This window comes from Spirosoma utsteinense, from assembly GCF_014282275.1.
GTDB lineage: Bacteria > Bacteroidota > Bacteroidia > Cytophagales > Spirosomataceae > Spirosoma > Spirosoma utsteinense.
Map to the genome: position 1 here is coordinate 1 of NZ_VFIA01000003.1, position 57,671 is coordinate 57,671.

Consider the following 57,671-nt stretch of genomic DNA (forward strand, 5'->3'; position numbering starts at 1 on the left):
GCGCGTCGCACCATCTGTTTTTCCAAGTCGGTTTTAATGCACGACACGGTGATTGGGTTGCTGATTAACCATCTCTTTTTCAAGCTTAATATCCACTTTTAAGGCACGACCTTTTACCTTACATAAGAAATGTCAATAAATGTTAAAGACCCTCAGTTTGGGGCAATCGGTAACGGACAGGCAGATGATACGGCCGCGATTCAGAGAGCGGTAGATTTTGCAAAAAATACCGCTACAGCTGGTGGAGGAACTTACCGTCCATCCGTTTACTTCCCGGCAGGTTACTACAATATCTCCGCCCCTATAAACGTAACTGGTACGAGTGGTCTATGGTTAACAGGAGACGCTGGCAAATGGCTTGGGACCTGTATTTTTGGCAATACGAGTGGCCCGATGTTCGACTTTAGCGGATCAAGCCTGTCGGGTTGCGAGAATTTCTACTTCCTGTCTACTACACCATCAGGAGCGGTTCGCTCTACCATTGGTGTTCTCTTCGCACTCACAAGTGCGGGTGGGCTTAATTGCGGAATACGTAACTGTTCCTTTCAAATGGAAGATTATCCAACGGCTAACGGTGGTTTCGGTACAATTGGTATTCTTAATGTACGAGCTGAAGAATTCTACGTTCATGAATGCTTTGTGCGTGCTAACACACCTATTGTCATGAGCAATGCTGTTTCATTAGGTGCAACCGGAGTCAATTTTACTGCTTCAAGCCGATATCAAACGCTCACAACAGGTATTGGCTCTATGGGCGTAACGGACATTAACGGTACATCCTTGCAGGCCTATGAAAAACGCCAGCCCGCTTTAGTACTTAATGGAACCAACAGCCTCAGTTTTCAGGGGTATCTAGGACGTGGGTCAGCCGCTACGGGTTCTAATGAGACAGCCATACTTTGTAGCCAGTACACAACCAACTTACGTGTTCATGCTACGGTAGAGTCGTTTTCACGTATGGTTAGAGTACTCAACACTGGCTTTGAAGGCATTCAGCTAAATCTAGTTACCGCTAATTCCACAGCACCAACGACCGATCTTATTGACCTCACAGGCTGTTTCGTGAAAGGCCTAAAATTAAGTATATCAATTCCCAACGCTTCCGAACAGGTGAATCGTTACGTTTTGTACTATGCACCCGACGGTGGAGGCAACCAGCCAGCCGGAGGATTTATCAAGAACAGCGAGATTACTTGTTACGATATCCCAAACAACCAGTACATCATATCAGCTAACCTACTAAGAAAAGCGGTTAATGTCCTTTTCCAAACAGACCGCCCATTTGAGAAAAAACATGGGCGTATTCGTCAACTCTACAACAACGTTGTTTCTGCTGGTACCGTTGGAACAGTGACCGCAGCCACTGTCTTGCAATTCAGACAGGCAAATCAGTTGCCATTCAATAATACAAATGGTGGCTATTACCGAATATGGCTAGACGGTGTTATTCGATCAGGCAATCAAAATTCGGGTGCCTTATGCACCTTAGGTTTTGAAGCCCAAATTATAGTCAATCAGATATATAACGGCACGTTTGATGTTCCGTCTGTAACTGTCATAACACTAGACAAGAGTGTTTCCAACCCTACTTATCTTGATATTGCAGGGGTTGTAGTGAATATAACATTTGCCAATGGCTTAGGAACTGTAACTGTTTTGCCACGGGTAATGGGAACAGGGACAGCCGAACCGGTTAGTTACGATGGATTTGCCGAAATACAGAGCGATTTTTTGGTCAATGATCCGGTTCCGATCGTGTAGGCAGGAGAAGTTATTTCCAAAAAGAGCTGTGCATACTTATTCTACGCTTGAGGCTTTTTGGCACGTACTCTTCCCAACTTCCGAGCCGATAACCCAGATATTTAGCAGTTGTACGGAGAAGTTGAGCTGGGAGTAAGGCTAGACTTCCATTTTGGCTAAGGTAACGCCACTCCTGGATCACATATTTCAACCCTTCAGATTCTGCCTGTGTAAACTCACTCAAAACCACCCGTTGCTCTTGGTGAAAAACGCCGATATCAAAGTACCGCTTAAATTCCTCTGTTACAGTGTAATCGTGAGAATGGTACACTTCAGCCTCAGCACAATAAGCAATAGCTTTGCCCTGTAAAATAAAACGGGCAGCAACCGATACATCTTCACCAAGAATCGTATCAGTCGGGAACCCACCCACGCTTAGTAAATCAGCTTTTTTGTAGACAGCAAATGAATTTGAGCATGAACAAGTCTTGATCCCCATCGTTGGAATCAGCGCTCTGGTTTTGATTATACTAGTAGGAGGATAATTAGTGAGTCGTGCTATACGTCCAAAAACTCCTGTCTCAGGGTAGGGAAGTTGTCGTCCGTAAGCCATGGCGATATCGCTTCGGCTATTTAACATATCAACTAAGCGCTTCAACGTATCTGGAAAGGCCGGTAAAGCATCCTGTGTCATGAAAATAACTGTATCATACGTAGCCAACTCTAGCCCAAGGTTCCGGGTTGTACCATGATTGAACTCCGACTTTTTGATGCGGATTACCTCTACCTTTTCGTTTGAAAATATACTCTGGGTAGCCTCGTCAGATTCCGAATCAATCAGAATAAGCTCGTGTGGTAGCGTTTGCTCTCTCAACCGCCTTAATAAAACAGGCAAAAAAGCGGAAGCATTGTACGTTGGAATAATTACCGAAACCATTTTCACTTGTTATAGTCCCGCAATTTACACCACTAACCGCTTGACAACATGAAATAGTAACAGAAAGCGATTTTGCAACTGTCTAATGAGGTTATACCCAACCTCACCCGTTGGGGATGCGTTAGCACCATGGCGAACATACTGAATCAACGGCTTCTGGTAAAAGTAGACACGTCCTTTTGCTTCTACCAGAAGTCCTATCCACCAGTCATGCATGTGAACCTGTGCTGGAAATGGAAAGATATAGTTGGTGGTGTCCCGGCGAAAGGCCATACAGCACCCAACATATGAATTTTTAAATAAGTTATTCCAAAAACCCGGACGGCTGCCACGATGTCTGAAAAAAGAATCGTGAATTACTAAACCAGATCCATCAACGACTTGACAGTCAGAAAGCACTAAATCATACGTTTGTAGCAATGATCTCATTACTTCAACCTTATCCGGTAACCATACATCATCCTGATCAGCTAATAAAACCAGGTTGTGAGTCGCCCGCTGTATAGCTTGCTCAAAATTTCCTAACGGTCCAGAAAGGCCTTCATTTCTACTTACGCGAATACGTTGATCATCCAGTTGTGCAACTATAGTAAGTGTTTGATCAATCGATCCATCATCAGATATGATTATCTCATCATGTGAAGACAATTGTGGGAGAATCGACAAAAGCTGTTGCCGAATAAATTTCTCACCGTTGTAGGTTGCCATGCAAACACTTATGCTACTCATTTCTGTTACCATTGGAACACATTTACGCCTAAATCTACATGTCTGTTTGAACCCGTCAGAAATGAAGTTTTCTCACGATCAGTCGACCTTTCACTGCTAAATTCATAAATATGTAAACAGGGATAACAAAGAAACATGTGTCGAACGCTTGCGTAAGGAATAGATTAACTTCAACAGCGAGAGCGCTTGCCTGATGGCATATAGAACAGATTAGTACAAACCAAAACGCAGAATAGTAACGGCTGTCAAAAAAATATTGACGAAAAAAAGCATAAGAGCCTCCTACCAAAAGACTGTAAACAAAAGCACCATAGTACCCAAAATAAATTTGACCTTCAATATAGTATGGGGTATTAGGACCAACTATAGTACCTTTATGGTCAGGTAATACATTAGCAACCATTACATTACCCAAAGCTTCCTGAAGTGGCACCAAACGAAGAAATCCCAATATTTGATTAAACAAGTGGCTCGGGAACTCCCAGAATCTGAATCTGGAAAAATATTGATCGTTAACTGGTGAGTAAAAATAAAGCGTTGAATCTGCACCATATAAGAAGCGTCTTACAAAAGCAAATATTGCTTGATCTGAATCTGCATTCTCTTTAAACAAAACAGTAAAAAACACACCCAGAACCGCTACAATCCCTAGTGGAACAATTAACTTAAACTTAGGGGTTATTTTTTTCTTGGATAAGAATAATTTGTGATTAATCAATAACATAAAAATAATTAAAATACGCAAAAGAGAAGATTTTGAACCTTCTAAAGCTGTAAGCATAATAACGATAGAAAAAAGAATTATGTCAACTTTACGGGCTTTAGAGAGTATGAAGAAAAGCAGACCAGATATCAAAAAACTACCAATACCCCAGTTTATCTTAAGTATAATACCAAAACCTTTGTCGAAATTTTCTACTTTAGCTATAGTCGGATCATCACTCAATAAAGCAAACCCAGTTGTATAAAATAAAACAATGTTCGCCATCAGATAAAATGCAAACAATGCATAAATAACCAGCCTTAGAACTTCGAAATCATAGAATTGATCAGGAGCAGACAAGGAAATATCTTGTTTTATTTTACTACGAATAAGATAAGTAGCTGTAGTAAACCCTACAAAAAAGAAAGCGTGACAAATAAAGAAATGAGCTTGATAAAAAGGCTTGTCACCTAAAGTAGAAATTATTAAAACACTAGAAAAAGAAAGTGTAAATACATAAACGAATAGAGGATCCAATATGGAGTAAATGTATTTCCTATAGCAAAAAAAATATAATACAAAAAAAGCTAACGAATAAAATAATATTTCAGGTATGACATCGTAGTCTATATGCATTATCAATTACGTTTTGACGAATTATATTTACCTAGCCGCCCCACCCAACCATCTTTTACACCCACTAATAACATTCTCATTCTCACTTTAGTATCGCTCTGTAAAAACATAGCTTTAACACATCGTTTGGCCAACTCTTCCGCAACCATCCAAGACAGCATTGGCTGGCTACTAAAATATTGCCGAGCCATATAAACTCCATTCCTTGCAAAATAGTATAACCGAAGTGGCGAATGGCTACCGTATGTGCTGATGATACGGCCTCCAACCTTTAAGGTGTCCGTAGTACCCAAACGGTGATTAAACCGTATGTTTGGCAGCTCAATAACGACGTATCCATTTTGATTTAATCGAATTCCATACTCATGATCGACATGATCTATAAAAAAGTCATCTCTAAATGGACCAGTAGCCGAATAGGCACTTAAGCTAAGTAAATTGCCAGATGTTAGGGTGTAAAGTAGCTTTCTGAAGGGTGCTGTATCAGGCTTAATGTGATGGATACCAGACAGAATACCGATATTTGCAGGATACTGACTCCAGAAGTCCAACATCTGTTGTATGCAACCTACTGGTATTTGAGTATCATCATCCATTGTTAATAAAACTGAAAAATTATCACTGATCGCTTGATTGGCTGCCCAATTTAAGGCTGTTGCAATGCCATCATTGCCATTTAACGAATGATAATGTATTTTACTGTACGATTTTAACGTTTCGACCAATTTAGCATTCGGCTTAACAGAATTATCAACAACGTATAGTTTTTCAACCTGATCGATATAAGTCGAAATATTATCTATTGTCTCGAGTGGACTGTTGTAAAGTACAACAGCGCCCGCGACCTTCTCTTTGTTTATTTTTTCTTTCATCGTCCTTTTTGGGCAGATTAATATAGATAAATGAGCTGTCTACCTATACATTACTCGATAAGACTTTTTTCAATCTTCCTTTAAGAGAAACCTTTGCTTTAAAGTAGGAATAGTAAGCGTTAATCATAAAGCTGTACAAAGAATTAAGCGCTGGGCTCTTTAAGTAAAGACCGCGAATAGTATTAATATCATCACTTGTCAGCTCGTTACTGATACCACCAGATGCAAAAACGGCTATAGAGTAAGGAACATATAAGGCAGGTTGCTTTTGCAAGTAAATTCGTAATGTAAGTTCGTAATCTGCGCAAATACGAAATTTTTGGTTATACCGAAACTCGTTAAAGAGATCACGATGATAGAAAGCGCTTTGATGGTGGAGTCGATTCTCAAACAAACACCTTAACCCAATCCTTGACCGCATAATATGACCTGTATCAAATAATACATTGCCGTATACGACTTTCAAGTCAGGTTTTAGGTATTCACTTATCTTCTCGAGAATACCTTCGCACAATAGATCATCTGCTCCTAGGAAAAACAGCCAATCACCTGTAACATAGTCAATCCCCTTATTCATTGCATCATAAATACCTTTGTCCGGCTCACTAATCCAACCAGCTAGTTGATTTTCGTATTTTCGGATAATGTCAACGGATCCATCTGTACTTGCCCCATCTATTATCCAGTACTCAAAAAGTTCCTTTTTCTGGCTGAGTACACTATTTATTGTAGCTTCAAATGTAGAGCTAGCATTGTACACAACCGTAATGATAGATATAAGTGGGCGTTTCATAACTCCATATAAACATCCCAACCAGTTACATTCTGAAACTAACATCGAATGCAGTAAGAAAGGTTGACGTCCTATTGTAAAACGTAAACAGTTTGATTTTAAGTGTTAAGAAGCTATTCTAGTGCTACACCAAAATATATATACTTCAATATATCCTCATATTTTGCATTCAGACGATGTAGAGATTCATTACAAGACTCCAAGTTGATAATTCAGCTAATGACAAGATCAAGTTGTAATCAACTTTATTATAGGTGAAATAGTTCGAAGCAACCTGTTTAACACATATCGGAAACAATTGCTAACGCGTGAAAAAATTCATGCTAGCCGTTTATACAAGCTTAGAGTTTCATCAACAGTGCGTTGCCATGAAAAATGACTCAACTGTTGTTGACCTGCTTTAATTAGTTTTTGTCGAAGTCCGTTATCATGCAGCAATTGCTCAATTGCCTCTGGCATTGAATCTGGCTGTGCAGGGTCAATGTATAAAGCGGCATCACCAGCTACTTCCGGTAAAGAACTCAAGTTACTAACGATACAGGGACAATCGCTTGCAAATGCTTCCAAAACAGGTATTCCAAAGCCTTCATACATTGTAGGAAATATAAATGCAATTGCTTGCCGATATATCTTTTGAAGAGCAATATCATTTTCGATAATCCGGTAAACAACTAGATCATCAACGTTCAATTTATGTATTAATTCCTTTTCATTATTACTAAATGGTCCACCACCCGCGCAAACCAGCTTTATTTTGTGTTTTTTGAGAACCGGATGAATAGCATGAAGCATACCCTCGAAGTTTTTGTATCGTTCACGACGACCAACAAACAACAAATATGGATAATGACTTTGCTGATCGTTTTCATCTCCAGCTACTGGTTCCAACGAATTTCCAAGATATATTACGTCAATTTTTGCTGGATCAATACTAAGCAACTCAACCACATCCCGTTTAGTACTCTCTGAAATAGCGATGATTCGGTCAGCTCGATCTGCAATAAGCTGTTTCTGTTTTGTAACAAAATTACTATCTGATAGCGTAGCAAATTGATTGGAAAACTTTTCATGGATCATATCCAGAAAAGTAACCGTAAACGGCCGACCTCTCAAGTGAGGAATAAAGTAAGAGTCGTAATAAGTTGCATGAAAAACATCAAATGATTTACCATGCATTTGGGCTACAGTATATACCTGATTAGAACGGTAAGTGAATTGTGCTTTTTTATAAAAATTTTTCTTTGGCAATAAATATTTCGCCTTTAACCCTTTTTCTCTTAAATGTACGTTTTCGGTAAAAACGAGTGGCAAATAGGCATGATTTTCTAATGTACAATTGATACCAGTGATTAATTCAGCATAATACCTTGATATACCTCCAAAGGTTTGAAGAGAAAAAGTTTGATGATCAAATAATATATTCACGATATCAGCTCATTAACAATACAAATGGTCTCATCAACGCAATTTCCAACTACTTTTTAGAACTTCGTACTTGTGAGAAGAACTTTATTTCATCTAACCTTACATTCTCAAAGATATCATTATCTTCTTTATGAAAAGCGCATATATCACAGTACCGTAATCCTTTCCGGCCTGTATAAAAATAAGTTATATCTTCTAAAAGCATTCTGTTATCGGTATCCGCAGATAATAAGAACTCACCATCATTTTCATAAATCAATAGTTTATTGTATCCTAGCCCAACTAGTGTAGAGAAAATGGATATACCATCGTCATTCTGTTGCGATAAAAAATAAGGATCATACTCAAAAAATATAACTGGCTTTGCATTTTCTAAAAAGTCAGCTGATCCCCTAATTATTTTATTGTCAAAACCATCGGTATCCACTTTCAGCATTTTCGACGTTTTGAATAATGGATAATCGTTTAAAATAGTCGAAATTTTTTTTATTGAAATTTTGCTTTCGTTAGCTGCATTTTGAAGCAAGTGAGCTGTGCCTCCTAACTCTACTGATACGGCATTAACTTCTGTTGTAATTTCTCCCACATAATTCTTGGCCAAATACACATCGGAGAAACGAGATGCGTTTCTTTCTAAAATTGAGAAAAAATAATCATCTCCCTCGATGCATAAAACTGGAAACGTTGCTTCTGAACGCAGTAAAGCGACAGAATCACCCACATTCGCTCCTATATCTATAAATTTCAAATCGACGTACTTTTCATTTACTTTTCTTGCAATACGTGCCAGGTTAGTTGAATAATAAGGCGATCTTTTAATTATAAAAGGCAATTGATGATCGAAAGGCAATTGTAGACTAAACTTTCCAATATTTGTTTCAATAAGCGGATTACTTTTCTTTACATTATCAAAAGCAATCTGAACGAGCCGCGATTTTACTCGATTGAGTAAGTTTTGGCGTGACTCATTGAGCTTCATGTTGTATAGCGATTGAGCACGTTGCAATTTCATATTACGTATGTAATTAAGTCTAAAAGTCAGTTTTATTTAACCAATTAATGCATTTAGTCATTCTCTGTCTTATTTCATCTATGTTGATGTAAGAGAATTACTGTAAATTAAATGATCTTTTTATATTATCACTTATTCCAAATTCCTTTTGCAGTACCAGAAATAACTTTACCAGCCTGTATAGTACCAAAAACAGTTCCTATCAGGAGCGATGTACTAGTTGCTAAAATAACCCCCGCGCTACCTATATTTAGCATACGACCAAACAAAATCGCCAAAGGTACATTTATTATGGCAGCGACTAAAGCATAATATAGTTGTAGTCGTACTTTGCCAAGTCCATTCACCAAGGCAACCGTAATGCTGTTCCAGCAACTTATGACAATAAAAATACCCATGCATATATTAAGAATAGGCGGAATTGTAACCCGAGTTCCTATCCAAAGTGAGTACATGAACTTGGCCGCAAAAATCATTACCACAACAGCGACTACTAATCCCAACCAAAGCCTCTGTAGGTAAGTGTACGTCTTTCTCATCCAGGCTGTATCATTTTTGACAGATGCTTCTGTAAAAGCAGACCAGTATGGTCCAATTGCAATAGCAAACAAGGTATTGATAGCGTTGAAATAACGAAAGGCAACGTTATAAGTCGTTACTTCAGCAGGCCCAAAAAGCTGTGTTATGATTAAGTTGTCTGTGTAGAAAACAACAACAACAGCCATTTGGATAACGAAAAATTTGTATCCTAGTGACATTAAACTCTTAGCATACTTAAAATTCACCAGTTGAAACGTAGGCCGATATATCTTTAGCCGGTCTCCATATAATAAAATTCCACTTATCAGTGAAACCAGTATTGGACTTGCAGCTGTAGCAACAGCTAAATAAACCAAATCACCTTTGGCAAAATGCGTTAGTATATACGTGAACACAAGGATCAACGCATTCGATAAAAAAGTCATTAATCCAACTCGACTGGATTCCTGAAGAGCAAACAAAATGTATGACAAAATATCAAGCACCAGCTTTACGGACATTGCTATTACTGTCAGAAGGACAACCAGTTGCAATTGGCCAATGTCAATACGCGTATTAAATATCTGTTGCCAAGGAACGTACCAGACAATTACGGAAAACAAACAAATGAATACCAGTTGAATGGCCCCAAATATCGTATAGGCTGTACTTACGTAAGCGCGGGCGAGCATGGTATTTTGGTTGGCTACCGCTTCGGAAAATTTGTTGCGCAAGCCATTGCCAATCCCAATATCCAGAAATGTCAACATGGTAACTATAGAACTAATAGTTAGCCACGTACCGTATGTTTCCTTCGACAAGTAGTCTATTGTCATTGGTACCAAGAGCAGAGAAATCAGCATGCCCCCTCCCTTGATTATCAGCCCAAGAACTGTATTCAGTTGCGCCTTTCGGGTCCGCGGATGAGCATTCCCAATGCGTTGGCGTACATAATCAAGTGATATAATTTTCATAGTTACGTTGGTACTCCCCTATTCTCTAAGACCGCTGCTCAACCATCATACGGGCAACATCTTCCATGGTATGACTCGCTTTCCAGCCTAGTTGAAGTCGGGCTTTAGCCGGGTGTGCATGCCCCTCGGCAATATCTGTTGGTCGAAAAAAGGACGCATCGGTCTGCACATGATCCTGCCAGTTCAACCCAACCGTTTGGAATACAACGTTGATAAAGTCGCTTAACTTGTGAGTATGACCCGTAGCAATAACGTAGTCATCGGGCTTCTCATGCTGAAGCATCTGCCACATAGCCTCCACGTAGTCGGGTGCCCAGCCCCAATCGCGGGCGATGTCAATATTTCCCAGTGTTAGCGTTTCATTACTTCCATTGGCAATTCGGCAGGCGGCAGCGACAATCTTTTGGGTTACGAACCGCTCCGGACGTAAGGGCGACTCATGGTTGAAGAGAATTCCTGTGCTGGCCTGAATCTGATACGCTTCGCGGTAGTTGGCAACCTGCCAGAAGGCAGCCGCTTTAGCTACGCCATACGGGCTGCGAGGCCGAAAAGGCGTCATCTCGTCGGCCGCCAGGCTCCCTGTATCCCCAAAGCATTCACTGGAACCCGCATTATAAAATTTAATGGGCAGGTTACTGAAACGGATTGCTTCGAGCAGGTTCAGCGTACCGATACTGATGCTTTCGAGCGTCTCTACCGGCTGCTCAAATGATAACCCCACCGAACTTTGCCCGGCCAGATTATATACCTCATCGGGTTTCACTTTCAGAAGCGTTTGCAGAACACTTCTGAAATCGCTGATGCTCAGCGAAACCAGTTCTACGTTTTGCCGAATTCCCAATCGCTTGAGATTACCAAAAGAGGCCATCTGAGCATCGCGCGATCCTCCATAAACCGCGTATCCTTTTTCAAGCAGTAGTTTCGCTAAATAGGCTCCATCCTGGCCGGACACGCCACAAATCAAGGCTTTCTTCATGCAACTGGGGTAAGATGTCTGCGGAATATGAGTCGAACAACCAGCAATGCTACGGTTAAGAACACACCGGCAACCGCAAAGCCAAGCATAATCAGCGTTCGTTTGGGTCCGCTTTTTCGTAAGGGTACAGAAGGGGGCTCCAGCGTTTTAAAGATTGGCGTCTCTTCCTGTACTTTAATTTTGGCCTGTTCCAGTTGCTTGGACAGTTCACTGTACACCGATTGAGCTAACAAATAATCAGCCTGGAGCCGCTGCTCTTCAATTTTAGCCGTATTCAGAAACAAGCTCCGGTTACGGTCCCTGTAGTTGGACAAGGCATATTCCGAAGACTGATATTTTCCTTTAGCTTCACCTACCTGCTGAACCAGAAAGTCAACCTGATTGCGCGCTTTTTCCGTACGGTAGGTGGTGATGTAGTTAGTCAGGTACTCCAGCGACAACCGGGCAACAGTGGCTGCTACAACGGGGTCAGGCTCCACAGCACTGATCGTCAGAATACCGGTTTTCTTATCAAAAACAGCAGAAGCACTCTTCTGGACCTGCTTTATTAAATCATCCTGCTCTTTTGTTACCTGTATAGCCTGACTGAAATTTTTAGGATCCGATTTTTCAACCACTTTCTCACTATCGTCCGAAGAAGATAGCCAGCTGAACAGGCCATCACCAGAAATTCGTTTGATAAACTCCTGTAGCGGCATCTGCGCTTTTAGTTGCTGAGAGTAAACGGGACGTTTCAGCAGATCCAGCGCAAACGGAACACTTTGCAGTACGTTAGGATAAAGATCAGGTCGGATAGCGTCCTGCCCGCCTAAATTATCGAGGCTGATACCCGCCAGTCCTGCCAATGACCCTAAACTTCCCAGGCTACCAGCTCCTTTAGATTGCGCTTCGGGCATAACCGTTACCTGGGCGGTGTACACATTAGGCTTAGAGAAAGCGTATAACCCGCCTATGATTAATCCGGCCAGCGCACCAACAAAAATTCGTAGCCGATTGTGCGTCAAAAACTGGACAATGTCGCTCAAGCGAATCTCTATCTCGTCTTCTGCATGTGTTTCTGATTTCTCCTCCGTAACTGACATGATTTTACTGACTTATAGTTAACGAAGCAAAATATTAAGGACCGTGATTGTCATTGTCGTTACCAGCGATAAAATACCGATACGCTCTGCCGGACTCATCCGGTTTGTTTCCAATGGCTTGAACGGTATAATGATAACTGAACCTGGTTGAACCTTGGGCTTTCCGTTATCCGATAGAAACCCGCGCATGAAAAACGGGCGTGTCCGGTCTTTGCGTCCATTTGGATAAACAACGTATCCTTTGCGAATTCGGGCGTTATCCGTGTACCCACCAGCTTCACTGATATAGTCATCAAATTTGTAGCCAGCTTTATAACTTACGGATGCCGCATTTAGTACAGCTCCCTGTATTTCAACAATTTCAGACTGGCGGGGGATAAACAACGTATCACCATCTTCCAGCAATAGATTTTCCTCGGCTTTCCCATCATTAAGCACGTGGCGTAGGTCATTACCAATAAGCTGTCCCCTCCGCCGATACTGAGCACCGGGCAAATAAGCACTTGGCCGGAGCCCGCCCGCCCGCTGGATGACATCAACAATGCGCTCTTCACGGCTGGAAATAGCATAGTTGCCCGGATGAAGCACTTCGCCCGATACATAGACCTGCCGCTGAGGTTCATAATTAGGCGACGTACGTACGTAAACGATATCGAAGGGCTGTAAGCGGAAGGGTGCCATGGCCATTCCAACCCCATTCGCTGGCGCTACATCCAGCGGGCTGATCTGTAGATTGCGGTCGAGCGCAAACTGAAACGTTTCGAGCGTTGTGGTGCGGATACCGGCCGAATCCTGCCGGATACGACGGGCCACTTCGATGCGGTTGGGCGTAGCTCCTTCCGAGAAGCCACCCGCCAGCGCAATCAGATCGGCAACGCTCATATTGCTGACGAACTTCATGGTGTCAGGCTTGTTCACCGCGCCTTCAATAGTGATGTAATACTCCTCGCGCAGGTCACGGATAGACAGTACGGTCAGGCTATCCTGCTGTAGGAGGGGAATGTCAGCAATTTCGCCCCGCATCAGTTTACCCAGATCGAATGACAGATTCTCACTGTCGCGGTCGGGCCGCTCACGGATAATGGTAGCACGGTTGGTAAAGGCATCTTTGCTTAGCCCTTCGGCCCGGGTAATGAGCTGACGGACAGTCTCTAAGCCGGGTTCGAGGGCGTAGTCACCAGGGCGCATGACAGCACCCGCCACCTGAACACGGTTTTCGTACCGCTCCAAAATTTTGCCAACAACATACTTGTCGCCCCGTTGTGGTATAAAGGTGGCAATCTGCTCTTCGCCGATGGTTACGATCCGGCGTTCGCGGCTGGTGTTACGCCGTAACGTGATACTGGCCCGGTAGGCATCGTCACCAAACCCACCCGCAAAGCTCAACAGATTCTTGAGTGTTTCGCCGGGCAGCATCTCAAATATGGCCGGGCGCCGAACCTGACCCGTTAGCTCAACGCGGGTTTCGTAGTCGGCTACGCGGATGACGTCCTGATCCTGCAACCGGATGTTGTCGCGCTGGTCGGCACGAAGGATAAAATTATAGAGATCGATGTTCCGTACCACCCGGTTCCCCCGGATGATGCTGATCTTCCGAAAAGATCCTGTTTCCGGATTAGGACCCCCTGCCAGATAGAGGGCGTTAAACGCGGAGCCAAGCGATGAAATCGTGTAGGTTCCCGGCCGTACTACCTCTCCTACCAGCGTGATGCGTATACTACGGATGTTGGTGAGCGCTACGTTGGCACTGGTACCGCTGCCGGGTACGCCCAGGCCCTGGTAGCCTCCCTTGCGCAGGCGCTCAATGATCCGCTGTTCGGCCTGTTCGATGGTCAGGCCGCTCACGAAGATGGGTTGTAGGTTGGGGACTTTTACGGTGCCCTCAGGCGAAACACGTAATTTGAAGCTGTCGGATGAGGCCCCCGAAACGTCGATGCTTATCTCATCGTCAGGGCCAACGATATAGTTGCGTGGGGTAGCAATGCGTAGGTTTGGCTCAAACGACAAACTGGCATTTTCGAATAATGATGCCCCAAACACCCGCAACCGGCGGGTCGTATCCAGCCGCAAGTCGGGAGGAAGCGAGTCTGGGTAGCGACGGGACAGGTCGCCGGGCAGGGTACGGCCCCGGCTTGTATCGGAAGTTGTCTGGCCACGTCGATTACCCGACTGAGTCCGTATTTCGGCAATGCGCCGGCGCATTTTAGCAATGTCGGTCAGCGTGTATCCCTGTGACATGGCCGCCTGCTCGATCTGGGCTTCACTCAATCCACTTGCCTGCGCCCGACTATAAAATTCCTGTACCTGCTCATCACTTAACTGGTCGACACGCGAACCAGTTTGCTGGGCCGTAGCCTGAAACGCACCAATCAGAAAGAATAGACTTAGAATGAATGGGAGAGAACGAATACGGGTAAAAAAGTATGACAATTTGTCTGTGGTAGGCATGAACAATGGCGATTGGGCCAAAAATTGATTTGCAAAAGTAATGTATTACTCGCTAAACGTCGTTCCCATTCAGTAAGGTACGTCTGTCCAACAGGCTTAACCTTGCAGTCCCACTGCAATCCACTAAATTTGCGTAAAAATAGTCAGTGCGTTATTAAGTCAGCCAGTCAATAAGTTATCCGGTTTGTCGGTCGTTTACTGAACGGCTGATCTGCTTCCCAGCTCATGGATTGATCGACTTACAAACGTACCGGCTTATCACCAGAAAAAATGATCAAACTCATAGCCAAGTTTTTCGGCACCAAATCGCAACGGGATATTAAAGAACTACTTCCGTATGTTGAGAAGGTAAATGCCGAATTTGATCGGTTGAAAGAACTGTCCAACGATGAGTTGCGTCAGTTTTCGGCCGATTTGAAACTACAGATTGCCAATGAGCTGTCTGATATCGACGGCCAGCTTGCCGAACTCAACAGCCATGCGGGGAATCCTGATGTGGACGTCAATGAGAAAGAGCGGCTCTTCAACCGAATCGATAAACTCGAAGCCGACCGCAATACCGAACTGGAGCGCGTCCTGCTCGATATCCTGCCCCGCGCCTTTGCTGCTGTGAAAGAGACCGCCCGCCGGTTTACCCAGAATGAGCAGCTAACCGTTAGCGTAACGGATTTCGACCGCGAGATTGCCTCCCGCAAGAAAAACGTCGTTATCGATGGCGATCAGGCCCATTGGGCCAATACCTGGGATGCCGCCGGATCGCCCATCCGCTGGGATATGATCCATTACGATGTTCAGATCATTGGGGGCGTCGTGCTTCACCAGGGCAAAATTGCCGAGATGGCTACCGGTGAAGGTAAAACCCTCGTTGCTACCTTCCCGGCGTTCCTGAACGCGTTAGCGGGCCGGGGGGTGCATATCGTAACGGTCAACGACTACCTCGCCAAGCGTGACTCCGAGTGGATGGCCCCGCTGTTCGAATTCCACGGACTCCGGGTCGACTGTATCGACAAGCACCAACCTAACTCCGAGCAACGTAAGTATGCTTATCTGGCCGATATCACGTACGGTACCAACAACGAATTCGGCTTCGATTACCTGCGCGACAACATGGCCCGCGAAACGGGCGAGCTTGTTCAGCGCAAACACCACTATGCGATGGTGGATGAGGTCGACTCCGTACTGATCGACGATGCCCGGACACCGCTTATCATAAGTGGTCCTGTACCTCGTGGCGATGAGCAGGACTACATCGAACTGAAACCGCGTGTAGCCCGCGTGGTAGAAGCGCAGCGAAAACTGGTTTACGACTACCTCAACGACGCGAAGAAAAAAATTACCGCGGGCGACGAGAAAGAGGGTGGCCTGTCGCTGTTCCGGGCTTACCGGGGTTTACCCAAGCACAAACCTCTCATTAAGTTCCTGACCGAAACCGGCAACAAGGCGCTCTTACAAAAAACGGAATCCACGTATCTGGCCGAAAACCAGAAAATGATGCCCGAAGCCGATACGCCCCTTTACTTCACCATCGACGAGCGGCATAACGGCATCGACCTGACGGAAAAAGGGATCGACTTTATCACCGGTTCGGGGGAGGACCCTAATTTCTTTATCCTGCCCGATCTATCGATCGACCTCAATGTCATCGACAAAGACGAGTCGCTCTCCGATCAGGAGAAAATTCTGCACAAAGAAGCGGTCATCCGCGACTACGCCGTCAAGACACAGCGTATCAATACGGTCAACCAGTTGCTGAAGGCGTTTACGCTGTTTGAGCGCGATACCGAGTATGTCATCATGGATGGCAAGGTAAAGATCGTGGATGAGCAGACGGGCCGGATCATGGAAGGTCGCCGGTGGTCAGACGGACTGCACCAGGCGGTTGAAGCCAAGGAAAACGTGAAAGTTGAAGACGCCACGCAGACATACGCCACGGTAACCTTGCAGAACTATTTCCGGATGTATCACAAGCGGTCGGGTATGACCGGTACGGCGGAAACCGAAGCCTCTGAATTCTGGCAGATCTACAAAATGGACGTGGTGGTTATTCCAACAAACCGGAAAATCAGCCGCGCCGATGAGGAAGACAAAGTATATCGCTCGGTACGCGAGAAATACAATGCTGTGGTCGATGAGATCACCGCTCTGGTTGAAAAGGGAAGACCCGTACTGGTGGGTACTACCTCGGTCGAGAACTCCGAACTGCTTAGCCGTCTGCTAACCCTGCGTAAGATTCAGCACCAGGTACTGAACGCTAAATACCACCAGCGCGAAGCCGAGATTGTAGCGTCGGCCGGTTTTCCGGGTACGGTAACGATTGCTACGAACATGGCCGGTCGGGGTACCGACATCAAGCTGACCGCTGAGTCGAAAGCCGCGGGTGGTCTGGCCATCATCGGTACCGAACGCCACGAATCGCGCCGGGTAGACCGGCAGTTGCGTGGACGGGCGGGTCGTCAGGGTGACCCTGGTACATCGCAGTTCTTCGTTTCGCTCGAAGATAGCTTGATGCGGTTGTTCGGTTCTGACCGGATCGCCAAAGTGATGGACCGGATGGGTCTTGAGGAGGGCGAAGTTATTCAGCACTCCATGATCACGAAATCGATCGAGCGGGCGCAGAAGAAGGTCGAAGAAAACAACTTCGGCATTCGGAAACGGTTGCTGGAGTATGATGACGTCATGAACTACCAGCGTGAGGCTATCTACAAACGCCGTCGGAATGCCTTGTTTGGCGACCGTCTGCCGCTCGACATCGCCAACACGATGTACGACGTAGTAGAAGAAACCGTCAACAACGCCGAAGGCAATTATGAAGAGGTGAAGCTACAGTTACTGACCACCATGAGTGTTGTGGCTGAGCTGACCGCCGATGAGTTTGCGAAGATGAAAAAACCGGATCAGATCCGGCGGCTCTACGAAGAAGCTGAATCGCAGTATGTGGCCAAAAACCACGCCATTGCCGATAAAGCGCTGCCCGTGCTGACGCAGGTATTGACCGATCAGGGCCATCAGATAAAAAACATTGTCGTGCCGTTTACCGACGGGCTGCATGAGCTGACGGTCGTATCAGACCTGCGGAAGGCTGTTGAAACGGGCGGACGCGATCTGGTAACAGAGATGGAGAAAGCGGTAACGCTGTCGGTGATCGACCAGGAATGGAAGGAACACCTGCGCGAGATGGACGACCTGAAGCAATCGGTTCAGAACGCTGTCTTCGAACAGAAAGACCCCTTGCTGGTCTATAAATTCGAGTCGGTGGAGCTATTCAAACGCTTCCTGAACAAAGTCAACTTCGACACCATCAGTTTCTTAAGCAAAGCCGACATTCCGGCTCAGGATGCCGAAGAGGTTCAGCAGGAGATTCGGCAGGCACCCGCCCAGCATCGGCCCGAGCCCCAGCCTCAGCTGCATACGAATATGGAAGACTTCGATGATGACCATCTCGCAACAGGTCCGGAGGAGTATGCCCGTCGTATGGCCGAAAATAACGCCATGGGCGCGGGTGCTCCTCCTATGCAGCGGCAGATTCCGGCGCGGGTTGCCAAACTGGACCGCAATGCCCGCGTAAACGTTCAATATACCGATGGCTCCGTGAAGCGTGACGTGAAGTTCAAAAACGTTGAAAATGACGTTATGAGCGGTAAAGCCATGCTTATCGATTAATCATTGCCGGTTGCCGGAAGGCTTTGCAGCCTCATTTGATCGCTACCGGCATCGATACATAATCAACCCTCCAATCCGTACCTTAGCTGGACGAATTGGAGGGTTGATTTCGTTTAAGATAAGTAAGGCTATTCATAACCGTATACTGTGTCTGTTTACCTGTTGCCTACTATTTTTTCGCTCCAGTTGCTCGTTCGTGCAGCGTCGTTGTTTGGGCTCCTACCCGATCCGATCCGGCTTCAGCCTCAGTCGTTGCCGTTTGTACCCAGGGAGTTTCATATAGCACTCGTTTCTGATCAGCGATCTGGCAAAGGGCCCGTTGCCCGCCTGGCGCTGGTTCTCAACCAGCCCCCCCAACCCGTTGACCTTGACGGGGGGATTACCTATAGCGTTCGGGCGTTTGTCAACCAGAGCCTCAGGCAAAACAAAAGCCTGCGCCCTATCGCTATGCGTATCAAGCAGTGCCGGGTAACTGAAACCGCCATCGGCAATCGGGTGCGGGGCGAGTTTGTGTATGAAGTCATGTTCGATCTGCTGGGTAAAGATGATCAGGGTATTGAAACCAGCACCCGCCTGACGGAGTATAGCGGCAGCGCTACCTATACCCGGCCGCTGGGCCAGCTGACCGTCATTGAACCAACCATCCGGCAGGCTATCACCGCGTCGCTACGCAGCCTGAACGACTACATGAATCGGGAAGCCAAGCAGAACGAAAAGCTGGCGACCAGCCTTCGGGTAGTGTTTACCGACGATACCCGCATCACGGCTGACGACACGGTGCAGTATAACCCCGACCGGAGGCTGACCTGGACCGACTTCCAGGCTGAACCGCGCCGGGGCAGCCATTACGCAGCCGAGGTGTTTACCAGTTTCGCGTATGAAGGTAAAAGCACGGTCAAAGACGGCATCATCACCCTGAATCTAAGCGTCAAAAGTTATATGCTCAAGAATTCATCCTGGGCACGGGCCGATGCTAAAAATGCGTACGCCCTGAACCATGAGCAGCGCCATTTCGATATTACCAAATTGATTGCCGAACGATTCAAGCGAGCTATTCAGCCCGATAGCCTGACACTTGAAGACTACAACAGCCTCATTCAGTATCAGTTTATCGAATCGTTCCGGGAGATGAATCAGATGCAGAAACAGTATGACAGCGAAACAAACCATAGTCTCGACCAGGCATCCCAGGAACGATGGAACCAGAAAATAGACGCCGAACTGCGTAGCTTTAAGGTGAAGCCGTGACATTTCCCGACAAAACCAACCCACCGCACCCCATAAAAAGGATCAGAGTTTTACACATCAGCACGGCTCAACGGCCTCAGGACCCACGTGTCGTATTCAAACAATGCCAGACCCTTACGAGTCAGTATGAGGTGTGGTGCGCACTACCTCACGCCAACCCCGCCCTAGCGCCCGACATCCGGTTTATTCGGTTACCGTTTTTTAGGCGGGTCATCTGGCGCGTGTTGATCACGAGTCCGTATATACTACTCCGCTGCCTGTGGCTGCAACCCGCCATTGTCCACGTGTATGTGCCGGAGTTTGTGCCGTTTGCGTTTATTTTCCGCCTGGCCGGCGCAGCGGTAATTTATGAAGTACAGGAGAACCTGTTTAAGAAAATGCACCTGAAAGCATTTAACCGGGGGCCACTGCTGGAATGGGCCTTCCGACGCTTCGATGCGCTGGCGCGGCAACATTTCTATCTGATATTCACCGAACACGGGTATCTGGATACCTACACCAGGCTGTCCAGGCCTCATGTGGTTATCTACAACTACCCCTTGCTCTCATTACTGGAACCGTTCCGGCAACCTTACCAGCCCAGCCTCCTGCAACCTACCTTTTTTTACATAGGCTGGCTTAGCTTCGAACGGGCGTTCGATACCCTGGTTAGCGGGCTGGCTCAGCTCCGACCTGCCTACCCAATGTTTGTCATGCACCTGTTTGGACGACGAACGTTCGACGATGTGGCTCTGGAACGGCTTCCGGAGTTCAATTCCATACGCTCGAATATGCGTTTCTATGGTTATACCGATCAGCGCGATGCCTTTCCCTATGCAAGGCAGGCTACAGCCGGGCTGGCATTGCTCAAACCGGTTGGTGACTACCCCGATTCCTACACGACCAAACTGTTTGAATACATGGCCTTAGGGCTGCCCGTTATCACCGCTGATTTCCCTCTTTATCGAGATGTTGTAGAACGCCATCAGTGTGGATTCTGCGTGTCTCCTTACGACCCCACGCAACTGGCACAAACCCTGACATTTTTGATCGAACACCCGACTGAAGCACGCCAGATGGGCGAACGGGGACGCCGGGCCGTAGAGCAGTATTACAACTGGACAACCGAAGCTCAGAAGCTATTTGATTTCTATACGTTAATTTTAGGCAGTCAAGTTGATAGAGGGAATAAATCAAGCTGAAATTTTAACCTTTTCAACACGTTATGGTATTGTTCTAATGTCCAATGCTATGTTTTCCCGGAAGGATTTAACTTTCGGTACTAATCTGGGAACTGCCCAGGTTAGCCATATTTTTTTCGCCTGATGTACATTCATACAGTAAGCCATTATCTGCCTACAGCAGTGGTTGGCAATGAACATTTTACCCAGCTCAACGGCTTATCGAACGACTGGATAATTGAACGCACCGGCATACAGGAGCGACGTAAAGCCGCCCCTGGCGAGAATACCAATACCATGACGATCGACGTGATTCGACGGCTACAGGAAAAAGTTGATTTGTCGACAGTCGATATAATCGTAGGCGCAACCTACACCCCTTACGACACCATTGTTTCGCTCGCTCACGAAGCACAGCACTACCTGGAAATTGCCGATATTCCTGTCATTTCAGTATCAACGGCCTGTTCGTCGCTGCTCAATGCCATTGAAGTAGTGGAGGGATACTTTGCGCTCAATAAAGCCAGCCGTGCGCTGGTCATCGTATCGGAACACAATACGGCTTACAACAATGATCAGGATACTATTTCGGGGCATTTGTGGGGGGATGGTGCTGCCGCATTGCTCATTACGAAAGAGCGCCAGAGCGAGAACGATTTTGCTATTAAAGCGCTGCTGACCGGCGGAGCGGCCCACACAGCCAAAGCAACAACGGCGGTTATGATGAAACCCAATGAAGGGGGCGTTACGATGCCCTTCGGTCGCGATGTCTTCATCAATGCCTGCCAGTACATGCCTAAAGCCAGCCTTCAGGTACTTGAGCGCTGCGGCCTAACGGTGGACGATGTCGATTATGTACTGCCTCACCAGGCCAACCTGCGTATTTCCCGCAACGTAATGAAAACGTTGGGGCTACCCGAAGAGAAGCTTATTTCCAATATTCAGCTACTGGGCAATACCGGTTGTGCGGGCTGTGCTATCGCTCTATCCGAAAACTGGGACATGTTCCAGAAAGGCCAGCGTATCGTGCTTACGGTATTCGGGGGCGGGTATTCGTACGGCGCGATGTTGATTGAAAAATAGTCTATAAGTCAGTAAGTCGAAGAGTCGGTAAGTGGCTGGCGCGAGCAATACGCATGCGCCAGCCACTTACCGACTCTTCAACTTACTGACTTATAGACTGTTATTGCGCTTCTGAACGCCAGGTGTTGTTTTTGCTATTGACATCGGGTAGTTTTTCGTCGGGATCGACAACCACCGTTTTGAGGGGCGACGTTGAATCGTAGCGCAACGTCCAGGTGCCACCCCGCTGCCATACTTCGATGGGCAAGGTTACGCGGCCTTTTTTGCCATTGGATTCTGTCACTTCGATGGTGACGGGCATGGCTAGTTTTTCGAGGTTCTCTATCGAAATCAGCGATCCTTTCCCGGCCGATCCATCTACATATTTAACCTCTTTGACGCCCTGGTCCAGTTTCCAGGTTTCGTAGAAGAAACCGCGCCAGAACCAGCCCAGATCCTCACCTGCCCCGTCCTCCATACTCCGGAAGAAATCATAGGGCGTTGGGTGTTTGAATGCCCAGCGGTTCATGTAGTTCCGGAAAGCGAAGTCGAAACGCTCCGGACCCAGCACCGATTCCCGCAGCAGCTTCAGGCCCATGCCGGGCTTGTAATAAGCCAGAATCCCCAATGCGCGGGGCTGCTGCACATCCGGAATAGTCATGACCGGTTCGGTAGGGCTGAACAGGGCCGGCGCAATATCGTGCATTGTTCCCCGCTCGCGGTTGTACTCACCATTGTTGAAATTGGCCGTCGACAGGGTATTGATGAATGTATTGAATCCCTCGTCCATCCAGGGAAATTTGCGCTCATTGCTACCCACGATCATTGGGAACCAGTTATGGCCAAATTCATGATCGGTAACCCCCCAAAGGGCATCTCGTTTGTCTTTGTGATCGCAGAAAACGATGCCCGGATATTCCATACCTCCCACAATACCCGCCACATTGGTAGCAACCGGATAGCTGAACTCATACAGGTATTTTGAGTAGAACTCGATGCAGCCCTTTACATACTCTGTCGAACGGCCCCATGAGTCATTCGTTGCGCTTTCGGCTGGATATACCGATTGTGCCAGCGAAGGTTTACCACTAGGTAGGTTCATCCGGGCCGCATCCCATACAAACGCCCGGCTCGACGCCCAGGCCACATCGCGGGTGTTGAGGCAGCGGAATTTCCAGGTCAGCGTACCCGATTTTTTAGGGCGTGTGTCGGCATTCGTCACTTCGTCCTTACCACGGATGATCACTGTTTTGTCGCTCTGGCGGGCCTGCGCCAGCCGCTTGATCTGCTCGCCCGTTAACACGTCGTTGGGGTTCAGCAACTCGCCCGAACCGGCTACGATATGGTCCCAGGGCACCGTGACATTGTATTCATAGTCACCATATTCGAGGTAAAACTCGCCTGCCCCCAGGTAAGGCAATACGTTCCAGCCTTCGATGTCATCATACACACACATACGTGGATACCACTGCGCTATTTCGTAGATGACACCATCCTTACGCTTCAGCTGGCCCATCCGGTCGGAGCCGTATTCGGGAATCTTGAAAGAGTAGGCCACTTTTACCCGGACCTCGCCACCAGGTTTCACTGATTCAGCTAACCGAATCTGCATCCGGGTATCGGTAATTGTATAGGGAGCACCCGCAAATTTTCCTTTACCCTGCTCAGCTGTTACGCTGGTAATTGTAAGCCCCCCGGCAAAGTCCAGGTTACCAAACCGGCCACCCGTCACGGGCGTTGTTTTGGCCGCCCTCGACGTATCGCTGAAAGCATTCTGGTCGAGTTGTAGCCATAAAAATGGAAGCGACTCCGGCGAGTTGTTCTTGTAGGCAATCGTTACCTCGCCTGCAATGGTATTCTGCTGATCATCGAGGCTGACATTGATTTGATAGTCGGCACGGTTTTGCCAGTAGCGCGGACCGGGAGCACCACTTCCCGTACGGTAATCGTTACCCGGCTGCATGTTGAACAACGGGTGAAACAACGCAAGAGGATCGTATTTCGATCCGCCGGACGATGGCGAAACAGGCCCGGTAGTTTGAGCAAACGACGTTAGGCTAACTACCCACAGACCTGCCCAAATAGCAATTTTCTTCATGAAGTATGATAGAACAGTTTTTTTTACAAATAACGGGATAACCAGGCAAAAGCAGGTAATGGCTGGAGACCCGCACCCTGAATCCTCAAAGGGAAAAACGCATAGTAAGGCCATGATGGATGACCAGAAATACAAACAGGACGATCCAGAGGACGTCGACAAAGTGCCAGTAAAGGGTGAGTAGCCTTAGCTTCAGCTGATTGGGTGGGTTTACGCTATATACGAACGAATCGATATACGGTCGGCGACGCAGGGCTTCGATCAAGGCGATAACGATGAAGATAAGCCCAATCAGGATATGGAGCAGATGAACGCCGGAGATAATATACACAAAGCTGCCGGATGGGTTACCGGTTAGGCCAATCCCTGACCGGATCATCTGCCGCCAGCCCCAGGCCTGTAGTACAATGAACAAGGTACCCAGCACCAGCGTCGTGCCCATGTTGGTCCGGTAACTATCGAAGCGTTCATGCCGAAACGCCTGGTTAGCATTATGAAGTGTCAGGCTGCTCAACACAATAGCAATTGTGCTAATCAAAAACACGTTCGGTAGCCTGACATCTGTCCAGTCGGCTGCCGAACGACGGATAATATAAGCAGCCAGCAATACTGTAAACAGAAGTACACTGCTTGCAATACCTAACCAGACCATGAAGCGGAACGGCTCCCGCCGTTTCGTGACGAAGTTGCTCATTAGCGGAGTTTATGGGAATCAGCATGACGTTTGTAGGCTAACGGATTACCACAAACTGATTTACAGTTTTCCTTGCCAAACGCTGTAATCACTAAATTGGTTTGGGCATATAACCGGGGCGTCGAAAATACCGTACACCGTTGAGCCGGAACCACTCATACTGGCATAGATAGCCCCCTCGGCATACATCTGTTGCTTAATGGCAGCAAGCACGGGATAATTCGGGAACAGGCTCGCTTCAAAATCGTTCTGGATGGTTGTTCGCCAGGTATCGATAGGTGCGAGCAAATCGTCATACAGGTCGGTTTCGGGCTGGCGGGGCCGGATGGCTGCGTAGGCTTCGGCGGTTGAAATAGCCAGATTCGGGTAAACCAGCAACAGGTGGTACCCGCGCAGATCGACCGCAATTTCGTCAAACATGTCACCCTTCTCGACACAGTACATTGGCCGGTTTTGGATGAAAAACGCGCAGTCGCTGCCCAGCAGCCGGGCATATCCTTCCAGTAGTTCCGTACGAAGGCCCAATCCAAAACGGTCGTTCAGCAATTTCAGGGCGAAAGAAGCATCGGCCGACCCGCCACCCAGTCCTGCCCCAATGGGGATAAGCTTGTGCAGATGTACATGCACAGGAGGCAGGTCGTAATCGGCTTTTAACAGGTTATAGGCCCGTATGCACAGGTTTGTTTCGGCAGCCCCCGGAATTGGCAGGCCGCTGCTGCTGAAGGCAGTGGCATCGGCAGGGATAATCTCCAGCACATCGCTCCAGCCAATCGGGTAGAAGCACGATTGCAGATTGTGAAAGCCATCGGGTCGTTTCCTGATGATGCGCAGACCCAGGTTGATTTTGGCGTTTGGAAACGTAATCATGTCCCAAAAATAGGAACGAAGCCCGATGAATACCACCCCGAAGGTTACCGACAGGTAGCCATCCGGCTTTTCTTACTTGATATCCACGACCCGGAATTCGGTTCGGCGATTGCGCTGGTGTTCAGCATCGGTGCAGATAACGTCATCGGTACAGTTGTTGACCAACTGCGACTCACCCATACCGATGGCAGCCATGCGTTTCTGGCTGATACCTTTGGCCGCCAGGTAGTTGGCAACGGCTTTGGCCCGTTGAGTTGACAACAGCTTATTTCGCTCGGCACTGCCCCGGCTGTCGGTATGGGATCGGATTTCGATAATCAGCGAAGGGTATTTGCGCATCGTCGCAACCAGCTTATCCAGTTCACGGGCAGCATCTAACCGGAGACTAAACCGGTCCAGGTCGTAATAAATGTTATCGATCGTAACCACGTCACCTACGCTGAGCATGCGCAGATCGGCCGACAGCACTTTGGGTTTATCTTTCTTTGGCAACCCCTTGATTTTGTTTGTATTGGTACCAAAAGCCGCTTTAGAAGCCACCAGGGTATAATCGCAGCCTTCGGCCAGATCGAACGCATAGCAACCATCAGCGCCAGTGACGTAGACGAGCTGACTACGGTTGCACTCGTTTCGAAGCCGGACGGTAACGCCCTCGATAGGCCGACGATCACGCTCACTAACAACGACGCCATAAATATGGGAACGCGTCAGAACCTTTATGGGGGCCATACTTTTCGACTCCACGATAGCGACGGTATCCATGACTATCGTTGGCTTGATCATGCCTATCTCAAGGTGGCTAGGCTGGTCATCGGTCAGGGCCTGGGTAGTGAATCCGACAGTGTTGTTGATATAACCGTCGCGACTGACCTGAAAGGTAAAGTTATTGTCGCCATCGAGACACATGCGAACAAAACCCTTCGCATCGGTAATCATTGTCTGGTCAGCACGGCCCTCTCCCTTTGTTTTAACGATTATGTTCACACTGTCGAGTCCTGTATTGGATTCGGTGTCATAAAGCCGAACGGTAAGGTCGCGACATCCATAAAGCGAACTCTCCCGCACGAAGCGGTAAATATCGTCATTGCCATCACGGCGGTTACTGCTGAAGTAGCCCCCACTCCGGTTGGCATCGGTTATAAGACCAAAATCGTCCTTGGGCGAGTTAACCGGCGCATCCATATGCTCGACCGACTGAACAACAATACCGGTAGCCAGCGTGCTTATGGTGGCGAAGAAAATATCCAGATCACCAAGTCCTTTCCGGCCATTGGTAGAGAAGTATAAGTTGCCGTCATCATCAGCAAAGGGGAACAGTTCATTTCCCTTCGTGTTGATTTCCTCCCCTAAATTGACGGGCTTTCCCCACTTTCCGTTCTCGTAGCGGCTTACATACAGATCGGTACCACCATAGCCGCCCGGCATATCCGATGCAAAATAAAGCAACTGCTCATCGCTGCTCAGGGCTGGATGTCCTACCGAATAATTATCGCTGTTGAATGGCAATTCGGCCACATCGACCCAGATACCGTTCTGCTGACGGGCGGTATATAGTTTAAGCTTAGTGACACCTTCGGCGCTCTTACGGGCGTGCCCTTCGTTGTAGTTGTTGCGCGTAAAAACAATTTTCAACCCATCCCGGGAAAAGGTCACCGGACCTTCGTGGTAACGGGAGTTAATCGTTTCGCTCAGCCGCTGCTTCGTATTACCTGACCGGGTGTCATACCCTAGTCCATCGGTAATGCTGATACCGCCTTCAAAATTTTGTCCTCCCTGCGAATCATTGGCGGTAGCACGTGTATAATGATCCGAGCCCAGATTCTTTCCACCCTGCGTTCGTGCGGGTTCGCCCTTTTTACGGGTGGTTCCATCGGCGTTTATGATGCTACTGGCTTTAAGGCTATTCCGGTTAGGGGCGTAGAATAGATCGAGATAAGCGGACCCTCCCCCCCTACCCGAGGTCTCAATCACGGTTTTACCTTTGCTCCCGGCCACATAAACCAAACCATCCCCGTAAAAAGCCGGACTAAATTCTTCTCCCGATGAGTTTAGAGACAAATATTCAAGTCGATACTGAACTGGCCCTTTTCGTCTCGCCTGTGCCGCTACGGGTAAGTCCTGCATAGGTAATGGCCGCTCCAGGGCGGCCTTGTCTTTCAGCTTCAGGTAGCGCTCATATTGCTGCTGGGCTTCCTTGAATTTACCATTACCCGCCAGCGTTTGCGCAAAATTCAGGGTCCGTTGCGGGTCCTCTTCAACGCTGGTATCAATTGATTCGCGGTAAAACTTCTCGGCCTTGACTCCATCTCCAACCTGTTTATAGGCAAAGGCTAATTGGGTCTGTATGGCCACCTTTTGAGTAATAGTAAGCTTATTTTTAGGCTCCGTCAATAACTCGTTGTAAGCCTCGATAGCTCTGCCATAGGCTTTATAGCTGAGCAGTCGGTCGGCCTGCTGCAACAGCGAATCGACCTGTGCCCAGGCTGTCGAACAGCTTAGCCACAGCAACCCAATTACGATCTGTCTTATCCAATTTTTACGCATTGACATCATGCTTACCTCTATTCTGGCCTGTGCTCTTCCAATGAGCCATCTTTTTTACGCCACATTTTATCTGCCAATCTCTATTCGTTCGTTGAGCTGCGGATATTCTTTATGAATCATAGTATCATTATCTGGTTATTAGTCCGCAATAATGGTACAATGCATTTATCGAACCAACGTTAAAAAGCGCCTGAAATCGAGGTTGTCAATCACGTTGACAGACGTTCTATCAGGCGATCGTATGGCCAGGTTACGGTATGATCTTGCTGTTTGATCCGTTTCAGTTATGACTCGGCTCGACGTATTTCGCTAAGTTATTGCAACAACACGGTCTGCCTTTTATGGAGCCAAAAAACACTATCCCACGCTTTCAGCCAGTTTAGTAAAAACCAGAATTATGTTGTCACGAATTTGGTCTGCGTCTTTTCTTACAGGCCCGCACTAACAGCAATGAATAAAACTAATATCATGCCAAGCACTTTGCGTACCTGGCTTTACGCTCGTTATTGATTAAAGCTGTCAGATTTAGTTTGCTATTTGGCCCTTACCGCCAACTCATCATGTTTACTTTTTAATAAAAATGTCAACATGGCGACTGGCACAAACCATGCCAGATAGCTGAAGACAAATCATCTTTGCCTCTTAAGACTATAGAATTCAATACGTGTCACTTATCTGAAATCAGGGAGCTATATCTATAGAATCTATATGGAATAAAACGTACTAGTAACAAGTTGAAAAACAAAGCATTGACTTACCGCTGTAACTCAAGTCTATTTATTACACTGGTGGGTAGTTCGGCCCGGTCATGCGTTATAAAAAGCATACTTGCCGTAGCCAGGCCATCCAGTAATTTCCGGGCGAGTTGAATAGATTTACTATCCAAAGCCTGAAAAGGCTCATCGAGCAGTAACACTGGCGGATTTTTTATCAATGCCCGAACGAACAGGATCAGTCGTTGCTCACCCGTCGACAGTGTCCCGAAGGACCGGCTTAACTGAGCGTCGACATCGAAATAATGACTTAACGCAATCAGGTCCGTTTCTGTAGTTTCCGGCACAATCCTGGGTACTGTCAGGGTATCAGTCAACCCCGTCAGAATTACCTGACGCGCTGTAAGGTGTTGCGGAAAGTACAAATGCAACTCAGGTGAGACGAACCCGATCCGGCGTTTCACGTCCCAGATACTCTCGCCCGATTTACCGCGCCGGTGGCCAAATACCCGTACATCGTTGGCATAGGCCTGCGGATGATCACCGTACAACAGGCTCAGCAGCACGGATTTTCCTACGCCGTTTGGCCCCACCAACGCCCATCGTTCATTAGCCCTCACCGTCCAGTTCAGCTGATCCAGAATAATTCGCTCACCATAGCGTACTGTTACGTTGGTCAATTGAAAGACATCGTTGAAGTCAACGGGTTTGGGTGGGGTCCGAAGCAAAGGGATGGGCTTGCTTTCGCAGTCAGCTACAGGCTCTCTATACGCAGCTCTCGGCCCGGACCAGATCTCCTCCGCTAGACGCAGCACATGCGTTATAAAGGGAGGAGTACTGTCGGGCTCGGTTACCAGGGCCAGGGCGGCTCCCTGGGTAGTTAATTGGCTAAGCCAGCCTGTAAGGTCATTGCGCGAAGCAGTATCCAGGCCGACAAATGGATTATCGAGCAGGAGAAGTGGTGGCTGTCGTAAAAGAGCTTTAATAATGCGGGCTTTGCGTGTCTGCCCATTTGATAGTTTCAGCAGCGACAGATCCAGCAGGGGCGTCAGGCCCGCGTCATTGATGAGCCTTGCTGCGGCCAACGAGTCAGGAGCCTGCAGGTAAGTGCGTAACAACGGTGCCTCATTGCTCATCGTAGCCTGATAGCGTTGCTGGTAGAAATAAGTACCATACGAGAATTGGCGCGACTCTTCCCGGAAGGAAACAAACGCAACGGATGAATTTCGGATCAGCTTACCGGTCTCTACGGGTAGTTGCCCGGCTAAAACCTGTAGTAATGTAGTTTTGCCGCTTCCTATGGGACCCACTATGGCCCAGCACTCACCCGAACAAATCCGGATGGATACATCACGCAGCACATCGCGGTTATTCCGCCTGATGGTGGTCCTCTTCAGGTCAACAAGAATAGTTGGTTCAGCCATAAAAAAACGGGTCGATACCCTTTCGCAAAGGTACCGACCCGAATTATCTTGTCAAGTAAGCTAGCTAGCTTACTTTCTTGGCGGTGTCGTCGTTGTCGACGAAGAGGACGATGAGCGTTTCGTCTTCCGGCTGTTGTTGCCTGTCGATCCGCTGTTAGTCCGATCCGTTGTGTTCATCGAATCTTTTGCACCCGTCGTGGTACCGCTATTCATTGAACCCGTACCCGTCGAGTACGAACCCGTTGTGCCTGTGCCTGTACCTGTTCCTGTGGTTCCGGTCGTTGTACCCGTCGTCCCCGTTTGAGGCTGCGACTGATACGTACCCGATCCTGTTGTTGTACCTGTACCCGTGGTTGTGCCGGTATTCATGCCCGAACCCGTAGTCGTACCGGTTCCAGTCGTTGTACCACTGTTCGTGGTTGGCGGCTGAGTCTGGTAGGTACCCGTTGCAGTGCCTGTGTTCGTACCGTTATTCATGGTACCCGTGGTTCCGGTCGTTGTGCCCGTGCCCATTGTTGAGCCAGTACCCGTAGTTCCGGTGCCCATTGTCGAGCCAGTACCTGTTGTACCAGTGCCCGTCGTTCCGGTTGCACCTGTACCCGTTGATGAATTCGTTGTTTGTGCCGTTGCGTTGAGGGCCATGCCAGCTACCAGCATCCAACCCATTATCATTACCTTTTTCATAGTCGAGTTTTTAGGTATCAATTACTTGATATACCTTAATAGAACACTATTCCTATAGAATTGTTTGGTTAATATGACAATTCATCTGTAAATCTGCGATATAAGGCCAAAAACGGCTAAAAAAAAACAGGCAGCTACCGAGGTAACTACCTGTTTTTTCCTGAATATAGGGCCTAAGCCAGGGTTTACAGATTGCCCTTTTTCATTTCCTTCACGGCAAAATCGGCTGCCCTAGCGGTCAGGGCCATGTAGGTAAGTGATGGGTTAACGCAGGAAGCCGAGGTCATACAGGCACCATCTGTATTGAATACGTTTTTAACCGAGTGAATCTGGTTATGCGCATTCAGGACCGACGTTTTAGGGTCGCGGCCCATACGAGCAGTACCCATTTCGTGGATACCGATGCCTGGGTGCTTCGATTCGTCGTTGTAAGCTGTCACATTTTTCAGACCAGCCGCTTCGAGCATTTCGGCGGCATCGTTCATCATGTCCTTACGCATTTTCTTTTCATTCTCGCCATAGGCTGCGTCGAACACAATCAGGGGTAACCCCCACTTATCCTTTTGGTCGGGAGAAAGGGTCATGCGGTTGTTGGGATCAGCGAGCATTTCACCAAATCCACCCAGGCTCATTGTCCATGGGCCAGGTGTGGTGAGGCTTTCTTTGAAATCGGCCCCGAAACCATCCATACCATTACCCCGGTTCCAGCCGCCACGACCGGCACCACCCTGGTAGCCGAAGCCCCGCAGGTAGTCCCGCTTGTCGCCACCCCAGTTCCGGTAGCGTGGTACGTAAACGCCGTTAGCCCGCCGACCGTAGTAGTACTGGTCTTCCATACCGTCAAACGTGCCAGCGGCTCCAACAGCCAGGTGGTGGTCCATGATATTACGACCCAGCTGGTCGGAGTCGTTACCCATTCCGTTGGGGAAGCGGTGCGACTTGGAGTTCATCAGGATGGACGTACTGGCAAAAGACGACGCATTCATAAAGATGATCTTGGCGTAATACTCACGAACCTGTTTCGTGTTCTGATCGATTATCCGGACACCCGTCGCTTTGCCTTTTTTCTCGTCATACAACACTTCCGATACAATTGAATCGGGACGTAGGGTAAGGCGACCGGTTTTTACTGCTGCGGGCAACGTGGCGGCCTGCGTGCTAAAATAAGCGCCGTAAGGACAACCGCGCATACACTGGTTCCGGAACTGGCAGGCAGCCCGACCAAGGTCGTAGTGCTGCTGTTTGGGGGCTGTCAAGTGAGCAACGCGGCCAATGGTAACGGTACGTCCGCCAAACGATTTCTCGATGCGGGCTTTCACCTCTTTCTCCACGCAATTCAATTGCATAGGGGGAAGAAAGTTGCCATCCGGCAGAACGTCCAGGCCATCTTTATTACCCGAAATACCGGCAAATCCTTCTACATAGTTGTACCAGTTTGCCAGGTCTTCGTAGCGGATGGGCCAGTCGACACCAACGCCTTCTTTGGCATTGGCCATGAAATCTTCTTTGTTCCAGCGGTAGCTCTGACGACCCCACATCAGCGACCGGCCACCCACGTGGTAGCCACGAATCCAGTCGACTTTGCGGTTTTCTTTTTCGAGGTACGGGTTTTCCTTATCGTTCTCGAAATGGTGCCGCCATTCTTCGTTAGCCGTATAACCGGTCCGCATGTTGGCCCAGTACTCTTCGGCCGCCATCGTCGTTACCCGACCCCGGTGAGGAAATTCCCACGGATTTTTGGTGGCGGTCTCATAGCCTTCGATATGCTTGATATCGCGTCCCCGCTCCAGCATCAGCACTCTAAGCCCTTTCTGGGTTAGTTCTTTGGCTGCCCAGCCACCCGAAATACCTGAGCCTACGACGATAGCATCGTAGGTCATGTCTTTTACAGCATCTATGTTGAGATTCATGTCTTTAAATCTTAAAGGTCGTAGAAGTCATAAGTCGCAAAAGCCGTAAGTGCGGTTTCCCGCCGAACAGCCGCAAACTGGCTTGTTTACGACTTATGGCTTTTCGCTTTATAACTAAGTTAGATTAATTAGATGGCCCACGCTTTCTGGCCGGCTTTGAGCGGTACACAGCCATCGTAACGGCCCGGAACCGCTACGTATTCGAGCGCCTGCGTGCAGCCAATTTCCGAAGTAAAATAACCTGTCAATGTCAGGTCTTTCAGGATCGTGAAGAAAGGTGTGTAGCGTTCGGCTTTGGCTTTCGGCATCTGGGCATCGGCCTGCGCACCCGCACTCTGCGTGCTGGCCATTTGGGTCTTCTGCTGTTTGGCTTCGGCTTCCAGCTTCTTCACAATGTCGATCCGCTGGGTTGAATCGAGTTGCGCAAATGCCTTCCCGTAAGCATCCTGACTTAGTTTGTTGGTCTGTGCCAGCCCTTCCAGGAACCGTTTCTGGTCAGCTTCTTTATAGCAGTCTTTCAGAAGAACATCAATGATTTCGTTCACTTTAGCTGCTTTGGCACCAGGCGTACTAGTCGTTGGAATAATGGTTTCGGCCAGTTCAGCAACGGTTGCATCCTGGTCGGCGGTAAGGAAGACCGGTTTGCCGGTCAGGGTACGCCGGGCCGCTGAGGCCTCAAGTGTATCCGCCAGCGCGGGTAGCGTCATGGTGGCACCAGCCAGCATGGCCACCCGCATGAGGGCGTCTCTTCTGTTCATGAGCGTAAGATGAATTATATTTCTAATTATAACGATGCAAAGGAATACAAATATATAACAATCAATGACTGAATTGTCTGTTTCTGAGACTGAGTTTTACCGACTTACCCGTAAATAATAGTATATACCCAGAACAAGAAGGCGATGCATCCACGCAGGAATGCACCGCCTTCTTCACTCCCCTGTATACGTTGTATGCGTGTATTTTGGGCCCAAAACGAGCTAATGGATTATTTTACAGCCTTTTTCAACGTTACGAAATACACACGGTTCTTATCGATCGTGTTCGTTGACGGGAGGATCTTTGCTACATATGTCCCCGTTCCGGTAACCCCAAAATCGTCGTCGTTAGAGACCGCCAGCAAGGTTGGGCTGAGCAACGCTATGCCCTCGGCCTTATCGTGAGGATAAACGGGCGACGTTTCGGTGGCTAAATCCAGCGCCAGCGTTTTGGTGACGGGCGTAATTCCATTAGCCTGTAGGGCAATCGCCGTTTTGAGTTCCTCTACCGTTTTCCCACCATAAAGCTTGCCGTTGGCCCCATTGGCGGGGTCTGAGATATCGGTTGCGCCGGTAAGATCAATTTTATACACCCGCTTGAAGAGCGTGCTTTTGTTAGCATCGGTTCCATACTCGCCGTCGCGCTCAAGGACCAGGAACGTAGTGTTTGTAATGGCAGTGATTTCGCTGACCGCCTGTAGGTTGGCGCGTTCAATGAGGTAAACAAACTGTTTGGTAGCGCCCGTAGCAATATTGAATGTCAGGATGCGGGTAACCAACGAACCGGATACAGCCGCTGACGACGGGTTATAGAGCGGAAACTGCATGATACCAACCAGCGTCTTGCCATCGGGCGTGAGGGTTAGTCCTTCCATGCCGCGGTTGGCCCGACGCGTGGCGAACACCAGCGGGATAGTCCGGCCACCGGTACCGCTGCCAAACGGATTGATCCGCTCAAGGGTCCGTCCCGTCGCATCGAAGTGAACAATATGGGGACCATACTCATCACTCACCCAGAACGTACCATCCGATGCCACGGCCAGCCCTTCCGAATCAAGCCCATCAACACTGCTGCCAATATTAGTGCCGTTTATAGCGAGAGCGGTCTCGCCGGTACCGCCCTGATTGGCCGGGTTTGGCAATCCGTTCAGCTTACCACCCGCACTGTTCTTCAGTTCAATGATGCTTTCCAGTATCATCTGGCCATTTTTCACCCGAAACTTACCAATCTGGGGCGCAAAGCCAGGTACAGCAAATACTTTCGAGTTAGCCATTGTACCGTCGATGTTTGGCCCCCGGTCGGTGAGCATAAAGAAAGCGCCGGGATCACGAGGGTCGGAAGCAATGGCCGACCCGAAACCGCCATTAAATACCTGAACGTTACCAACCGTCGTCAGAATAGCGGGTAGAAAGGTGCCTTTATTGTCGGCATCGACAACAGCCGGTAAACCCGGCGTCGACTCAAGCCGGTGGTCTTCACAGGCACTCATCAACAAAGCAGCAGCCGTAACGGCCGACACGGCACTAAAGAAGGAAAAATACTTCATATGTATTAGTCAGAGCGTAGTGGTGGAAAACCACAAAAGTCGGCCTGAGCTGTTACGCCAGTGTGAACATAGCTGGTCTTGTCATGAAGGGATTGTTACCTTTTCAGTCTGCTCACTTACGCGAATCACGATTTGGGCGTGTATTGATTAGCGCGCTCGTTACGTTCGGCACGGGTCACAATGTCCAGCAGGCGTTTGGTGCGGGTTGCGGGTGTTTTGGCGTTGAGTAGCCACTCCAGAATACCCCGTTTGGCCGAAGGGGGAAAGGCGTCAAAAAATCCTTTTGCAACCGGATTTGCTTCCAGCAACTCCTGTAGATCAGGCGGATAAACTAAATTCGTTACCTCGTCCAGGGCGGTCCAGGTGCCGGTTCGTTTAGCCAGGTCAATCATTGCCAGCCCCGCATCGGTCATCAGGCCAGCCTCCAGGAGCTTTTCAACCTTGTTTTTATTGACCGTGCTCCAGTTGCTGTTAGGTTTTCGTCTGGAAAAGAACTGACGGTAATGCTGATCGTCACCTTTCCTGGCCGCACTATCGATCCAGCCAAAGCAAAGGGCTTCGTCTACGGCTTCATTGTAGGTTACGCTCGGCGTTGCGCTGGCCTTCTTATAAATTCTGAGCCACACATTCTTCTCGGTCGAATGATTAGCAGCAAGCCACTGCCGCCAATCGGCGCGGGTGGGGGCGTCAATAGTTGTTGGAGAGGAATCAGTTATCATACGATAGCGCCAGGAGACAAGTACAGGCCGATATTGCTCAACTAAATATAACACATCGGCCTGTAATTTTTGCCTGCCCTATACCCTTCGATGCTACTTCACGCAAAAAAAAATGCTCCTAAACCGCTTGCGGTCAAGGAGCATTCAGGTAGCTTTTACGGGCTACCCATACGCCTGTAGGCTAGACAAATTCGGTACCCTGCTCTTTGGCATCGGCCACAAAGGCTTTAACTTTCTGTTCGTCTTCCTTACGGCAGATCATCAGGACATTATCATATTCCGCCACAATGAAACCATCCAGGCCATTAATGGCTACCAGCCGGTTTTTAGGCGTTTTAATGATGCAGTTTTTCGTATCGTAAAGCATAACGTGGCCGTCGACTACGTTCTGATCGGCATTCTTGTCCGAAGCTTCGTATAACGACTTCCAGGTTCCAAGGTCCGACCAGCCGAAATCGCTCAACACCACATACACATTATGCGCTTTTTCCATCACCCCGTTGTCAATCGAGATGCTTTTGGTTAGCGAATAGGCTTTATCGATGAACGCCTTTTCGTTATTTGTGTAATAAGCGGCTTTCCCTTCTTCGAATATCTCGGCCACTTCGGGTAAATGCGTTGTAAACGCGCTGATGATTGCCTGCACGTTCCAGACAAAAATACCGGCGTTCCAGACAAACTCACCACTGTCGACAAACTGCCGGGCCAGATCGAGGTTTGGCTTCTCCATGAAGCTCTTCACTTTGCGAACAGCCGAACCACTCTCTTCGGTCCCTTCATCAGAAACGTACTGGATATACCCATAGCCCGTATCGGGGCGGCTGGGCTGAATACCCAGCGTAACCAGAATATCCTGCTCCGCTGTAGCGTCGAGTGCTGTGCGGATGGTACGCTTGAATTCTTCTTCTTTGAGGATGATGTGATCGGCAGGAGCCACAATGATATTGGCTTGTGGATCACGCTGAGCGATTTTATAACAGGCATACGCAATGCAGGGAGCCGTATTGCGGGCAATAGGCTCACACAACACCTGATCATCGGTCAGTTGGGGAAGCTGCTCCTGGCAAAGGTTCTTGTAAAGCGCGCTGGTAACGATATAAATATGTTCGGGCGGGCAAACGCCGTCGAAGCGATCGGCTGTTTGCTGAAGGAGTGTCCGGCCGGTGCCGAGCACATCATGAAACTGCTTTGGATAACTCGTCCGGCTGAAAGGCCAGAACCGCGTTCCGACGCCCCCCGCCATGATGATGACATAGGTATGATTCATTGATACTGAACGATGTAGTAATGGCGCAAATTTGCTACTATCTTACTGATTTGAACTAGAAAAGTTCAGTATTCTTACGGATTGGTTCACTTACCAGTCGCCACCCACGGCCCGTAACAGTAGTACAGCATATTGAGCCTCCTGGCTCCGGAGCTGAACCAGTTGCTGCTCATTGGCCAGAATCGTGCGCTGCGCATCCAGCACCTCAAGGTACGTGGCCAGACCCCGCACGTATAGTTCGCGGTTATACTGCTCGGTCCGGCGAGCCAGCACGAGGGTCTGATTTTGCAGAACAATCTGCTCCCGAAGCAATCCCAGGTTGTCCAGTGCCGTTTCCGCTTCGCGTTGCGCCAGTTGAAGTTGCTGCTGGTAGGTCTGCTGATTGGTTTGGACCTGCTGTCGGGCAAGGGATACGAGTTCGCGGTTGCGACGGCCTTCGTAGAGAGGAACCGACGCGTTAACGCCCACAATATAGGTAGCACTGCTGGGCACCACCCACGACCCGACCTGGCCCGATAATAATCCACCCGAACCGATCAGGTTTACGCGGGGGCGGGTCGTTGCCTGCTGCACGATCGCCTGGGCATCGACAACCTGAATCTGCCGGGCAAACTGCTGCAGATCGGGCCGCCGAAGAAGCAGGTCGTTTGTCAGGTTCGCATAAGGAAAGACAGGGGCTGTCGCTGGTAGCGTTCCCGGAGCAATGGTAAACGACGATGGGTCCTGCCCACATAACTGAGCGAGTCCATTCACTAACTCGGTACGGGCCCGCTGGAGTCCTTTCAGCGTCACCCGCAACCCGGCATAGTCGGTTTCGGCCCGCTGTACGTCGATCTGATTGATTAAGCCAACCCGAAATCGTTCGCGCAGAATCGACAGGGTTGTATCGCGAGCCTGGATATTGCGCTGAAAAACGGCCTGTTCGGCATCGTTGCCCCGGATGAGCAGGTACGTCCGGGCAATATCGGATGCCAGCGACAACCGAAATGCCCGGTAATCGGCGTCGGAAGCCTGAGCCTGCAAATCGGCAATCGTAATACCGCCCCGGATACGCTTGAACAGATCGAGTTCATAGGTCGCGTCGATCGGCAAAAGCTGAAAGGTGCTTAGCTGGAAACGAGGCAATCGATCCGTCGTTGTTGGAATGGCAATGGGTCGGTGTTCAGAAAGGCTCTGGGTCGTAATCAGCGCTGAACTCCGGATAGAGGGCAGCAGAAACGACTGGGCAATGCGAACCCTGACCCGGGCTTCTTCCAGCCGGCTCAGGGCGGCCCGCAGATTGGGGCTACTGCTCATGCCCTGCTGAATCAGGGATTCAAGGGCTGGATCGGCAAATCGGTTGAATCCGGCAATGAACAGATCGGGAACGGGCGCTCCGGTTGCTTTGGAACCGGCGTTGGGCGGTACCGTGGCCGGGTCTACCGATGGCGTTGAAGGCTGTACCGTTCCAGCACCCGGCTGGAGCGTAACAGCCCCACCAGCAGGAGAAATGGGCGCCGTCTGCGCCCGGGCCGACAAGCTACTTACTACAAGCCATACACCACAAATTAATCGTTGCATCATCGTTGAACTATGGTTTTTGCCGCTATCTCTTTCCGAAACCGCACTTTCTGGCCGTCGCGCAGCCGGTCGTTCGGGTTAGTCACTACTTGTTCCTGACCAGTCAACCCACTGGCGGCTTCAATGGTTGTTCCATAATCGCGGCCAAGGGTGATGGGTACAAATTTAATGTGCTGATCGGGCCCAACCACCACCACACGAGGTCCCTGGGGCGTAATCTGCAAGGCATTGGCTGGGATAAGAACCGGCGCATTGGCCGAAATCATATCGAACTTCACCTGGCTGTAGAGACCCGATGGCAGTTCCTGCTTCGTATTCGGGATAGCTATTTCTGCCAGCAGCGTCCGCGACTCACTTCGTAACGTACCCGATGTCCGAACAACTTTCCCAGGGAGGGTCTTCTTCAACTCGGGCACAACGACCGTGGCGGGCATTCCCACTTTTACATACCGGTAATAGGTCTGCGGCACATCGACAAACACCCGCAGCGTACCCAGTTCCGAAATAGTGAACAGCGGCTGGCCCGATCCCGGCGATACCAGGGTACCATTTTCGGCCGTACGGCTGGTAATGACGCCACTAAATGGCGCCCGAACCTGTTGAAGATCTTTTAACGCCTGTAACCGGCCAAGGTTAGCCTTCGCTACCGACACCCCCGACCGGCGGGTATCGATGTCCTGAGTAGCCACAGCGCCGGGCAGGTTCACGCTCTCCAGCCGGTCGAGGTTGGTTTGTGCCAGCTGCTGATCGGCTTTGGCACGGGCAATATCCTGATCGAGTTCGGGCGCGTCGATGGTAGCCAAGAGTTGCCCCTGTTTCACCTGAGCACCGATATCGACATACCAACGGCGCAGAAATCCCTGCGTTCGGGCATAGAGCGGTGTCTGGCGGTAGGGCTGAATTTGCCCCGGCAGCGTCAGACCCGTTGTGTCGGAAGCCTGTTTGAGCGGAACCGCGTTCACAATGGGGTCGCGGCTTTTCTCGGCACTGGCTTCTGCTTTGAGTTGACTGGCGTTACGCATCCGGGGTAACACCCCCGCAAAGACAAACAGCGCGATCAGCAGCAGGAGCGGAATTAAAATTTTGAGAAATTTCATCGGTCGTTAGTGGACTATTTTTTCAACTTCTACTACAGCCTCTTTATTGATTGGGCCATATACGTGCGGAAACAGTTCGCCGTTGGGCGCTTCTTCGTATTTGAGTTCATGCGTCAGCCGGGCCGGGTCGACATGCAGCAACAGCAAGTCTGGTACATTCCGGTAATAGCGTTCCAGTACACCCGCCACCTGCTGTTTTTCAGACAGGTGAATAAATCCTTCGGTCCGGAGACTGCCGGCTTCGTAGGTAGGTTTTCCGTCAAACTCAGACCAGCTCCTGGCTGAGACGACATGGTATATCCTGTTCATGATCGAACGGTTTCAGGCTTTACGTCAGAACCCTTTTTTCGGACCAGGTAACTGAATACGACTGGCACGAACAACAGCGTGGTAAATGTTGCCATCAGTAGCCCGCCAATGACCGCACGACCGAGCGGAGCGTTCTGCTCTCCCCCCTCGCCTAAACCCAGCGACATGGGCAGCATACCGATGATCATGGCAATGGCCGTCATCAGAATAGGCCGCAAGCGCGTCCGGCCAGCTTCAAGAGCCGCTTCGTAGGCATTACCCCCCACGGCAGGCAGGTGATCTTTGGCAAAGCTGATCAGCAGGATACTGTTGGCCGTAGCTACGCCAACGCTCATGATAGCACCCATCAGCGACGGGATACTGAAGGTAGTACCCGTCAGGTACAGCATCCAGACCATGCCACATAACGCACCGGGCAGCGCCGTGATGATAATGAACGGATACCGGAACGACTGGAAATTGACAACCATCAGCAGATATACCAGTAAGGCAGCAAACACGATACCAATCCCTAACCGGCTAAATGCGCTCTCCATACTTTCCACCTGACCACGAATGGAAATAGTATTGCCGGGTTTGAGCCGGGTCTTGTACTCGGCCGCCAGCGCGTTCAGTTCCTTTGCTACCGAACCCAGGTCCGTTTTCTCAACCGAGGCATAGACGTCATACGTCGGCTGTGTGTTCACCCGGTTAATGATTACCGGCGCGCTGGTGCGCTTCACGGTCGTTACGTTACTCAGCAGCTGGGGCGTCACCTGACCCGGCACAATGGGTGTCCGGAGCAGTTTTTCGTAGGAATCGAGCCGGTAGGGTGGCGTTTGCACCGCAATCAGGTAGGGGAAACCCGTTACCGGATCGGGCCAGAAGTTGGGCCGCGTCTGGCCGGTGCCGCTCAGCGAAATATTCATGTTGGTGGCTACCCGCTGCTCGGTCAGCCCAAACTGTGCGGCCCGTTCGCGGTCCACGTCCAGAAACAATTCCGGCGCGTCGAGAACCTGGTGCAGGTGAACATCGACCGCACCGGGAACCTGCGCAATTCGGTCGCGTAGTTCGCGGGCTACGGTCAGGTTGTTGGCCCGGTCGAAACCCGACACCTGCACGTCGATGGCCGACGTCAGGCCGAAATTAAGGATCTGGCTGACGATGTCGGCGGGCAGGAAAAAGTACGTCACGTCGGGCATTTCTTCCCGCAGTCGGGCCCGTAGTTCCCGGATGTAATCGTCAGTCGGGCGGGACCGTTCTTCCGAAAGTGAAATCAGCAACTCGGCATCGGCTGAACCGAGCGATGAGTTATCCGTAAAGATAAAGTTATAGCGCTCCGAGGTCAGGCCAATGTTGCTGATAACCGAGCCAACTTCTTCTTCAGGGATCACCTCGCGGACAATCTCAGCCGTTTGGGCAGCGACCTGTTCAGTTGCTTCGAGCCGCGTACCGGCCGGTGCCCGCATATGCAGCTTTATCTGCCCTGCGTCGACTCTGGGGAAGAAGTCACGTCCGACAAACGGCAACAGCACCGCCGTAAAGGCCACCACCCCAACAAAGACCACAAGGACCGTCCGACGGTTGTTGAGTACCCACGTTAGCGCGCCAATGTAGCGATCCTGAAACCGGTCGAAGCCCCGGTTAAACCGGTTATAGAAGCGGGTGAACGCGTTTGGACGAACCCTGCCAGTGGCTGAAAGCCCTGGTAGTGGTTGGTCCAAATGTTGATTAACCCCACCTTCTGGTAGTGATTGGTCGCTGGTTGAAAAGGCTGTGTGCTGACCACTACCAGGGCTTTCAGCCACTGGCAGGGTCCCGTGGCTTTCGCCCTTCAGCATCAGATCGGCCAGGGCGGGTACCAGCGTACGGGATAATACGTAAGAAGCCAGCATGGCAAAGACAACAGCCTCGGCCAACGGCCCGAACAGGAACCGGGCAGGTCCTTCCAGGAAAAGCACCGACGTGAAGACGATGCAGATCGTCAGGGTCGATACCAGCGTAGGCGTGGCAATCTGCTGCGCGCCCTCAATGATCGCCTGCCGCAGCGGCATACCCAGTTCTTCATTGCGGTGGATATTTTCGATGGTCACTGTGGCATCATCGACCAGAATACCGATCGCCAGCGCCAGACCGCCCAGCGTTTGAATATTCAGTGTTTCGCCAAGCAGATACAAGGCAATGAGCGACGAGAGGATCGACAGGGGAATAGAAATGGCCACAATAAAGGTACTGCGCCAGCTCCCCAGAAACAGCAGGATCATGGCGGCTGTCAGCAAACCGGCAATCAGTCCTTCAACCAATACCCCTTTGATCGACGCCCGCACGAAAACAGATTGGTCGAATAGCTCCTCGATGCGCAAATTCGACGGGGCTGCAGCCCGAACGGTAGGCAGCACCTGGTTCCGGATCTTGTCGACAATCTGCGTAGTCGAGGCATTACCGGTCTTAACAATACTCATCAGAACGCCCTTGCTACCGTCCTGCTTCACAATATTGGATTGCACAGCGGCCCCATCGTGAACGTTGGCCACATCGCGCATGTGGACCGTGGTACCACCAACGACCTTGATAGGAACGTCGTTGAGCGTTGTAATGACATCAGGTTTGGAGTTCAGGCGGACGTTGTATTCGCGGTCTGATAGTCTCAGCGAACCACTCGGCAGCGTCAGATTTTGGGCCGATACGGCCGCGACAACCTCTTCAGGCGTTACGTTATAGGCTACCAGCTGATCGGGCTCCAGATCGACTGTGATCTGGCGTGTTTTCCCCCCAAACGCCTGCGATAGCCGACTACCGGGCACGGTAGAAATCTGGGGCCGTACCCGCGTCTGGGCGTAGTCGGTGATTTGCGGCTCGGTCAGGCTGTCGGAGGATAAGCCCAGCTGGAGTACCGGCACGTCGGTCGCGTTGTAACGAACGATGAGGGGCGGCTGCGTTCCGGGCGGCATCCTGGTCAGGATGGTCTGCGAAATAGCCGTTACCTGAGCAATAGCTTCTTCGATCTTGACCGTCGGCTGGAAATACAGCTTAATAGCTGCCGTACCGTTATACGTCTGCGACTCGACCCGCTGGATATCACCTACGTTGTTTATGATCGACGTTTCGGAGAAGTTGGTGATCATCTTTTCCATTTCGTTCGTCGACAGGCCGTTATAGCCCCACAAGACCGAAACGACAGGGATATTGATGCGCGGGAAAATATCCGTTGGCATCTGCGAAATCGATAGCCCGCCCATGATCATAATGAGCAGTGCCATAACGGCAATGGTGTACTTTTTTTCTAGCGCTAGGCGTACGATCCACATGGTAGGCGTGGTAAGAGGTTGATTGCCTACAGAATTAGGCGTTAACAACGAGCAGTTAACGAGTCAAAATTAGTATGCCAGCAGGCCCGATAACAGGTAGTTTTTAGGGAATCACTGGTAAAAAGTGCAGATCGTCAGAATTAACAGCGTCAGAATTACCACTTTCATTCCTATGGGGACGCTCACGCCAGCACGGCGTACTGTTTCTCCCGGTAAGCACGTGGTGTCAGGCCGGTTATGCTTTTGAAAAACTTCGTGAAATTCGACGGATCGTCGAAGTGAAGATGATAGCCAATTTCGGCAACGGTCATTTCTGTGTTTTGCAGCAGGTTTTGCGCTTCTAACGCTGTGCGTTCCCGAATGTGCTGCAAAGCCGTTTTGCCGGTATACTTCTTGAGGATATCGCTCAGGTAGTGAGGATGGATACGCAACCGGTCGGCCGCGTTATGGACGGTGAGCAGCACCGACGATTCCTGCCGGTTGCTGGGCAGATGGTAGGTTTGCAACAAGCTTAGAAACCGCTCTACCAGCGATACCGGCTGCGAATAATCGATAGCCGAAAGATTCTGGCGGTAGATGTGGCGGCTTTTTACCAGTAGTGCCTGCAGCAGATGGTATGTCAGCTCCAGCCGATCAGCTTTCGAACGGGCCGGGTGAGCGAACTCGGCCGCAATAAGGTCGAACTGACTGCGTAACTCGCTGGTTTGTTCGGGCGTAATATGAATGAGGGGTTGCGCGCCCTTGCGGTAAAACGGGTACTCGCGCATAGGATCGGACAGCACCGACCGCTTCGTTACGTATTCGGCCGTGAACATCAGTACGTGACCGCGCCACTGATCCTGTTTATGGATCGACCGAACTGTCCAGGGCCGCAAAAAATAGACAGTGCCGGGCTGAACATAGTAAGGGACACCATCCAGATAGATAGTCCCTGTTCCCTCTGTAACCAGGGCTGCCACGTAGGTACTGCTCCGGAACGGAGGAATTATTTCGCCCGGCCCGCCAAAATCTTCAAACGGGAATGTGGCAAAACAACGGTTCGTCGAATCGATAGACTTTACTGCTTTCAGGAAATCCGGCAGGTTATCGTAATAAGGGATCGATTGATTTTCCATGGGAACAAAGCGCCACAGGCAGAATAAAAAAGCAACAATCAAAGATACTAAAGAATTCTGTGCATGGTTTGGCACAACCTACCCGCTAAATATTCCGTTTTCCCCGAGGAATGGTATTTTACTCACATTGACCGAAAAACGTCGTAATTTTGTCCTCTGGAACAAACCGAATTCGACCATGCCGAAGGCACAAATGAATACCGATAAGGGTACGATGCTTATCGAGTTTTACGACAAAGACGCCCCAAAAGCAGTTAATAATTTCATTACGCTGGCAAAGAAGGGATTTTACGATGGTGTTAAATTTCACCGCGTCATCCCTAATTTCATGATTCAGGGGGGCGACCCAACCGGTACCGGTTCTGGTGGTCCTGGCTACAGCATCGACTGCGAACTGACAGGCGATAACCAGTATCATGACCGGGGTGTATTATCGATGGCCCACCGGGGACCTAACACAGGTGGTTCGCAGTTCTTCATCTGTCACAACCGCCAGAATACGGCTCACCTCGACCGCGTTCACACGGTCTTTGGTAAAGTGATCGATGGCCTTGACATAATCGACCAGATCAAGCAGGGCGACAAAATCACCAGCATCACCGTGCTGGAAGACGAGCAGGCATAACTAGCAGACGTAGCTAAAAGAGGGGTTTGAATGTAACCTTTGCCAACGTTTAGAACGTTGGCAAAGGTTACATTCAAACCCCTCTTTTAGCTATAGCTCGGCGTTTTTCGGGAGACGAAGCCACTCACAGCCAGCAGAACAGCCCCAATGGCTCCTGCGTAGGCCGCAATCCTGATGGAACCAGTGGCAGATTGCTCGGCGGCAATGGCTACGTAGGCCCAGGCAAATACCAGTATATAAGCCACGCTTCGGTACCGGTTGAATAGCCACGCACCAACGACCAAACCAACTATTAATATGCCGATGGCCCATGTCTGCTCACTCAGGTTCATCAGGCTAAAATCGGTTGCGGTCAGATAGACAGCAACGTTTAGGATAGTAGCGACGGTAAGCCAGCCAAAATAAATGGAGAAAGGAATTCGGGCAAGCCACGTTTCGGTCGATGAAGCTGGCGACTCCGGTAGGGTAGCATCCAGATCAGGGGCTACAATAGGTATGTGAGGACGCATCAATAGTCGCTGCTCGATCATGGCCGCGGTAAAGAGCATGACCAGAATCACGATCAGCGCAATACCGATGAGTTCATTGTTGAACAATGGGCTCCAGATAGCATTGCACAGCGTATTGATCACCACCAGCCACCCAATGGCCCGAAAGCGCACGTTCGTTCGCTGCGATGGCAAGGCCTGATAAATGGCAAAGGCCAGCAGGCCGAGAAAGATAATGCCCCAAATGGCAAACGCGTAGCCCGCCGGTGTGATCAGCGTGTGGTACTTGTTGGAAATATCCCCGTTGGTCAACCCACCAAACACACGGGCGTTGGAGAGGTAGTTCATCACAATCATCGTGACGACGCTGAATACGACGAAGAATTGGCGGAGTTTATCGTTTTTCATACAAAGCGAACGGAGCTGGTGTTTTTCGACAACCAACTCCGTTCGCTTTGTGTTTCTTAATTTACTCGCCCACCGGTTTATTGGACCACCGGTTTTATGGGGCCGCCGTTTTATTAACCCACCAGTTTATTGGACCACCGGTTTATTAACCCACCGTTTAAACGGTGGGCTGGCAAACGTCTATAATTCCAGAATCTTGATTTCTGTCCGTCGGTTGCGCTGGTGTTCCTCTTCCGTCTTGGCGTTTTTGACCACCAACTGGGTTTCGCCATACCCTTTCGCTACCAGCCGGTCAGCCGAGACTCCCTGCGATACAATGTAATCAACAGCCGATTTAGCCCGGTTCTGCGACAGGCGCAGGTTATAAGCATCCGGTGCCCGAACGTCAGTATGTGAACTCAGCTCCAGTTTGAGCGTTGGGTTGTCTTTCAGAATCACGACGATCTTATCGAGTTCGGGCGCGGCATCGGCCCGGATGTTGTATTTGTCCAGATCGTAATAGATATTTTCCAGCACGAACGTTTTGTTCAGCAACGACTTATCGAGCAGCAGGGGCACGTAAAAGGTGGTATCCGTCTGCGGCTTGGTCAGGAAAATCTGCGGGATGCTTTTCCCCTGCATCGTAAACGACTCCCGGCGGGTAAGGTAGCCCCGGCGTTCGGCCAGAATCGTATAATCCTTACCTTCCTGCAACGGGTACTTACCAAATGTACCCGCTTCTCCCGTCGTTACCTCCGCAATAGGCTGGCCGGTTGCATCGTCCAGAATCCGGACCCGTGCCGAATCGAGCGGCACCACCGGCGTTTCGTTGACAGATACCGTACCGGCAATAAAATAACGTACCGTCTTGGGCGCGTTCGGGGGATTCTGCGCAATTGTCGTTGTATCGCGGGCGGGGCCTTCCTGGAAGAAATAGATATCATCGTCGCCTTTGCCCCCACTGCGGTTCGACGCCAGAAATCCTTTCGTCAATTCGGTATAGATCAGGCCAAAATCATCGGCGGGCGAATTGATGGGCTGGCCCATATTCTCGACCCGGGTAACGCCCCCGGAGCGCGTCGCCACAAAGACGTCGAGTTTACCCAAACCAGGATGCCCATCGGAGGCAAAATAGAGTTTGGCATTGGGCGCTACATAGGGAAACATCTCATCGCCGGGCGTATTGATATCCCGGCCCATATTGACCGGGCGGCTGAACCGGCCCGATGCGTCGATGCTGGTCCGGTAGAGGTCGATACCACCCGCGCCACCAGCCCGGTTAGATGCGAAGTAAAGGGTCTTGCCATCAGCCGAAAAAGCAGGCGATCCGTCCCAGGCGAGCGAATCGCTGATGGGTAAGCGGGCGGGTTGACTCCAAGCGTTTCCTTCACCCAGCCGACTGATGTACAGGTCCACATCCAGGCCTCCTTTGCGTTTCCCGTTGTTGCCCCGCGCCAGGATCATCGTTTTACCATCTTTGGAGAAAGCGGGCGTTCCTTCGTTTACGTCGCCTTGCAGCACGTTGGTGCTGAATGGTTCGGGGGCGGGCGAGGTACCCGTCTCGTCGGGATTTTGGTTGAGCTTGGTCTTATACAGGCCCAGCATAGGCAGGCCGTTATTCTTGTAGGTCTGCTCCTTGCGCGATGCCGTAAACACCAACTCCTCGCCCCGCACGACCGGCGCAAACTCCGACCCAGTCGAGTTGAGATTACCCATGTTGCGGAGGTTGATCTGCGATTTATTCTGAGCAATGGCATCGATGGCGCGGAGCGTTTCCACCTCTCGTTTCGCCTTGTCGAGGACCGGCTTAACGGTTGTCTTAGGTGCACTGGCTACGAACTGCTGTAGTTGTTCCAGCGCCCCGGCATAGTTGCCCTGCGATTTCAGCGCATAGGCGTAGTTGAACCGGGCGTTTGGCTCGGCGATGTTAGCATCGATTGCTTTCTGGTAGAACGGTACAGCCTCGCCAAACCGGTTCGATAACCGGTATGATTCTGCTGTGTAATAGTTGAGCCGGGCGGGATCAATAGCGCCTTTCGACGCTTTCTGGAACTGCGTCAGCGCCAGATTGTACTCGCCGGCATCATAATGGCGAACGCCTTTTTTATACGCCTGCATGGCCGAGTTGCAACCCGTCAGGCTGACGGCTACACACAACGCGACCAGCAGCGCAGACAACGTATTGGTTTTCATATAGGTCAACGAGCAAAAACGATCTTCTCCCGCCAATATAATCACATTCATCCGCGAGACTTACTTTTAACGATTACAATTGGTTTTTATTGAGGATTGTTTCGGCCTAAAACCCTGGTAGTGGCCGAAGGCCCTGCCAGTGGTTGAGTAGATCTTTTTTCGATCTGTTCTCAACCACTGGCAGGGCCTTCGGCCACTACCAGGGTTTCTTGTTTTGCTACTTACACTTCCTGTTCCAGGCTCATTTCCTCCGCTACTTCGTTGGCATAAGCGTCGGTTGGAACGCAGGAACAAACCAGGTTACGGTCGCCATAGGCTGAGTCGATCCGGCTCACACTCGGCCAGAACTTCCGGGCGCGAACCTGCGGCAATGGGTAAACCGCTTTCTCGCGGCTGTAAGGCCGATTCCAGTCGGTAGCCAGTGCGACCGTGGCCGTATGGGGCGCGTGTTTAAGAACGTTGTTGGTTCGGTCGGCAGCACCGCTTTCGATCTCACGGATTTCGTTGCGGATGGCGATCATAGCGTCGCAGAAGCGGTCGAGTTCGGCTTTCGACTCCGATTCGGTTGGCTCGATCATCATCGTGCCCGCTACCGGGAACGATACCGTTGGCGCGTGAAAACCGTAGTCCATCAACCGTTTGGCGATGTCTTCGACCTCAACGCCCACCGCCGATTTGAACGGGCGGCAGTCGATGATCATTTCGTGAGCCGCCCGACCGTTTTTACCGGTGTAAAGCGTATCGTAGTGGCCGTCCAGCCGCGCTTTGATGTAGTTGGCGTTCAGAATGGCCCGCTTCGTGGCATTGGTCAATCCTTCACCACCCATCATGGCAATGTAGGCGTATGAAATCGTCAGGATGCTGGCCGATCCATAAGGCGCTGCCGATACGGCCCCCTTACTGCCCAGATCGACGTGACCCGGCAGGAACGGCACCAGCTGCGGTGCCACACCGATCGGACCCATGCCCGGTCCACCACCACCGTGAGGAATACAGAACGTCTTGTGCAGGTTCAGGTGGCAAACATCAGCCCCGATGGCAGCTGGCGAAGTCAGTCCAACCTGGGCATTCATGTTCGCACCGTCCATGTACACCTGTCCGCCGTGCTGGTGGATGGTATTACAAATTTCTTTGATGCTTTCTTCGAAAACGCCATGTGTCGATGGGTAGGTAACCATCAGGCACGACAGGTCCTGGCTGTACTGTTCGGCTTTGGTCGTCAGGTCGGCTACATCGATGTTGCCCCGCTCGTCGCATTTGACGATAACGACTTTCATGCCCGCCATTACGGCGCTGGCCGGGTTGGTGCCGTGTGCCGATTGCGGAATGAGGGCAATGTTACGGTGGTGATCGTTCCGGCTTTCGTGATATGCCCGAATCACCATTAGTCCGGCATATTCGCCCTGAGCGCCCGAGTTGGGCTGTAGCGACATGGCCGCAAAGCCTGTAATCTCGCACAACCAGGTATTCAGATCGGCAAACAGCTGTTGATACCCCAGCGTCTGGTCTTTCGGCGCGAAGGGGTGAATCCGACCGAACTCCGGCCAGGTCACCGGGATCATTTCGGCAGTAGCGTTCAGCTTCATTGTGCAGCTACCGAGCGAAATCATAGAATGAACCAGCGAAAGGTCTTTTTCTTCCAGCGATTTCAAATACCGCAGCATCTCGTGCTCGGTATGGTGTGTATTGAAAACCGGGTGCGTCAGGTAGTCCGACTGCCGAACAAGTCGTTCAGGCCATTCCAGCTCCAGCCCTTCCGCAATGGTATCCAGATCGGCTTTGACGCCGAAGATGTCCAGCAGTTGACGAACGTCATCGAGCGTCTTGGTCTCATCGAACGAGATACCAACGTGCTCACCATCGGCCAGGTAGTGTAGGTTGATCTGAGCGGCCCGGGCCGATTTTTTCAACGACTCGGTGTCGCCTACTTTCACGGTTACGGTATCGAAGTAATTTTCCGTGTTTACTTCGTAGCTGTTGCAGCGCAGGGCTTTTACAAATACTTTGGTCAGGCCGTGAACGCGTTCGCCGATTTCGCGAAGCCGTTGCGGTCCATGATAAACAGCGTAACTACCCGCCATCACCGCCAGTAAGACCTGCGCCGTACAGATGTTTGATGTGGCTTTCTCCCGGCGAATGTGCTGCTCACGGGTTTGCAGAGCCATACGCAGCGCAGGATTCCCCTGTGCATCGATCGACACGCCGATGATACGGCCGGGGATCTGACGTTTGAACGCGTCACGGGTAGCAAAGAAAGCCGCGTGTGGCCCGCCATAGCCCATAGGAACGCCAAACCGCTGTGCCGAACCAACGACAACATCAGCTCCCATTTCGCCGGGAGGGGTCAGGAGCGTCAACGCCAGCAGATCGGCGGCAACGGCTACTGTAATGTTAAGTTCATGAGCGGCCGTGATCAGGTCGGTATAGTCGAATACCTCACCGTCCGAAGCCGGATATTGTAGCAGTATGGCGAAAATAGCCCCGTTGGTCAGATCGGCGGTGCGATGGTCGCCTACGATTACGTCGATATTGAGCGGGGTAGCTCGGGTCCGAACGACATCGATGGTTTGCGGGTGGCACCGTTCCGAAACGAAGAAGGCATTGGCATTTTTCTTCGCAGATGGGCGCTGGCTGTAGAGCATCGTCATGGCCTCGGCAGCGGCTGTCGACTCATCGAGCAGCGACGCGTTGGCGATGGGCAGGCCCGTCAGGTCGCAGACCACTGTCTGAAAATTGAGCAGTGCTTCGAGCCGTCCCTGGGCAATTTCTGCCTGATAAGGCGTATAGGCAGTATACCAGGCTGGGTTTTCGAGAATATTACGCAGAATAACGTTCGGCGTAATGGTATCGTAGTAACCCGTTCCGATGTAGGATTTAGCTATTTTGTTCTGACTGGCCAGCTTTTTGAAATCAGTCAGAAACTGATTTTCTGATTTAGGTGCTGGCAGATCGAGCGGACGGGGGAGCCGGATAAGAGCTGGAACGGTCTGATCGATTAGTTCGTCGATGGAGTCAATGCCGATGGTCGTCAGCATCTCGGCGAGAGCTGCGTCGGTCTGACCGGAGCGCCGGCCGCCGTGATGACGGTCTTCAAAAAAGTCTGTTTGGTGAAGATTCAGTTTCATGCCGGGAGATCCCACGTTTTTTCGTTTCAATGGAAACTCAAATTTACGTCAAAACGTGCAATTCTATATTTTTTTAGAGTCGTCGGTTAGCGGCTAATTCTGCATTCGCTTCCAGGTTAAACCCGGCTGGTGGCTACCTTCAACCTTATTTTATTACTATCGAACTGGTGCCTTCTCCGTAAGCACACACCGCCTGAACATGGCGTGGTTTTTGTGAAGACAATTCAAATAAGTAAGTTACAGGTATGGAATGTCGCGTGTGTGGAAGTCTGGCAGTGCCCTTATTTGAAACGCTGGTCTTAGAACGTCATAAGGTGACTTATTTTGAATGTCCTGCCTGTGCGTTTGTTCAGACAGAGGAGCCTTACTGGCTTGAAGAAGCCTACAGTAGCGCCTTTACAACCACCGATACAGGAACGCTTCAGCGAAGCCTCATCCTGGGAAAATCGGCCGCCACGCTGCTCTATTTTGCTTTCGACGCAAAGGGTAAGTTTGTCGATTATGCCGGTGGCTATGGAACGCTGGCCCGTCTGATGCGTGATATCGGTTTCGACTTTTATTCAACAGACCTCTACGCCGAAAATTTTATGGCTAAAGGCTTTGATGCAGAACCCGGCAGGTATGAAGCGGCCACAGCCTTCGAGTGCTTCGAGCACTTTGTTAACCCACGTCAGGAGCTTGAGAAGATTCTGGCTTACTCAGATACGATATTTTTTACCACGCAACCCTGCCCAATTCCGGCTCCGGCTGTAACTGACTGGTGGTATTATGCACCGCATCATGGGCAGCATGTGGCTCTGTACAGAGCCAAAACACTGGCTTATCTAGGTCAGCAATATGGGTTGCACTACCATCGTATTCTGAACTATCATCTGTTCACCAAGAAACGCATTCCTACTTTTCTTTTTTCGTTTTTCATCGTGGCGGGTCGGCTTGGGCTATCCAGCATCGTTCGATTGCTGATGAAAAGCCGAACTTTGTCCGATGCCGCTCTGCTTAAAAAAAAACCAACCCATAACCGTCTGGTATCAAAGTGAAAAGCTATAAGGATTACCCCCGCCAATCGGTATCTATGTCTAAAGACGAACTGTTTCAGTCGACCTTAAAAGAAATCTTCGCCGAGGATAAAGTAGACTATGTGATCGAGACGGGCACCTGGTTAGGGACGGGGTCGACGCAGACGCTGGCGAGAGCATTTCCGGCCCACCGCCCGCCCAAGGCTTATTACACCATTGAAGGGAACCTTACATTTCATTCGATTGCCCGGATCAATCTCCTGAAATGGTCGTTTGTAAAGCCGCTTTGGGGCGATACTGTCGCGAAAGAAAAAGCCCTGCACTTCATTAAACACGATGAGGCTCTGCATAATCATGAGCAATATGCCGATGTTTTTATCGACACCCTCGAAGATCCGGTCAATTTTTATACGAATGAAGTCGAAGGCAAACTGGGTAAAAACTGGGTAATCAGTCTGGTAGACTGGTTTGGCGAGACATTTCTGAATCGTAAAGAAAACCTATTACAAACCCTGTTGCTCCAACACCGGAACGACCGACCACTGGTACTGCTGGACTCTGCCGGTGGCATTGGTTGGCTCGAATACCAGACCGTGCGCGATACACTGAGCAATCGACCTTACTGGCTTATTCTCGACGATATTCACCACCTGAAGCATTTTCGCTCGTTTGAGGACGTTCGCACGCGGGCCGACTTTCGGATCATTGCCCATAGCCTGGCTGATGGGTGGATGATTGCCGAACACCTGGCTTAACCAATCGGCTGGCGAACCGGCAACAAGGTCTGAACCTTATCAAGAACCCGCTCGATGGTAATAACATCTATCGGAAACGGAGATTCGGGATTGAATTGTGGGGCTATCTGTTCCAGATTTCCACGGTGCTGCTCCACAAAATCGGGGTACAAATGGTGAATATGCTCACTGGAACGTTGCGGATATGGATGCCAGCGGACCAGCGATTTCCCCTGGGAGGCAACGATGGTGGGCGTTTGAGTGGAAGCAGCGATGTGTACAATGCCGGTTTCGTTGGTAATCAACAGGCTGGCGTTGCTCACCACATAGATTAATTCGGCAATAGACAGTTTACCGGTCAGGTCGAGCAGGTTGGAACGGTCAGGTAGCAATGCTAACAATGCATCGGAATAGGGTTGCTCATTGGGGGCACCGGTCAGGACAATGTGGTATGCGGGGTAATGCAGTTGAATGAACTGAGCCACCTGTCCATACCGGCTAGCGGGCCAGATACGAAAATCCTGCCCAGCACCCAGAGATAAGACAATGTAAGGTTGGGGTAAAGCAACCGGTTTTGCTTTGCTTCGGTCAAGCAGCAATGATGATGTCGCCACCGATTCGCCCAGAAATTGCTCAGAGATGCGTCGGTTACGCTCCATTTCGAAAACGATACCGGGCCCTGAATCAATCATGCGCGTGTATAGCCGGTTTCCGAACCACGCTTCCCAACGGTTGATATTGACAAAATCGGTTAGGCAGCCAACCCGTTCTGAAGCGCCTGTTGACCGGGCCAGAAAATCATCCAGGACCAGAACACGGCTAAATGTGGGGCAGAAAACAACGTCGAAGCCCTGTTTCCGGAGCTGGCGCATAAACGTAAATCGATATCCTAGCTGAGTTGATAGTTTATAAATATCGGTCCAGATGAAGGTATCGACGATGTCACTATCAAACGTCTCGGCAATAGTCCGGATAGAAAAGTTGGCACATAATGTGATCGTGTACTGCTGAAACCGGGTTGAATTCCGGATGGATTTCAAGTAATTGCGGAACAGTAAATAGTCGCCCAATACATCGACCCGAACAATGAGCAACGACTTTGGTCTGCATTGGACCCGTCCTGCGGAGAGTATGGCGAGTGTATCAACGACAAACAAAGTCAAATCGATCAGGGCCAATACCGGAGCCAGCAGGGGCGATGTTTTGAGCGTTCGAATCAGGGATTTTATGTCCATACTAACGAGGAATAAGCCATTCAGCAACGAACTGGCTTCTTGCCGGTAAAGAATTGTTATACTACTCATTATTTGCCCAACCAGGCATAAATTCACAGACTAACCACCTATTTTCTGTTCGCTATGGCGAAGTCGAAACCCACCGTTCCAGCAAAGCAAAAAACAAAATCTACCACAGCCAGTGGAGAAAGAACAATCGTTGACACGAACCAGGCATCGGTAGTTAGCCCACCTTTAGCTACCAGACCCGATACCCAGCCGTTTCGTATACCTAAATCCGCTGCCTTTGCGGCAGGCATCCTGATTGGGCTAATCGCGCTGGTACCTATAGTTCGATACTACGACGTAGTTTGGCATAACGCGGTCAACGTTCCGTTTGAAGATGACTTCAATAGCACTCTGCAATTCATTACCAATTACGCTTTCCACAGCCAGTCACTGGCCAGCAAATGGAGACTGATTTTTGCGCAGCATAACGAGCATCGGATTGCGTTCGACCGGCTGGTTTTTCTGGTTGACTATGCCATTGGCGGCCACGTGAATTTTCGCAACCAGATACTTTTTGGCAACCTGTCTTTAGTATTTGTTTTTTGGCTATTATTTGCGGCATCGTTCCGGCAGGTAACGTTACTGCAAAAATTGTTCTATTTTTTACCGGTTCCATTTCTTCTTTTTCAATTGCATTTCTGGGAGTTGACCGTTTGGGGCATGGCCTCCATCCAGAACCTATATATCGTTGTTTTTTCGCTGTTGAGTCTATACGCCCTCAGTCGGGTATCTGAGCGGCCTGCCTGGTTTTTAATGGCCTGTTTGAGTGCCGTAGCGGCTGCTTTCACAAGTGGAAACGGTATGTTCACGTTTCTGGTAGGCATACCTTTTTTGGTTCTGACGAAGAATTACCGCAAACTGGGCATCTGGACCGGTATCGCGGCCGTTACGATTTTCCTTTATTTTTGGGGCTATGCCAAACCCGGTCATCACCCGCCGGTACTGGAAACATTTCTGACAAATAGCGGGCAGTTTCTCGACCACTTTTTTACACTGACCGGCTCGAATTTTTCAGCCAAGCCCAATCAACCCATCCTGGCCGGCAAATGGATGCTGGCTCTGGCCCTGGGTATACCCATCTATGTGATCTACCAAAAACGGCTGGCTGGCTCCAACCTTACCCTGTTTATGTTGCTGGCCTTTATGTATATCAGTTGTCTGTCGGTATCAGCAGGCCGGGCGGGGTTTGGCGTGGCTCAGGCCATGGGACCGCGCTACGGCATTCTGTCGGTTATGCTGCTCATTTCCCTGTACATCCTGTGTGTTGAAACTGCCACAAACCGGTATGTCAAACCAGCCCTGACGATAGCTGGGTTGGGTCTGGCCTTTTATCTATACACCAATTCCTACAAGCAGCACTTGTCGAAGGTAGCGGACCGAACAGCGAACCTGGAATTCAGTGTGGCCCTTTATAATGACAATCCTGACAATTTAATTCTGTACTGGGGTGACCCCAAACTGGCAAAGAAGATCTTTCAGGACGCCCTGAAGAAAGGCATTTACCAGATACCGGCGCTAACTTTAGCCAACCTGAAGAGCCAACCGATCCCACTAACGGGTGCTACCCTCACCCCAACAAACGATGTGGCGGCCGATGTGAAGCCCTACCCTACTCACGATTTTCTGGTGATGTATCAGGCATGGGCGGTTAATAGCCAGCCATCCAACGAAACCCAGATTCAGCTCGTCGCGCAGTCCGCGCAAAACAATTATGCCTTCGATACCCGGCGGCAGATTCGGTACGATGTTGCTAACCAATACCAGTCGACTCAGTTTTTGCAGGCAGGGTTCTCCTGTGTGATCAGGAAAAGCGACTTAAAACCGGGGCATTATACGTTGGGCGTTCGCCTGATTACGAAAGGCGTGCCGTCCTATTTGCCCTTAACGGATGGATTTGACGTATAACGAACTTCGTTACAAACGGGGTCGCATCCATTGACAAATTGGTCGGAGGAGCGCGTTCAGACTATTTCCCAAGCGCCCCCCCACCAACTGATCGAAGGGCATATCGATCAGGCTGTTTCGTAGCAACTGCCTATCGGACACACGCCGTTGTTGCTGAATGTGTTGGTGTTGCTGTTGAATGATGACCCGATTCTGCCATAACCAGCGGTAGGTTTTACATCGCGCCCGTACATAAGCCAGGCCCCGCAGGGAAAATCCCCACATGAGCAGTTCGGTCAGTATCAAAGCCGGTATCAGCCGCCGGAGAGTCAAGCTCGAAAAAACACGAAGGAAGGTTAACAGCCGGTTTCGCTCCAGATAGTAAAACTTCGTTGGCGACATACCCAGGCGGTAATAGTGGATCAGAACAGCCCTTGGTTCGCAGAGTAAGGTATAGCCCGCCAGCCGTGCCCGAAGCGACAGATCAGTATCTTCGAAATACATGAAGTAACACTCCTCAAACCCACCAACTTCACGCAGGGCCTTTGTTGGTGCCATGAGGGCAGCCCCCGAGAGTAAGGGCACTTCCTCCACAACCGTATAGTTCGATGCCGGTTCGTTTAGGCCACGGCAGGTAGTGACCCCGGTATACTGCATTTGATTCCCGCAGGTGTTGATGGTGCCATCCGGGTTCAGCAGTTTAGGCGTAATGAAGGCATTTGGATATTGGCGAGCCGTTTCAACGAGTCGCTCGAGACTATCGGGTATCAATTCGGTATCCGGATTCAGCAGGAGCGTCCAGATGCCTGTTGCATGTGCAAGACCCAGGTTGTTGCCACCGGAATAGCCCGAATTGGTTGGATTAGCCATAAACCGGATGGTGGGATAATCCGTTTTCAACCAATCAGCCAAATTATCCTGACCGTAATTATCAACGATGATGACCTCATGGGCTAACCGGCTGGCGGCTTCTGTTAGCGTTGGCAAACAGCGTTTTAGGTCATTAAGACTGTTGTAAGCGACAATAATTATGCTGAGTTCCGGCGGAGGGGCGGTCGTCACGATGGTTACTTAAGATTCTGTTACGAGTGGAGTTCCCAGCGATTCGAGCTTATCATGTTCACGGAGTTGGGCCAGTTCTTTTTTCAGAAATGCAATTTCATGCGTCAGTTCTTTTACCGATTGCTGCATCTTCGAATTTACGACCGATAAGTGGACCAGGAAGATAATAATCGCGAAGATTGCCGCCAGAAAAATGAGTGACGGCGGGTAAAACACGCCCAGCGCCAATGAAATTTGCTCCAGCCCCTTTCGCCAGATTGAAAAAACGATCAGGATAATGGTACACGCAATCCAGATGAAGGAAT

General features: G+C 49.9%; 43 protein-coding genes (1 of these 43 running past the window's edge). 10 read left to right on the forward strand and 33 right to left on the reverse strand.

The features are described from left to right. The first annotated feature begins 12 nt into the window (after nt 1-12). Nucleotides 13-102 carry a hypothetical protein gene (locus tag FH603_RS29195; RefSeq protein ID WP_394366387.1) on the forward strand — a complete coding sequence of 30 codons (90 nt, stop codon included), beginning with the start codon at nt 13-15 and terminating at the stop codon, nt 100-102. A 27-nt stretch (nt 103-129) separates the two neighbouring features. Continuing rightward, nucleotides 130-1,761, forward strand: a complete 1,632-nt coding sequence (locus tag FH603_RS02490; protein WP_186735749.1) for a glycosyl hydrolase family 28-related protein — start codon at nt 130-132, stop codon at nt 1,759-1,761. A 10-nt stretch (nt 1,762-1,771) separates the two neighbouring features. Here FH603_RS02490 and FH603_RS02495 read toward each other — a convergent pair whose 3' ends face one another. From FH603_RS02495 to FH603_RS02545, 11 genes are all read right to left on the reverse strand, one after another. Continuing rightward, complete coding sequence (locus tag FH603_RS02495; protein WP_186736092.1) at nt 1,772-2,677, reverse strand: glycosyltransferase family 2 protein; 906 nt, start codon at nt 2,675-2,677, stop codon at nt 1,772-1,774. A 24-nt stretch (nt 2,678-2,701) separates the two neighbouring features. Beyond that, the gene (locus tag FH603_RS02500) at nt 2,702-3,385 is read right to left on the reverse strand and encodes a glycosyltransferase family 2 protein (RefSeq protein ID WP_235985233.1); all 684 of its coding nucleotides are present in this window, start codon (nt 3,383-3,385) and stop codon (nt 2,702-2,704) included. A gap of 76 nt (nt 3,386-3,461) precedes the next feature. Next, nucleotides 3,462-4,745 (reverse strand): O-antigen polymerase, encoded by a 1,284-nt coding sequence (locus tag FH603_RS02505; RefSeq protein ID WP_262891233.1) that lies wholly within the window; start codon nt 4,743-4,745, stop codon nt 3,462-3,464. Nucleotides 4,746-4,747: 2 nt separating this feature from the next. Next, the gene (locus FH603_RS02510) at nt 4,748-5,617 is read right to left on the reverse strand and encodes a glycosyltransferase (RefSeq protein ID WP_186735755.1); all 870 of its coding nucleotides are present in this window, start codon (nt 5,615-5,617) and stop codon (nt 4,748-4,750) included. 43 nt (nt 5,618-5,660) lie between these two features. Next, entirely contained in the window at nt 5,661-6,410 is a 750-nt protein-coding gene (locus FH603_RS02515) for a glycosyltransferase family 2 protein (RefSeq protein WP_186735757.1), read from the reverse strand. A 318-nt stretch (nt 6,411-6,728) separates the two neighbouring features. Further along, nucleotides 6,729-7,835, reverse strand: a complete 1,107-nt coding sequence (locus FH603_RS02520) for a glycosyltransferase family 4 protein (RefSeq protein WP_186735759.1) — start codon at nt 7,833-7,835, stop codon at nt 6,729-6,731. A gap of 49 nt (nt 7,836-7,884) precedes the next feature. Further along, the gene (locus FH603_RS02525; protein ID WP_186735761.1) at nt 7,885-8,847 is read right to left on the reverse strand and encodes an FkbM family methyltransferase; all 963 of its coding nucleotides are present in this window, start codon (nt 8,845-8,847) and stop codon (nt 7,885-7,887) included. A gap of 128 nt (nt 8,848-8,975) precedes the next feature. Further along, on the reverse strand, nt 8,976-10,340 hold the full coding sequence (locus FH603_RS02530) for an oligosaccharide flippase family protein (protein WP_186735763.1): 1,365 nt from the start codon (nt 10,338-10,340) through the stop codon (nt 8,976-8,978). A 25-nt stretch (nt 10,341-10,365) separates the two neighbouring features. Beyond that, entirely contained in the window at nt 10,366-11,316 is a 951-nt protein-coding gene (locus FH603_RS02535) for a GDP-mannose 4,6-dehydratase (RefSeq protein ID WP_186735765.1), read from the reverse strand. Further along, the gene (locus FH603_RS02540; protein WP_186735767.1) at nt 11,313-12,398 is read right to left on the reverse strand and encodes a Wzz/FepE/Etk N-terminal domain-containing protein; all 1,086 of its coding nucleotides are present in this window, start codon (nt 12,396-12,398) and stop codon (nt 11,313-11,315) included. Before FH603_RS02540 ends, FH603_RS02535 begins: the two co-directional genes overlap by 4 nt. Nucleotides 12,399-12,416: 18 nt before the next feature. After that, nucleotides 12,417-14,846, reverse strand: coding sequence for an SLBB domain-containing protein (locus FH603_RS02545; RefSeq protein WP_186735769.1), 2,430 nt, complete (start codon nt 14,844-14,846; stop codon nt 12,417-12,419). A gap of 270 nt (nt 14,847-15,116) precedes the next feature. Between FH603_RS02545 and secA the strand changes: the two genes are divergently transcribed. The 4 genes from secA (at nt 15,117) to FH603_RS02565 (ending at nt 21,997) form a co-directional block, all read left to right on the forward strand. After that, entirely contained in the window at nt 15,117-18,506 is a 3,390-nt protein-coding gene (gene secA, locus FH603_RS02550) for a preprotein translocase subunit SecA (RefSeq protein ID WP_186735771.1), read from the forward strand. A 147-nt stretch (nt 18,507-18,653) separates the two neighbouring features. Then, nucleotides 18,654-19,754 carry a hypothetical protein gene (locus FH603_RS02555; RefSeq protein ID WP_342355208.1) on the forward strand — a complete coding sequence of 367 codons (1,101 nt, stop codon included), beginning with the start codon at nt 18,654-18,656 and terminating at the stop codon, nt 19,752-19,754. Beyond that, nucleotides 19,751-20,935, forward strand: a complete 1,185-nt coding sequence (locus FH603_RS02560) for a glycosyltransferase (RefSeq protein WP_317171181.1) — start codon at nt 19,751-19,753, stop codon at nt 20,933-20,935. The genes FH603_RS02555 and FH603_RS02560 overlap by 4 nt, the downstream gene beginning before the upstream one ends. A 123-nt stretch (nt 20,936-21,058) precedes the next feature. Further along, nucleotides 21,059-21,997 carry a 3-oxoacyl-ACP synthase III family protein gene (locus tag FH603_RS02565; RefSeq protein ID WP_186735773.1) on the forward strand — a complete coding sequence of 313 codons (939 nt, stop codon included), beginning with the start codon at nt 21,059-21,061 and terminating at the stop codon, nt 21,995-21,997. Between the two features lie 100 nt (nt 21,998-22,097). On the opposite strand, the gene FH603_RS02570 is transcribed toward FH603_RS02565, so the two are convergent. The 16 genes from FH603_RS02570 to FH603_RS02645 all read right to left on the reverse strand — a co-directional run bounded on the left by FH603_RS02570 (nt 22,098) and on the right by FH603_RS02645 (nt 44,569). Then, entirely contained in the window at nt 22,098-24,074 is a 1,977-nt protein-coding gene (locus FH603_RS02570; RefSeq protein ID WP_186735775.1) for a M1 family metallopeptidase, read from the reverse strand. 85 nt (nt 24,075-24,159) lie between these two features. Then, the gene (locus tag FH603_RS02575) at nt 24,160-24,768 is read right to left on the reverse strand and encodes a cytochrome c oxidase subunit 3 (RefSeq protein WP_186735777.1); all 609 of its coding nucleotides are present in this window, start codon (nt 24,766-24,768) and stop codon (nt 24,160-24,162) included. Nucleotides 24,769-24,828: 60 nt separating this feature from the next. Next, nucleotides 24,829-25,635: a 4-(cytidine 5'-diphospho)-2-C-methyl-D-erythritol kinase gene (gene ispE, locus FH603_RS02580; RefSeq protein ID WP_186735779.1), complete on the reverse strand. Its 807-nt coding sequence runs from the start codon at nt 25,633-25,635 to the stop codon at nt 24,829-24,831. Between the two features lie 72 nt (nt 25,636-25,707). Beyond that, entirely contained in the window at nt 25,708-28,179 is a 2,472-nt protein-coding gene (locus FH603_RS02585) for an OmpA family protein (protein ID WP_186735781.1), read from the reverse strand. Nucleotides 28,180-28,933: 754 nt separating this feature from the next. Then, nucleotides 28,934-30,316, reverse strand: coding sequence for an ATP-binding cassette domain-containing protein (locus tag FH603_RS02590; RefSeq protein ID WP_186735790.1), 1,383 nt, complete (start codon nt 30,314-30,316; stop codon nt 28,934-28,936). 69 nt (nt 30,317-30,385) lie between these two features. After that, nucleotides 30,386-31,000: a hypothetical protein gene (locus FH603_RS02595; protein WP_186735791.1), complete on the reverse strand. Its 615-nt coding sequence runs from the start codon at nt 30,998-31,000 to the stop codon at nt 30,386-30,388. Between the two features lie 185 nt (nt 31,001-31,185). Next, the gene (locus FH603_RS02600; RefSeq protein ID WP_186735793.1) at nt 31,186-32,910 is read right to left on the reverse strand and encodes a GMC oxidoreductase; all 1,725 of its coding nucleotides are present in this window, start codon (nt 32,908-32,910) and stop codon (nt 31,186-31,188) included. Nucleotides 32,911-33,038: 128 nt separating this feature from the next. After that, nucleotides 33,039-33,668, reverse strand: a complete 630-nt coding sequence (locus FH603_RS02605) for a gluconate 2-dehydrogenase subunit 3 family protein (RefSeq protein ID WP_235985232.1) — start codon at nt 33,666-33,668, stop codon at nt 33,039-33,041. Between the two features lie 230 nt (nt 33,669-33,898). Beyond that, nucleotides 33,899-35,215, reverse strand: a complete 1,317-nt coding sequence (locus FH603_RS02610; protein WP_186735795.1) for an esterase-like activity of phytase family protein — start codon at nt 35,213-35,215, stop codon at nt 33,899-33,901. Nucleotides 35,216-35,340: 125 nt separating this feature from the next. Beyond that, complete coding sequence (locus FH603_RS02615; RefSeq protein ID WP_186735797.1) at nt 35,341-35,934, reverse strand: YdeI/OmpD-associated family protein; 594 nt, start codon at nt 35,932-35,934, stop codon at nt 35,341-35,343. Nucleotides 35,935-36,115: 181 nt separating this feature from the next. Further along, the gene (locus FH603_RS02620) at nt 36,116-37,201 is read right to left on the reverse strand and encodes a mannose-1-phosphate guanylyltransferase (RefSeq protein ID WP_186735799.1); all 1,086 of its coding nucleotides are present in this window, start codon (nt 37,199-37,201) and stop codon (nt 36,116-36,118) included. A 90-nt stretch (nt 37,202-37,291) separates the two neighbouring features. After that, the gene (locus FH603_RS02625) at nt 37,292-38,761 is read right to left on the reverse strand and encodes a TolC family protein (RefSeq protein WP_186736096.1); all 1,470 of its coding nucleotides are present in this window, start codon (nt 38,759-38,761) and stop codon (nt 37,292-37,294) included. Then, nucleotides 38,761-39,858, reverse strand: a complete 1,098-nt coding sequence (locus FH603_RS02630) for an efflux RND transporter periplasmic adaptor subunit (RefSeq protein ID WP_186735801.1) — start codon at nt 39,856-39,858, stop codon at nt 38,761-38,763. The genes FH603_RS02625 and FH603_RS02630 overlap by 1 nt, the downstream gene beginning before the upstream one ends. Before the next feature lie 6 nt (nt 39,859-39,864). Then, entirely contained in the window at nt 39,865-40,167 is a 303-nt protein-coding gene (locus FH603_RS02635; RefSeq protein ID WP_186735803.1) for a DUF952 domain-containing protein, read from the reverse strand. Beyond that, complete coding sequence (locus tag FH603_RS02640) at nt 40,164-43,454, reverse strand: efflux RND transporter permease subunit (RefSeq protein ID WP_186735805.1); 3,291 nt, start codon at nt 43,452-43,454, stop codon at nt 40,164-40,166. The genes FH603_RS02635 and FH603_RS02640 overlap by 4 nt, the downstream gene beginning before the upstream one ends. 182 nt (nt 43,455-43,636) lie before the next feature. Further along, nucleotides 43,637-44,569: an AraC family transcriptional regulator gene (locus FH603_RS02645; protein WP_186735807.1), complete on the reverse strand. Its 933-nt coding sequence runs from the start codon at nt 44,567-44,569 to the stop codon at nt 43,637-43,639. Nucleotides 44,570-44,747: 178 nt separating this feature from the next. On the opposite strand from FH603_RS02645, the gene FH603_RS02650 reads away from it, so the two are divergent. Beyond that, a complete protein-coding gene (locus tag FH603_RS02650) occupies nt 44,748-45,194 on the forward strand; it encodes a peptidylprolyl isomerase (RefSeq protein WP_186735809.1) in 447 nt (148 codons plus the stop codon). 86 nt (nt 45,195-45,280) lie between these two features. Here FH603_RS02650 and FH603_RS02655 read toward each other — a convergent pair whose 3' ends face one another. The 3 genes from FH603_RS02655 to gcvP form a co-directional block, all read right to left on the reverse strand. Next, nucleotides 45,281-46,090, reverse strand: a complete 810-nt coding sequence (locus tag FH603_RS02655) for a tryptophan-rich sensory protein (protein WP_186735810.1) — start codon at nt 46,088-46,090, stop codon at nt 45,281-45,283. A 180-nt stretch (nt 46,091-46,270) separates the two neighbouring features. Next, nucleotides 46,271-48,262, reverse strand: coding sequence for a CHU_0125 family OmpA-like outer membrane integrity protein (locus tag FH603_RS02660; RefSeq protein ID WP_186735812.1), 1,992 nt, complete (start codon nt 48,260-48,262; stop codon nt 46,271-46,273). A gap of 221 nt (nt 48,263-48,483) precedes the next feature. After that, nucleotides 48,484-51,387, reverse strand: coding sequence for an aminomethyl-transferring glycine dehydrogenase (gene gcvP, locus FH603_RS02665; RefSeq protein ID WP_186735814.1), 2,904 nt, complete (start codon nt 51,385-51,387; stop codon nt 48,484-48,486). Between the two features lie 314 nt (nt 51,388-51,701). Here gcvP and FH603_RS28900 point away from each other — a divergent pair, with 314 nt between their 5' ends. Together FH603_RS28900 and FH603_RS02675 are read left to right on the forward strand one after the other, a co-directional pair. Further along, nucleotides 51,702-52,424 (forward strand): class I SAM-dependent methyltransferase, encoded by a 723-nt coding sequence (locus tag FH603_RS28900; protein WP_186735816.1) that lies wholly within the window; start codon nt 51,702-51,704, stop codon nt 52,422-52,424. 35 nt (nt 52,425-52,459) lie between these two features. After that, nucleotides 52,460-53,158 carry a hypothetical protein gene (locus tag FH603_RS02675; protein ID WP_186735818.1) on the forward strand — a complete coding sequence of 233 codons (699 nt, stop codon included), beginning with the start codon at nt 52,460-52,462 and terminating at the stop codon, nt 53,156-53,158. On the opposite strand, the gene FH603_RS02680 is transcribed toward FH603_RS02675, so the two are convergent. Then, nucleotides 53,155-54,441 carry a glycosyltransferase family 9 protein gene (locus tag FH603_RS02680; RefSeq protein ID WP_235985231.1) on the reverse strand — a complete coding sequence of 429 codons (1,287 nt, stop codon included), beginning with the start codon at nt 54,439-54,441 and terminating at the stop codon, nt 53,155-53,157. The two genes, FH603_RS02675 and FH603_RS02680, sit on opposite strands and share 4 nt — an antisense overlap. A gap of 54 nt (nt 54,442-54,495) precedes the next feature. Here FH603_RS02680 and FH603_RS02685 point away from each other — a divergent pair, with 54 nt between their 5' ends. Continuing rightward, nucleotides 54,496-56,325: a hypothetical protein gene (locus FH603_RS02685; RefSeq protein WP_186735819.1), complete on the forward strand. Its 1,830-nt coding sequence runs from the start codon at nt 54,496-54,498 to the stop codon at nt 56,323-56,325. Nucleotides 56,326-56,334: 9 nt separating this feature from the next. On the opposite strand, the gene FH603_RS02690 is transcribed toward FH603_RS02685, so the two are convergent. Beyond that, a complete protein-coding gene (locus FH603_RS02690) occupies nt 56,335-57,366 on the reverse strand; it encodes a glycosyltransferase family 2 protein (RefSeq protein ID WP_186735821.1) in 1,032 nt (343 codons plus the stop codon). Between the two features lie 9 nt (nt 57,367-57,375). Beyond that, nucleotides 57,376-57,671, reverse strand: the 3' portion of a protein-coding gene (locus FH603_RS02695) for a DUF2304 domain-containing protein (protein ID WP_186735823.1). Its footprint extends 106 nt past the window's final position; only the last 296 of its 402 coding nucleotides appear in the window; the start codon falls outside the window, past its right edge — the gene reads right to left on this strand; the stop codon is at nt 57,376-57,378.

What these genes read in the sequence shown, in the direction of transcription:
- FH603_RS02635 (WP_186735803.1), bottom strand. Translation starts at nt 40,167, where the DNA reads ATGAACAGGATATACCATGTCGTCTCAGCCAGGAGCTGGTCTGAGTTT.
- FH603_RS02535 (WP_186735765.1), bottom strand. Translation starts at nt 11,316, where the DNA reads ATGAAGAAAGCCTTGATTTGTGGCGTGTCCGGCCAGGATGGAGCCTAT.
- FH603_RS02570 (WP_186735775.1), bottom strand. Translation starts at nt 24,074, where the DNA reads ATGAAGAAAATTGCTATTTGGGCAGGTCTGTGGGTAGTTAGCCTAACG.
- FH603_RS02680 (WP_235985231.1), bottom strand. Translation starts at nt 54,441, where the DNA reads ATGAGTAGTATAACAATTCTTTACCGGCAAGAAGCCAGTTCGTTGCTG.
- FH603_RS02600 (WP_186735793.1), bottom strand. Translation starts at nt 32,910, where the DNA reads ATGAATCTCAACATAGATGCTGTAAAAGACATGACCTACGATGCTATC.
- FH603_RS02625 (WP_186736096.1), bottom strand. Translation starts at nt 38,761, where the DNA reads ATGCAACGATTAATTTGTGGTGTATGGCTTGTAGTAAGTAGCTTGTCG.
- FH603_RS02620 (WP_186735799.1), bottom strand. Translation starts at nt 37,201, where the DNA reads ATGAATCATACCTATGTCATCATCATGGCGGGGGGCGTCGGAACGCGG.
- FH603_RS02645 (WP_186735807.1), bottom strand. Translation starts at nt 44,569, where the DNA reads ATGGAAAATCAATCGATCCCTTATTACGATAACCTGCCGGATTTCCTG.
- FH603_RS02590 (WP_186735790.1), bottom strand. Translation starts at nt 30,316, where the DNA reads ATGGCTGAACCAACTATTCTTGTTGACCTGAAGAGGACCACCATCAGG.
- FH603_RS02525 (WP_186735761.1), bottom strand. Translation starts at nt 8,847, where the DNA reads ATGAAATTGCAACGTGCTCAATCGCTATACAACATGAAGCTCAATGAG.
- FH603_RS02605 (WP_235985232.1), bottom strand. Translation starts at nt 33,668, where the DNA reads ATGAACAGAAGAGACGCCCTCATGCGGGTGGCCATGCTGGCTGGTGCC.
- FH603_RS02515 (WP_186735757.1), bottom strand. Translation starts at nt 6,410, where the DNA reads ATGAAACGCCCACTTATATCTATCATTACGGTTGTGTACAATGCTAGC.
- FH603_RS02640 (WP_186735805.1), bottom strand. Translation starts at nt 43,454, where the DNA reads ATGTGGATCGTACGCCTAGCGCTAGAAAAAAAGTACACCATTGCCGTT.
- FH603_RS02630 (WP_186735801.1), bottom strand. Translation starts at nt 39,858, where the DNA reads ATGAAATTTCTCAAAATTTTAATTCCGCTCCTGCTGCTGATCGCGCTG.
- FH603_RS02505 (WP_262891233.1), bottom strand. Translation starts at nt 4,745, where the DNA reads ATGCATATAGACTACGATGTCATACCTGAAATATTATTTTATTCGTTA.
- FH603_RS02510 (WP_186735755.1), bottom strand. Translation starts at nt 5,617, where the DNA reads ATGAAAGAAAAAATAAACAAAGAGAAGGTCGCGGGCGCTGTTGTACTT.
- FH603_RS02495 (WP_186736092.1), bottom strand. Translation starts at nt 2,677, where the DNA reads ATGGTTTCGGTAATTATTCCAACGTACAATGCTTCCGCTTTTTTGCCT.
- ispE (WP_186735779.1), bottom strand. Translation starts at nt 25,635, where the DNA reads ATGATTACGTTTCCAAACGCCAAAATCAACCTGGGTCTGCGCATCATC.
- FH603_RS02660 (WP_186735812.1), bottom strand. Translation starts at nt 48,262, where the DNA reads ATGAAAACCAATACGTTGTCTGCGCTGCTGGTCGCGTTGTGTGTAGCC.
- FH603_RS02655 (WP_186735810.1), bottom strand. Translation starts at nt 46,090, where the DNA reads ATGAAAAACGATAAACTCCGCCAATTCTTCGTCGTATTCAGCGTCGTC.
- FH603_RS02685 (WP_186735819.1), top strand. Translation starts at nt 54,496, where the DNA reads ATGGCGAAGTCGAAACCCACCGTTCCAGCAAAGCAAAAAACAAAATCT.
- FH603_RS02565 (WP_186735773.1), top strand. Translation starts at nt 21,059, where the DNA reads ATGTACATTCATACAGTAAGCCATTATCTGCCTACAGCAGTGGTTGGC.
- gcvP (WP_186735814.1), bottom strand. Translation starts at nt 51,387, where the DNA reads ATGAAACTGAATCTTCACCAAACAGACTTTTTTGAAGACCGTCATCAC.
- FH603_RS02545 (WP_186735769.1), bottom strand. Translation starts at nt 14,846, where the DNA reads ATGCCTACCACAGACAAATTGTCATACTTTTTTACCCGTATTCGTTCT.
- FH603_RS02615 (WP_186735797.1), bottom strand. Translation starts at nt 35,934, where the DNA reads ATGATAACTGATTCCTCTCCAACAACTATTGACGCCCCCACCCGCGCC.
- secA (WP_186735771.1), top strand. Translation starts at nt 15,117, where the DNA reads ATGATCAAACTCATAGCCAAGTTTTTCGGCACCAAATCGCAACGGGAT.
- FH603_RS02595 (WP_186735791.1), bottom strand. Translation starts at nt 31,000, where the DNA reads ATGAAAAAGGTAATGATAATGGGTTGGATGCTGGTAGCTGGCATGGCC.
- FH603_RS02585 (WP_186735781.1), bottom strand. Translation starts at nt 28,179, where the DNA reads ATGCGTAAAAATTGGATAAGACAGATCGTAATTGGGTTGCTGTGGCTA.
- FH603_RS02675 (WP_186735818.1), top strand. Translation starts at nt 52,460, where the DNA reads ATGTCTAAAGACGAACTGTTTCAGTCGACCTTAAAAGAAATCTTCGCC.
- FH603_RS02500 (WP_235985233.1), bottom strand. Translation starts at nt 3,385, where the DNA reads ATGGCAACCTACAACGGTGAGAAATTTATTCGGCAACAGCTTTTGTCG.
- FH603_RS02540 (WP_186735767.1), bottom strand. Translation starts at nt 12,398, where the DNA reads ATGTCAGTTACGGAGGAGAAATCAGAAACACATGCAGAAGACGAGATA.
- FH603_RS02610 (WP_186735795.1), bottom strand. Translation starts at nt 35,215, where the DNA reads ATGAAGTATTTTTCCTTCTTTAGTGCCGTGTCGGCCGTTACGGCTGCT.
- FH603_RS02490 (WP_186735749.1), top strand. Translation starts at nt 130, where the DNA reads ATGTCAATAAATGTTAAAGACCCTCAGTTTGGGGCAATCGGTAACGGA.
- FH603_RS02650 (WP_186735809.1), top strand. Translation starts at nt 44,748, where the DNA reads ATGCCGAAGGCACAAATGAATACCGATAAGGGTACGATGCTTATCGAG.
- FH603_RS02530 (WP_186735763.1), bottom strand. Translation starts at nt 10,340, where the DNA reads ATGAAAATTATATCACTTGATTATGTACGCCAACGCATTGGGAATGCT.
- FH603_RS02575 (WP_186735777.1), bottom strand. Translation starts at nt 24,768, where the DNA reads ATGAGCAACTTCGTCACGAAACGGCGGGAGCCGTTCCGCTTCATGGTC.